The organism is Pseudomonas sp. Soil_N_39, from assembly GCF_057655955.1.
In genome coordinates this window covers 57,672-107,827 of sequence record NZ_JBDGLI010000024.1, presented here as the reverse complement: position 1 = coordinate 107,827, position 50,156 = coordinate 57,672, and the positions used below count along the sequence as shown (strand labels likewise).

Annotated in this window: 41 protein-coding genes, 2 tRNA genes and 1 pseudogene (1 of these 44 only partly in view); 11 read left to right on the top strand and 33 right to left on the bottom strand. The window is 62.2% G+C overall.

The window, feature by feature from the left end; translation table 11 throughout:
- Positions 1 to 166: 166 nt before the first annotated feature.
- A complete protein-coding gene (azu, locus tag AC3A5O_RS26220; protein WP_122567291.1) occupies positions 167 to 613 on the bottom strand; it encodes an azurin in 447 nt (148 codons plus the stop codon).
- 341 nt (positions 614 to 954) lie between these two features.
- Between azu and AC3A5O_RS26215 the strand changes: the two genes are divergently transcribed.
- A complete protein-coding gene (locus AC3A5O_RS26215) occupies positions 955 to 1,542 on the top strand; it encodes a cytokinin riboside 5'-monophosphate phosphoribohydrolase (protein WP_122567292.1) in 588 nt (195 codons plus the stop codon).
- 68 nt (positions 1,543 to 1,610) lie between these two features.
- Positions 1,611 to 1,799: a hypothetical protein gene (locus AC3A5O_RS26210; protein WP_057448273.1), complete on the top strand. Its 189-nt coding sequence runs from the start codon at positions 1,611 to 1,613 to the stop codon at positions 1,797 to 1,799.
- Positions 1,800 to 1,872: 73 nt separating this feature from the next.
- On the opposite strand, the gene AC3A5O_RS26205 is transcribed toward AC3A5O_RS26210, so the two are convergent.
- The 14 genes from AC3A5O_RS26205 to rnr form a co-directional block, all read right to left on the bottom strand.
- On the bottom strand, positions 1,873 to 2,250 hold the full coding sequence (locus tag AC3A5O_RS26205) for an NUDIX hydrolase (protein ID WP_305469476.1): 378 nt from the start codon (positions 2,248 to 2,250) through the stop codon (positions 1,873 to 1,875).
- A gap of 168 nt (positions 2,251 to 2,418) precedes the next feature.
- On the bottom strand, positions 2,419 to 3,312 hold the full coding sequence (locus AC3A5O_RS26200; RefSeq protein ID WP_305491613.1) for a transglutaminase family protein: 894 nt from the start codon (positions 3,310 to 3,312) through the stop codon (positions 2,419 to 2,421).
- A complete protein-coding gene (locus tag AC3A5O_RS26195; RefSeq protein ID WP_122567296.1) occupies positions 3,312 to 5,798 on the bottom strand; it encodes a circularly permuted type 2 ATP-grasp protein in 2,487 nt (828 codons plus the stop codon). Before AC3A5O_RS26195 ends, AC3A5O_RS26200 begins: the two co-directional genes overlap by 1 nt.
- A 207-nt stretch (positions 5,799 to 6,005) precedes the next feature.
- Entirely contained in the window at positions 6,006 to 9,299 is a 3,294-nt protein-coding gene (locus AC3A5O_RS26190; RefSeq protein ID WP_487753920.1) for a transglutaminase family protein, read from the bottom strand.
- A gap of 165 nt (positions 9,300 to 9,464) precedes the next feature.
- Positions 9,465 to 9,926, bottom strand: a complete 462-nt coding sequence (locus tag AC3A5O_RS26185) for a hypothetical protein (protein WP_487753919.1) — start codon at positions 9,924 to 9,926, stop codon at positions 9,465 to 9,467.
- Positions 9,923 to 10,849 (bottom strand): Ssp4 family T6SS effector, encoded by a 927-nt coding sequence (ssp4, locus tag AC3A5O_RS26180; protein ID WP_487753918.1) that lies wholly within the window; start codon positions 10,847 to 10,849, stop codon positions 9,923 to 9,925. Before ssp4 ends, AC3A5O_RS26185 begins: the two co-directional genes overlap by 4 nt.
- 315 nt (positions 10,850 to 11,164) lie before the next feature.
- A complete protein-coding gene (locus tag AC3A5O_RS26175; protein WP_058546535.1) occupies positions 11,165 to 13,465 on the bottom strand; it encodes a YgiQ family radical SAM protein in 2,301 nt (766 codons plus the stop codon).
- A gap of 250 nt (positions 13,466 to 13,715) precedes the next feature.
- Positions 13,716 to 15,113 (bottom strand): replicative DNA helicase, encoded by a 1,398-nt coding sequence (gene dnaB, locus AC3A5O_RS26170; protein WP_027911801.1) that lies wholly within the window; start codon positions 15,111 to 15,113, stop codon positions 13,716 to 13,718.
- 117 nt (positions 15,114 to 15,230) lie between these two features.
- On the bottom strand, positions 15,231 to 15,677 hold the full coding sequence (rplI, locus tag AC3A5O_RS26165; RefSeq protein ID WP_003186385.1) for a 50S ribosomal protein L9: 447 nt from the start codon (positions 15,675 to 15,677) through the stop codon (positions 15,231 to 15,233).
- An 18-nt stretch (positions 15,678 to 15,695) separates the two neighbouring features.
- Complete coding sequence (locus tag AC3A5O_RS26160) at positions 15,696 to 16,586, bottom strand: YybS family protein (protein ID WP_122567300.1); 891 nt, start codon at positions 16,584 to 16,586, stop codon at positions 15,696 to 15,698.
- 36 nt (positions 16,587 to 16,622) lie between these two features.
- On the bottom strand, positions 16,623 to 16,853 hold the full coding sequence (rpsR, locus tag AC3A5O_RS26155; RefSeq protein ID WP_002551829.1) for a 30S ribosomal protein S18: 231 nt from the start codon (positions 16,851 to 16,853) through the stop codon (positions 16,623 to 16,625).
- A gap of 28 nt (positions 16,854 to 16,881) precedes the next feature.
- Positions 16,882 to 17,310 (bottom strand): 30S ribosomal protein S6, encoded by a 429-nt coding sequence (rpsF, locus tag AC3A5O_RS26150; RefSeq protein ID WP_003186395.1) that lies wholly within the window; start codon positions 17,308 to 17,310, stop codon positions 16,882 to 16,884.
- 308 nt (positions 17,311 to 17,618) lie between these two features.
- Entirely contained in the window at positions 17,619 to 18,377 is a 759-nt protein-coding gene (gene rlmB / locus AC3A5O_RS26145; protein WP_122567301.1) for a 23S rRNA (guanosine(2251)-2'-O)-methyltransferase RlmB, read from the bottom strand.
- The gene (gene rnr, locus AC3A5O_RS26140; RefSeq protein WP_487753917.1) at positions 18,374 to 21,010 is read right to left on the bottom strand and encodes a ribonuclease R; all 2,637 of its coding nucleotides are present in this window, start codon (positions 21,008 to 21,010) and stop codon (positions 18,374 to 18,376) included. The genes rlmB and rnr overlap by 4 nt, the downstream gene beginning before the upstream one ends.
- A gap of 227 nt (positions 21,011 to 21,237) precedes the next feature.
- Between rnr and AC3A5O_RS26135 the strand changes: the two genes are divergently transcribed.
- Positions 21,238 to 21,324: transfer RNA gene (locus AC3A5O_RS26135), tRNA-Leu, on the top strand.
- Positions 21,325 to 21,500: 176 nt separating this feature from the next.
- A tRNA-Leu gene (locus AC3A5O_RS26130) sits at positions 21,501 to 21,587 on the top strand.
- Between the two features lie 327 nt (positions 21,588 to 21,914).
- Here the strand turns inward: AC3A5O_RS26130 and AC3A5O_RS26125 are convergent.
- The 13 genes and pseudogenes from AC3A5O_RS26125 to AC3A5O_RS26065 form a co-directional block, all read right to left on the bottom strand.
- Entirely contained in the window at positions 21,915 to 22,619 is a 705-nt protein-coding gene (locus AC3A5O_RS26125) for a methyl-accepting chemotaxis protein (RefSeq protein ID WP_406550201.1), read from the bottom strand.
- A gap of 201 nt (positions 22,620 to 22,820) precedes the next feature.
- Positions 22,821 to 22,874 (bottom strand): annotated as a pseudogene (locus AC3A5O_RS26120) (hypothetical protein); the annotation flags it as partial.
- 1,125 nt (positions 22,875 to 23,999) lie between these two features.
- A complete protein-coding gene (locus tag AC3A5O_RS26115; protein ID WP_003186407.1) occupies positions 24,000 to 25,292 on the bottom strand; it encodes an adenylosuccinate synthase in 1,293 nt (430 codons plus the stop codon).
- 54 nt (positions 25,293 to 25,346) lie between these two features.
- Positions 25,347 to 26,534 (bottom strand): ATP phosphoribosyltransferase regulatory subunit, encoded by a 1,188-nt coding sequence (locus tag AC3A5O_RS26110; protein ID WP_046065549.1) that lies wholly within the window; start codon positions 26,532 to 26,534, stop codon positions 25,347 to 25,349.
- Between the two features lie 314 nt (positions 26,535 to 26,848).
- Entirely contained in the window at positions 26,849 to 27,718 is an 870-nt protein-coding gene (hflC, locus tag AC3A5O_RS26105) for a protease modulator HflC (protein WP_053117908.1), read from the bottom strand.
- Positions 27,718 to 28,890, bottom strand: coding sequence for an FtsH protease activity modulator HflK (gene hflK, locus AC3A5O_RS26100; RefSeq protein WP_487753916.1), 1,173 nt, complete (start codon positions 28,888 to 28,890; stop codon positions 27,718 to 27,720). Before hflK ends, hflC begins: the two co-directional genes overlap by 1 nt.
- Before the next feature lie 85 nt (positions 28,891 to 28,975).
- The gene (gene hflX / locus AC3A5O_RS26095) at positions 28,976 to 30,277 is read right to left on the bottom strand and encodes a ribosome rescue GTPase HflX (protein WP_487753915.1); all 1,302 of its coding nucleotides are present in this window, start codon (positions 30,275 to 30,277) and stop codon (positions 28,976 to 28,978) included.
- A 12-nt stretch (positions 30,278 to 30,289) separates the two neighbouring features.
- Positions 30,290 to 30,550 carry an RNA chaperone Hfq gene (gene hfq / locus AC3A5O_RS26090; protein WP_003186419.1) on the bottom strand — a complete coding sequence of 87 codons (261 nt, stop codon included), beginning with the start codon at positions 30,548 to 30,550 and terminating at the stop codon, positions 30,290 to 30,292.
- Between the two features lie 91 nt (positions 30,551 to 30,641).
- The gene (gene miaA / locus AC3A5O_RS26085; RefSeq protein ID WP_305469464.1) at positions 30,642 to 31,613 is read right to left on the bottom strand and encodes a tRNA (adenosine(37)-N6)-dimethylallyltransferase MiaA; all 972 of its coding nucleotides are present in this window, start codon (positions 31,611 to 31,613) and stop codon (positions 30,642 to 30,644) included.
- Positions 31,613 to 33,526 carry a DNA mismatch repair endonuclease MutL gene (gene mutL / locus AC3A5O_RS26080; RefSeq protein WP_122567308.1) on the bottom strand — a complete coding sequence of 638 codons (1,914 nt, stop codon included), beginning with the start codon at positions 33,524 to 33,526 and terminating at the stop codon, positions 31,613 to 31,615. Before mutL ends, miaA begins: the two co-directional genes overlap by 1 nt.
- The gene (locus tag AC3A5O_RS26075) at positions 33,523 to 34,947 is read right to left on the bottom strand and encodes an N-acetylmuramoyl-L-alanine amidase (protein ID WP_305491609.1); all 1,425 of its coding nucleotides are present in this window, start codon (positions 34,945 to 34,947) and stop codon (positions 33,523 to 33,525) included. Before AC3A5O_RS26075 ends, mutL begins: the two co-directional genes overlap by 4 nt.
- Entirely contained in the window at positions 34,947 to 35,417 is a 471-nt protein-coding gene (gene tsaE, locus AC3A5O_RS26070) for a tRNA (adenosine(37)-N6)-threonylcarbamoyltransferase complex ATPase subunit type 1 TsaE (protein WP_305482479.1), read from the bottom strand. Before tsaE ends, AC3A5O_RS26075 begins: the two co-directional genes overlap by 1 nt.
- Positions 35,405 to 36,904, bottom strand: a complete 1,500-nt coding sequence (locus AC3A5O_RS26065; RefSeq protein ID WP_122567311.1) for an NAD(P)H-hydrate dehydratase — start codon at positions 36,902 to 36,904, stop codon at positions 35,405 to 35,407. The genes tsaE and AC3A5O_RS26065 overlap by 13 nt, the downstream gene beginning before the upstream one ends.
- Before the next feature lie 63 nt (positions 36,905 to 36,967).
- Here AC3A5O_RS26065 and queG point away from each other — a divergent pair, with 63 nt between their 5' ends.
- A complete protein-coding gene (gene queG / locus AC3A5O_RS26060) occupies positions 36,968 to 38,047 on the top strand; it encodes a tRNA epoxyqueuosine(34) reductase QueG (RefSeq protein ID WP_122567312.1) in 1,080 nt (359 codons plus the stop codon).
- On the opposite strand, the gene AC3A5O_RS26055 is transcribed toward queG, so the two are convergent.
- Together AC3A5O_RS26055 and orn are read right to left on the bottom strand one after the other, a co-directional pair.
- The gene (locus AC3A5O_RS26055; protein WP_204126993.1) at positions 38,029 to 38,643 is read right to left on the bottom strand and encodes a trimeric intracellular cation channel family protein; all 615 of its coding nucleotides are present in this window, start codon (positions 38,641 to 38,643) and stop codon (positions 38,029 to 38,031) included. The genes queG and AC3A5O_RS26055 overlap by 19 nt on opposite strands.
- A gap of 221 nt (positions 38,644 to 38,864) precedes the next feature.
- Positions 38,865 to 39,407, bottom strand: a complete 543-nt coding sequence (gene orn, locus AC3A5O_RS26050; protein WP_122567314.1) for an oligoribonuclease — start codon at positions 39,405 to 39,407, stop codon at positions 38,865 to 38,867.
- Positions 39,408 to 39,516: 109 nt separating this feature from the next.
- Here orn and rsgA point away from each other — a divergent pair, with 109 nt between their 5' ends.
- On the top strand, positions 39,517 to 40,548 hold the full coding sequence (gene rsgA / locus AC3A5O_RS26045; protein WP_122567315.1) for a small ribosomal subunit biogenesis GTPase RsgA: 1,032 nt from the start codon (positions 39,517 to 39,519) through the stop codon (positions 40,546 to 40,548).
- Between the two features lie 138 nt (positions 40,549 to 40,686).
- Here rsgA and motB read toward each other — a convergent pair whose 3' ends face one another.
- Positions 40,687 to 41,733: a flagellar motor protein MotB gene (gene motB / locus AC3A5O_RS26040; protein ID WP_122567316.1), complete on the bottom strand. Its 1,047-nt coding sequence runs from the start codon at positions 41,731 to 41,733 to the stop codon at positions 40,687 to 40,689.
- 3 nt (positions 41,734 to 41,736) lie between these two features.
- Positions 41,737 to 42,588, bottom strand: a complete 852-nt coding sequence (gene motA / locus AC3A5O_RS26035; RefSeq protein WP_122567317.1) for a flagellar motor stator protein MotA — start codon at positions 42,586 to 42,588, stop codon at positions 41,737 to 41,739.
- Positions 42,589 to 42,754: 166 nt separating this feature from the next.
- Between motA and AC3A5O_RS26030 the strand changes: the two genes are divergently transcribed.
- The 4 genes from AC3A5O_RS26030 to AC3A5O_RS26015 all read left to right on the top strand — a co-directional run bounded on the left by AC3A5O_RS26030 (position 42,755) and on the right by AC3A5O_RS26015 (position 48,013).
- Positions 42,755 to 44,293, top strand: a complete 1,539-nt coding sequence (locus AC3A5O_RS26030) for an HDOD domain-containing protein (protein ID WP_487753914.1) — start codon at positions 42,755 to 42,757, stop codon at positions 44,291 to 44,293.
- Between the two features lie 42 nt (positions 44,294 to 44,335).
- Positions 44,336 to 45,151, top strand: coding sequence for a rhodanese-like domain-containing protein (locus AC3A5O_RS26025; RefSeq protein ID WP_305482473.1), 816 nt, complete (start codon positions 44,336 to 44,338; stop codon positions 45,149 to 45,151).
- A gap of 19 nt (positions 45,152 to 45,170) precedes the next feature.
- Complete coding sequence (gene asd / locus AC3A5O_RS26020) at positions 45,171 to 46,031, top strand: archaetidylserine decarboxylase (RefSeq protein WP_122567320.1); 861 nt, start codon at positions 45,171 to 45,173, stop codon at positions 46,029 to 46,031.
- Between the two features lie 221 nt (positions 46,032 to 46,252).
- Positions 46,253 to 48,013 (top strand): molecular chaperone, encoded by a 1,761-nt coding sequence (locus AC3A5O_RS26015; RefSeq protein WP_487753913.1) that lies wholly within the window; start codon positions 46,253 to 46,255, stop codon positions 48,011 to 48,013.
- A 188-nt stretch (positions 48,014 to 48,201) separates the two neighbouring features.
- On the opposite strand, the gene serB is transcribed toward AC3A5O_RS26015, so the two are convergent.
- Positions 48,202 to 49,416 carry a phosphoserine phosphatase SerB gene (gene serB / locus AC3A5O_RS26010; protein WP_122567322.1) on the bottom strand — a complete coding sequence of 405 codons (1,215 nt, stop codon included), beginning with the start codon at positions 49,414 to 49,416 and terminating at the stop codon, positions 48,202 to 48,204.
- A 133-nt stretch (positions 49,417 to 49,549) separates the two neighbouring features.
- Between serB and AC3A5O_RS26005 the strand changes: the two genes are divergently transcribed.
- Positions 49,550 to 50,156: the 5' end (the start) of an AhpA/YtjB family protein gene (locus AC3A5O_RS26005; protein ID WP_305469454.1), read on the top strand. 908 nt of this gene lie beyond the right edge of the window; the window shows 607 of its 1,515 coding nt (coding positions 1-607); it begins with the start codon at positions 49,550 to 49,552; its stop codon lies off the right edge, out of view.

Here is a 50,156-nt window from a genome sequence, read left to right as displayed (position 1 = left end):
AGCGTTTTGGTTACTTTTGCGCTCTTCAAAAGTGACCCGCTGTAAGAGCGGAACCCTAAGCCGCCGTTACGCAAAAACGGATATACACACCAAAGCCGAGCTTTCTAAAAAAAACGGCGCTTCCCATTTCTGAAAGAAGCGCCGCTTTTTTTGTGCCTGAAACGGATCACTTCAGGGTAACAGTGCCTTTCATCATCGAGATATGGCCCGGGAACGAGCAGAAGAAGCCGTACTTCTCGGAAGCACTGAGTTTCGACACATCGAAGGTCACCGAGTCGGTTTCCTTGGCACCAATGAGTTTGGTATGGGCGATGATGCGAGCATCACCTTCTTTCAAGTAGTTCTTGTCGATACCAGCGGCCAGGCCATCGGTGGCGATCGGCTGCATGTCAGCCTCTTTGCTCAGCACCCAGTTATGGCCCATGACGTTTTTCGGCAGGCTGCCCGAGTGCGTCAGCTCAACGGTGAACGTCTTGCAACTCTTGTCGATCTCGATGGCCTTGGTATTGAAGGACATCTGGTCAGTCGAGTCGATGGTGGTCTTGCACTCCGCTGCCATCAGTTGGCTGCTGGCCAGCGTCAACAGGGATACTGCAACAAGTTTGGCAAACATCGTGAATCTCCAAGGCATGGTTAACAAAAATCCGTCAAAGGGGAAGACTGCCTGAATTTGAGACAAGTTCCTATGACCTGAGTCAAAGATTGTATACAACTTAAGGCTATCAGCCTGATGGACATAATCAACCAGCCATAAGTATGACGCGCCCCTATGATCAGCCCCATCACCTCCTGGAGCGATCGTCATGAACCTCAATAGCCTGTTGTGCAGTTTGCTCGCCGCCTACGCCTGTGGCGCCAGTGGCACCTATGAAAAACCCCAGCGCGAGGTTTAAGTCCTTTGCGCAGCCTAGGCCAGGCTTTACTCTGGTGCGGTGACTGACCACGGAGTAAAGCATGTCCATCGCGTCTGTTTGTGTATTTTGCGGCGCCAGCACTGGCACCGACCCAGCGTATCGTGAAGCGGCGCAGGCCCTCGGGCAGGCGTTGGCTGAACGAAAATTGACCCTGGTCTACGGCGGCGGCGCCGTCGGCCTGATGGGTGTCGTCGCCGACGCGGCCCTGGCGGCTGGCGGCGAAGTCATCGGCATCATCCCGCAAAGCCTGAAGGATAAGGAAATCGGCCACAGCGGTCTGACCCGTCTGGAAGTGGTGGACGGCATGCACGCCCGCAAGGCGCGCATGGCTGAACTCAGCGACGCCTTCATCGCCCTGCCCGGCGGTCTCGGCACGCTGGAGGAGTTGTTCGAAGTCTGGACCTGGGGCCAGCTCGGCTACCACGGCAAACCGCTGGGGCTGCTGGAAGTAAACGGTTTCTACAGCAAGCTCACCGCTTTTCTCGATCATATCGTCGGCGAAGGCTTCGTCCGCGCGCCCCATCGTGACATGCTGCAAGTGAGCGAATCCGCGCAGAACCTGCTCGATGCCCTGAACGAATGGCAACCGTCCGTGCAACCAAAATGGGCCGAACAAAAACCCAGCTAACGGCTCGGCCCCGATACAGGGCAGAATATGCGCCGCTCAACCTCACCTTCGACCCCAGAGGATCGCCCATGGCCAAACCCAATTATTCCTTCGCCAAACGTCAGAGAGACTTGGCCAAGGAGCAGAAGAAAGAGGAAAAGCTGCAGCGCAAGAAAGCCACAGCTGAAGAAGAAGCCGCACTGACCCCGGATACCGAAGGCGAAGTAGCAGCAGAAGATGATGTTGATGCACCGAAAGATCAGGCTCCCGACGCCTGATACCCCCAGGGCCCGATGATCCGATCCGGCCCCCCGGTTCTGTGACCAGGGCCGGCAGCCCCGCTGCCGACCCTTACAATCCCAGCGCCTTGATAATCGACTGGCGATAACCCGCAGGCAGGTTCACCGGCAATTGGTCCGGCGCGAACAGGCCGATCTCCTTGTGCTCATGACTGATGGTCGGCACGAAACCGCCCAGCAACTGGCAGCGGTACGTGGAGATGAAGACGTGCTTGCCGGGAATGACTTCGAACAAGTACGAATCCAGCGGCGCCCCCACGCTCACCTCAACCGCCAGCTCCTCGGCAATTTCCCGCGCCAGGCATTGCGGCGCCGTTTCGCCCAGCTCGATTCGTCCGCCGGGCAATTCCCATTCATCGCGCTCGTTGAGCATCAGCACGATCAGGCCTTCGGGGGATTGCAGTACACCTTTGATGGATACCGGGAACATGGGGAAACCTCCTCATCCATAAGACACACAACCTGTGGGAGCCTAACCCTGTGGGAGCCGAGCTTGCTCGCGATGAGGGCGACACGGTTCAACTGCAAAACCGCGTCATCGTTCATCGCGAGCAAGCTCGGCTCCCACAGGCTCGCTTCCACATTTTTCACACAGCGTTCATGATTCCAACGGCATCACCGTCACCCGCACTTCAGGATCATGGGCACCGCCGCCCAGGATCACCCCGCGCAACGGTGACACATCGGAAAAATCCCGGCCCCAGGCCAGGGTGATGTGTTCCAGGGCCGGCTGGACATTGTTGGTCGGGTCGAAGTCCACCCATCCCAACACCGGGCAATACACCGAGACCCAGGCGTGGGACGCATCGGCGCCAATCAGCCGTGGTTGGCCGGGCGGCGGCTGGGTCAGCAGGTAGCCGCTGACGTAACGCGCCGCCAGGCCGCGAGAGCGCACGCAAGCCAGCATCAGGTGGGCAAAGTCCTGGCACACGCCCCGTCGCCGCTCCAGCACCTCTACCAGCGGCGTCGCCACCTGGGTCGCCTCGGCATCGAAGGTGAATTCCTCGAAGATCTTCTCCATCAGCGCTCGGACACCGACCATCAACGGTCGCCCCGGCGGGAAGCAGCTTTCGGAAAACTCGACGAAGCTGCGCTTGAGGTGCACATACGGTGACTCGAAACGGTAGCGGCACGCCTCCAGCAATGGCGCCGCCAGTGGCCGGCCACTGTAGGTCAGCGCGTTGCAGGTCGTCTCCCAGGCCGGGGACAGGCTGAAATCCAGCTCGGGGCGGGCCAGCACCTCGACGCTCAGGCGGGCATTGACCAGCAACTCGTCATGGGGCCGCTCAAAGGCCAGGCGGGTCAGTGGGTTGCCGAACACATCCTGTTCATCGCGGCGGGTCGTCGGTTCCGGGCTGATCAACAGTTGCTGTTCGGTGCAACGCTGCCAGTCACAGGCCCGTGGCCACAGATGAGCGAGCTGCTGGGCCAGGGACACCGGGCTGTCGTAGTGGTAATGGGTGTCGTGGAGGATCTGGTAACGAGCGTTCATCAGACGGACACCGTGCGTTGGCTGACGTCATCGACGTGGGCGAAATGACGCAAGGCCAGGCGATCGGACACCTGGCCGCTGGCGTCAGCCACTTCCTGCAACAGGTCGGCCAGCCCATCGAGTGCCGCGCGCAGGCTGGCCTCACCGAACAAGGGGTTTTCCAGGCAACGCAGGTCAAAGCGTGACAGGCGCACGACCAGCTCCGGCAAGGCGGTTTCCTTGGGCGCGGCAAAATCATCGTTCAAGCGCTTGAGGGTGCGGGCCACCAGCTTCAATTGGAAGAGCACCGCGTGGGGGTTCTGTTCATCCAGCAGCAGCAAGTCCAGCACCGGGATCAACTGGGCCACCGCCAAATAGCGCGAGCGGTAGGTGATGCTGCTATTGCCCAGTTCAAGCAACCACTCCAGCCCGGCCTGATCGAACACCGCGTCGCTGCGCAGGAACGCCGCCAGGCTGCTGCTGAGAAATTGCAGGCGCTCCAGGCGCCGACCGATCATCAAAAAGCGCCAGCCTTCATCGCGGGTCATGTCGTCCAAGGCGAATCCGGACAACGCCGCCAGGGACATCACCAGCCGATTGAGGAAATCCAACAACTCGCCGAAATCCGCTTCCTCGGTTTCCAGCTCCATGGCTTCGCGCTGCAATTCCACCAGCGCCTGCCAGTTCTCCCGGGACAGCTTGCCGCGCACCTGCGAGGCGGCCCATTGCAAGCGCTGCAGGTTGGAACGCAGGCTGAACGACCAGTCGTCCCCCAGCAGTGCCGCCAGCAAACGCTCGGGCAACTCGCCCTCTTCGGGCAGCAGCATCAGGCTTTCGCCCAAGGCCACCGCCGACTGCAAGGCCAGTGGATCATCGCCATCGACATAACGCGCCAGCATGATCCGCAGCAACCGCGCGCTGCCATCGCAACGCTCGCAGTAGCGGCCGAACCAGAACAGGTTTTCCACCACCCGCGACGGCAGGTATGGATCACGTCGAACCAGATCATGGACCCCCACGGTTCGCTGGGCCTTCCATTGTTCACTGCCGGGCGCCTGCTCCCCCAGCACCCAGGTGTCCTTGCTGGCGCCACCGCGCTGCATCGACACCACTTCGGCGTCGGCCTCGGCGGCCACGCGGGTCAGGCCACCCGGCAACACCCGATAATCATCCTTGCCGGACACGGCATACATGCGCATACCGATTGCCCGCGGCTGGATTTGCCCATCCTCGGCCTGCCAGACCGGTGCCTGGGACAGTTGCGCCAGTTCCTGGGCGACATAGGCATAGGGCCGTGCCTGCATGCGCGCCGCCAGTTGCCCGCGCTGCGCCTCGCTCAGGTCGCGACCGAACACCGGGCTGAAACTCTGGGACGGAAACGCCGGCTTGATCAACAACTGCGGCAGTTTTTCCAGGGCCTGGGCCAGCACTGGCGGCTCACCGCACCACCAGGTGGCGATGGACGGCAGCAGCAGTTCTTCGCCGAACAGGTACTGGTTGATCTTCGGCAGGAACCCCAGCAGGCCCGGCGACTCCAGCACGCCACTGCCCAAGGCATTGGCCACCAGCACCCGGCCCTGGCGCACCGCTTCGAGCAACCCCGGCACGCCGAGGGCCGAATCGGTGCGCAACTCCAGAGGATCGCAGAAATCGTCGTCGAGCCGGCGCATGATGGCGTGGACCCGGCGCAGGCCGCTGAGGGTCTTGAGGTAGACCGTGGCATCGCGAACGGTCAGGTCGCCGCCTTCCACCAGCGGATAGCCCAACTGGCGCGCCAGGTAAAGGTGTTCGAAATAGCTTTCGTTGAACCGCCCCGGCGTCAACAGCACCACCAGCGGCGACTCACCGTCGCTGGGAGCCTGTCGCGCCAGGGTTTCCTGCAAGGTGCGGAAAAATCCGGACAGGTGCCGAACCTTGAGGTCGCGATACAAATCGGGAAAGGCGCGGGAAACGATCATGCGATTTTCCAGCGCGTACCCGGCCCCCGAAGGCGCCTGGGTCCGGTCCGCCGTGACCCACCAGCGGCCATCGGGCGTACGCGCCAGATCCACCGCATACAAGTGCAGGAAACTGCCGTCCGGCGGCGCGATGCCCTGGCAGGGCCAGAGGAAATTGTTGTGCCCGAACACCAGCTCCGCCGGCAACAGCCCTTCGCTGACCAGTCGCTGCGGCCCGTACAGGTCGGCCAGCACCGCATTGAGCAGCCGCGCACGCTGGGCGATCCCGGCTGACAGATGCTTCCATTCCTGCGGGTCGATCACATGGGGCAGCAGGTCCAGTTCCCACGGCCGGTCGGCGCCTTTCGGATCGGCGTAGACGTTGTAGGTCACGCCGTTTTCCTGGATCTGCCGGGCCAGCAGGGCCTGGCGCTGGAGCAATTGGGCCGGCGTGCTGCGCTGCAACTGGTCGAACAGCCGCCGCCAGTGCGTACGTACCGCACCGCTGTCGTCCAGCAATTCGTGATAGGTGCCCGTCGTCAGCGGGTAACGGTCAAGCAGGTCAGGCATGGAAAGCTCGGCAGACAGCAATGAAAGGTGAGACTAGCGCAAGCGCATGACGCCCGGATAGGTGTGTTTGTGTTGGATCCGGCCTGGGTTTTCAGACTGCAATCATCGTGGCGAGGGAGCTTGCTCCCGCTCGGTTGCGCAGCGACCGCGAAATCTTGGGGCCGCTGCGCAGCCCAGCGGGAGCAAGCTCCCTCGCCACGGGGTTATTTATTCTTTTGAGGCACCCTGAAAACGTCGCAGATCCAGCGTGAGGGGAAACTCGTCATCCACTGCCAGGCTGGGTATCGGCAGTTTCCCCGGCGTGTGCCCGAGGCGGAAGAAGCGCGCCATGCGCCGGCTCTCGGCCTCGTTGGCATTCACCGGCAGGCTGTCATAGTTGCGCCCGCCCGGATGGGCCACGTGATACTGGCAACCGCCCACGGAACGTTGCATCCAGGTGTCGAGCAAGTCGAAGACCAGCGGCGCATGCACCGGGATGGTCGGTTGCAGGCAGTTGGCCGGTTGCCAGGCGCGGAAACGCACGCCGGCAACGAATTCGCCGACCCGCCCCGTCGGTTGCAACGGCACCGGCACGCCATTGCAGGTCAGCAGGTAGCGTTGCGGCGCCAGGCCGCTGAGCTTGACCTGCAAGCGCTCCAGGGAGGAATCCACATAACGCACCGTGCCGCCCACCGCGCCCTCCTCCCCCAGCACATGCCAAGGCTCGAGGGCTTGGCGCAATTGCAGCTCGATACCACTGACCGCGTAGTCACCCACCTTGGGAAAACGAAACTCCAGGTGCGCGGCGAACCACTCGGCCCGCAGAGGATAGCCGGCGGCGTTCAGCTCATGGATGACGTCAGCAAAATCCTGCTCGATAAAGTGCGGCAACAGGAAACGGTCATGCAATTCAGTACCCCAGCGCGCCAATTTCGCCGGCGCATAGGCCTCACGCCAGAACCGCGCCACCAGCGCCCGCAGCAGTAATTGCTGGGCCAGGCTCATGCGGGCGTGGGGCGGCATCTCGAAGGCACGCAACTCCAACAGGCCGAGACGCCCGGTGGCACCGTCCGGCGAATAGAGCTTGTCGATGCAGAATTCGGCGCGGTGCGTATTGCCGGTCACGTCGATCAGCAGGTTGCGCAGCAAGCGGTCGACCAACCACGGCGGACATTCCTCGCCCGGCTGCGGCATTTGCGCGAATGCGATTTCCAGCTCGTACAACGCGTCGTTGCGCGCCTCGTCCACGCGGGGCGCCTGGGAGGTCGGGCCGATGAACAACCCGGAAAACAGGTAGGACAACGACGGGTGGTTATGCCAGTAACTGATCAGGCTGCGCAGCAGGTCGGGACGTCGCAGGAACGGCGAGTCGGCCGGCGTCGCGCCACCCAGGACGAAATGGTTGCCGCCGCCCGTGCCGGTGTGGCGGCCATCGATCATGAATTTCTCGGTGGTCAGTCGGGTCTGGCGCGCTTCCTCGTATAAAAATTCAGTGCGCTCGACCAATTCATCCCAGGTCGCCGAGGGTTGTACATTGACCTCGATCACACCGGGGTCGGGGGTGATGCGGAAATTGCTCAGGCGCGGGTCGCTCGGCGGCTCGTAGCCTTCCAACAGCACCGGACAGTGCAGTTCCTCAGCGGTGGCCTCAATGGCGCTGACCAGCTCCAGATAATCCTCGACCCGCTCCAACGGCGGCATGAACAGATAGAGCCGGCCTTCGCGGGCCTCGGCACAAAAGGCGGTGCGGGTCAGCCAGTCGGCGGATTTGTCGATCTCCGGGACACGCTCCGGCTCGGCGGCCGGCTCGCCGTGACGCGCCAGTTGCTCGGTGCCGGGCAGCTCGGGCAAGTCCTGGTTCGGGTCGGTGGGGTGGATGAACGGGTACTCGGCCGCCGTCACCCAAGGCTGGGACGCCAGCGGCAAGCGATAACCCAGGGGCGAATCCCCCGGCACCAGGCGGCAGTGACTGTCGCGCAGGTACCAGCGACCGCTTTGCCATTGATCGCCCTTGGCGGTGCGAGCCAATGGCAGGACCTGGCCGATGACCTTGTCCAGGCCCTGGCTGAAGACCTTGCGCAACCGCGCACGCTCCAAGGCGTCCTCCAGGCGTGGGTCCTCGGCCGTGACGTTGGAAGGCAATGCTCCTTCGCGCCAGAGGTAATAGAAGTTGTCTTCGTAGGCCGGAAACACGAACCGCGTAGGAATCTTCAAACGCTCGGCGACACTCGCCAGGAAGCGTCCGGCCAGTTCGCCATCAGCGCCGTAATCGTCCTGCTCGTCAGCGATCAACGCACTGTTGTGCCAGATCGGCACTCCGTCGCGCCGCCAATAGCAGTTGAGCGACCAGCGCGGCAGTTGCTCGCCGGGGTACCACTTGCCCTGGCCGAAATGCACCAGCCCATTGGGCGCATAGTGATTGCGCATGCGCTGGAACAGCTCGGCGGAGAGTCGGCGCTTGTCCGGCCCCAGTGCCGCGGTGTTCCACTCGGCGCCGTCCGGGTCATCGATGGAGACAAAGGTTGGTTCGCCGCCCATGGTCAGGCGCACATCGCCCTCCAGCAGGTCGGCATCGATCTGCCGTCCCAGGGCCTGGATCGCCAGCCATTGCGCGTCGGTGTAAGGCTTGGTCACCCGCGGCGCTTCCCAGACCCGCTCCACGGACATTTCGTGGCTGAACTCACACTCGCAAGGCTCCACCAAGCCACTGATCGGTGCCGCCGAGGATGGATCGGGACTACAGGCCAATGGGATGTGGCCTTCACCGGCGAACAACCCGGAGGTCGCATCCAGGCCGATCCAGCCGGCACCGGGCAGGTAGACCTCGCACCAGGCATGCAAGTCAGTGAAATCGACGTCGGTGCCGGACGGGCCATCGAGGCTCTTCACGTCGGCGGTCAGTTGGATCAGGTAACCGGAGACAAACCGCGCGGCCAGACCAAGGTTGCGCAACAACTGCACCAACAACCAGGCTGAGTCGCGGCACGAGCCGGACGCGTGCTCAAGGGTATGCTCCGGGGTCTGCACGCCGGGTTCCATGCGAATCAGGTAGTTGATGTCTTCGCTCAGACGCTGGTTGAGCGCCACCAGGAAATCCACCGCTGGCAACGGCGTGCGGTCGATGCCGTCCAGATAGGCCTGGAACCTCGGCGTCAGTGGCAGGGTTTCCAGGTAAGGCGCCAGTTCCTTGCGTTCGTCAGTCGCGTAGGCGAAGGGAATCTTCTCGGCGTAGGGCTCGAGAAAGAAGTCGAACGGATTGAACACCGCCATTTCCGCCAGCAGATCGACTTCGATCCGCAGCTCCCGGGTTTTCTCGGGAAACACCAACCGCGCCAGGTAATTGCCCTGGGGATCCTGCTGCCAGTTGATGAAATGCTGCTCCGGCGAAACCTTCAGCGCATAGGAAAGAATCCGCGTGCGGCTGTGGGCCGCCGGGCGCAGGCGAACGATCTGCGGTCCGAGTTCGACGGCGCGGTCGTAGCGGTAATGCGTGACGTGATGCAATGCGACATGGATCGACACGACGTGCCTCCTGCGAGCCTGGGCGGTATCGAAAGCGGCGCAAGACTTATGCCATGCAGGCAGGCCGGACACTTTCTTTGTCTACTCAAGCCAGTAGAGCACTAAAAACGCGCGATGCCCGTATTCATCTGTAAAGGAATGCACATAAATGCGGCGCGAATCGACTCAGCGACGGGGGCGCGAGGCCTTGGCGGCCTGGATGATCAGCGCGCGTTGGCGGCGGATGTCGACGAGTTTGCTGCGCATTTCCCGGTGGCGCTTGCTGTTGAGCAGTAACAGCCCCAGCAGCGGCAACAGCACCGCGAAGAGATACACGCCCTGATGCGGTCGATACGCGAACGTCGGCAGCACCGTCGCCAGACAGGCCAGGAAATACCCCGCCACCCACCAGACCGCCCAGGCGCGCCCGCGAGCGATCAAGAGGTTGCCCAGGACCAGGACGAGCACCAAGGCCAAGGTGCCGAGCCCGACATAGTCGGTCCTGGCTGACGGCTCCAGGGCACGCCAATACGTGGCCCCGGCCAACACAAGCAGCGTGGACCCGGAAAAGCAGCCCAGCAGGATCGTCCCCATGAACACCGGGAAATAGCGGGCGAGAAAGGCCTTCAGCGATCCGCCACCGATCATTCCGTGAACTCCTCATACAGGCCGACGGCAACGGTCTTCACGGCGCCCTCGCCGGTATAACTGCCAATGATCCCCAGCGCGCCCCCAAGGGAGTCCTTTATTTGCGTCAGCGTCGCGTGCCTGATTTCAGCTGAAGAGTAACGTTTGGGCAGGGCCCCCGCGCGTTGCTGCAGCTTGAATAACTTGGCGGTCAGGCTCGGGTCCTTCAGCGTCAACAGCTCCTTGGTCAGTTTGCTGCGCTCTTGCCGATTCAGGCCCTTGAGCAACTGATACCAACTCTTTCCCGTGCCGGCCGCTTTGTTGGCCTTGAGCAGCCGGACAGTCGTCAGGGCCGAGCCACCGACCCCCACCAGGGAAACCCCGTCAAGGATCGGCGACACAATGTTGTACCAGTCGGCGTCGTTCATCTCATCGTTGCCGGTCGGATTGGTCAGCTCATTGGCCACCCGCATCCCGCCAATGACGCATTGCGCGGTGCTGGCCGTCGCGGCAGCGGCGCCCAGGGCAACGACAAAGGCACTTGCCCCTGCCGTAAAGGGCACCGCGACGCTGCCGCTGAACACCACCACCCAACCAATCACCGCGGCGACACAGGACAAGCCGGCGTTGGTTGCTTCAAGCCCGAGCTTGGACTCGCGGGGGCTGCTTTTGACCTGATCGATGAACTGCTGCGGCGCGATGTATTTTTTCGCCTCGCGCAGAATGATGCGCTTGGGCGCGATGCTGCAAATCGGCTTGAACTCGCGCAGGGTCACGACGTTGTATTCGGAATCGACATACACCACACCCGCCCCGGCGATGCCAGGATCGGCGTCAATAGCAGCAAACAGGCGCGGCAGGTTGATCTGGCTTTCGATGCGTTTGCGGGCCATGAACTGGGAGAAGCTCAGGTCCATGCCGATGCCCGTTGTAGCGCTGCTCATATGAATCGTCCTTGAGAATCGGAAAGTGAGACTTTTATCTACACTGAACCCTGTGGCGAGGGGATTTATCCCCGCTGGGTTGCGAAGCAGCCCTAAAAAGCTGCCACCTCGGTGGTTCAGGCTAATTGTGGCGAGCCTTTTTTGGGGCTGCTGCGCAGCCCAGCGGGGATAAATCCCCTCGCCACAATGGGGCGGCCGACCTGACAGATACAGAAGCTGAATATGGCGGTCGCCACGATAACAAACGGCCAGCACCGTCGCTAGAAAGCAAAACGCCAGCACTTAAGGCTGGCGTTTTACGTTGTCGCTCAAGGATCAGCGTGGCACGACAGGCTTGCGCGCCGGTTTCGGTCCCTTGCCCTTGGCGGCGTCCTTGCGTTCCTTGGCGGCCTGCTGGTTGCGGGCGAATGCCGCGGCCTTGGCCTGCTCGCGCTTGTCCCACGGATTGCCGCCGTCGCTGGCCCGCGGTGGCAGGCCGGTGTGCTGGGTCAGAATCTTGGTGGTTTCCTTGCCCACTTTATGGCTGCCGGCTGGCGTCGAGTTCTTGCGTCGGGCGCTCTGGTAGCTGTCGGTGGCCGGCTGGTGCAACGGAATCAACTGGTTCTTGCCCGGCCCGATCAGGTCGGCGCGGCCCATGCGAGTCAACGCTTCGCGCAGCATCGGCCAGCCCTTGGGGTCGTGATACCGCAGGAAGGCCTTGTGCAGGCGGCGTTGCTCCTCGCTCTTGACGATGGTCACCGCATCGCTCTTGTAGGTGACCTTGCGCAGCGGGTTCTTGCCCGAGTGGTACATGGCCGTGGCGGTGGCCATCGGCGACGGATAGAACGCCTGCACCTGGTCGGCCCGAAAACCGTTGCCCTTGAGCCACAGTGCCAGGTTCATCATATCTTCGTCGGTGGTGCCCGGGTGGGCCGCGATGAAGTACGGAATCAGGTACTGCTCTTTCCCGGCTTCCTTGGTGTACTTCTCGAACATCCGCTTGAATTTGTCATAGCTGCCGATGCCCGGCTTCATCATCTGGTTGAGCGGGCCTTCCTCGGTGTGCTCCGGAGCGATCTTCAGGTAACCGCCCACGTGGTGGGTCACCAGCTCCTTGACGTATTCCGGTGACTCGACCGCCAGGTCGTAACGCAGACCAGAGGCAATCAGGATCTTTTTCACCCCAGGCAAGGCCCGGGCGCTGCGGTACAGCTGGATCAGCGAAGAATGGTCGGTGTTCAGGTTCGGGCAGATGCCGGGGAACACGCAGGACGGCTTGCGGCACGCGGATTCGATTTCCGGGCTCTTGCAGGCAATGCGATACATGTTCGCGGTCGGGCCGCCGAGGTCGGAAATGACCCCGGTGAAGCCCGGGACCTTGTCGCGGATCTCTTCGATCTCGCGGATGATCGACTCTTCGGAACGGTTCTGGATGATCCGGCCTTCGTGCTCGGTGATCGAGCAGAAGGTGCAGCCACCAAAGCAGCCGCGCATGATGTTCACCGAGAAACGGATCATCTCGTAGGCTGGAATTTTCTCCTTGCCGTACGCCGGATGGGGAACACGTGCGTAAGGCATGCCGAACACGTAGTCCATTTCCTCGGTGGTCATCGGAATGGGCGGCGGGTTGAACCAGACGTCGACTTCGCCGTGCTTCTGAACCAGGGCGCGGGCGTTGCCCGGGTTGGTTTCCAAGTGCAACACGCGGTTGGCGTGGGCGTAGAGCACCGCATCGCCACGGACCTTTTCCACCGAGGGCAGGCGAATCACGGTCTTGTCGCGGGTCATTTTCGGGCTCGCCAGGATCTGCACGACCTTGGCTTCGCTCGGATCCTCAACCGGACCTTTTTCCTGCTCGATGGCACAAGCAGCGGTGTCCTGGGTATTCACGTACGGGTTGATGATCTTGTCGATCTTGCCCGGACGGTCGATACGCGTGGAGTCGACTTCGTACCAGCCCTGCGGTGTGTCACGACGGATAAACGCGGTGCCGCGTACGTCGGTGATGTCTTCGATCTTGTGGCCGTAGGACAGGCGCTGGGCGACTTCGACAATCGCCCGCTCGGCGTTGCCGTAGAGCAGGATGTCGGCGCAGGCGTCGATCAGGATCGAGTTGCGCACCCGGTCCTGCCAGTAATCGTAATGGGCGATGCGGCGCAGGGAGGCTTCGATGCCGCCGAGCACGATCGGTACGTGCTTGTAGGCTTCCTTGCAGCGCTGGCTGTAGACCAGGCTCGCACGGTCCGGCCGCTTGCCGGCCATGCCGCCCGGGGTGTAGGCGTCATCGGAGCGAATTTTCTTGTCAGCGGTGTAGCGGTTGATCATCGAGTCCATGTTGCCGGCCGCGACGCCGAAAAACAGGTTGGGCTCGCCGAGCTTCATGAAGTCGTCTTTGGACTGCCAGTTCGGCTGGGCAATGATCCCGACACGAAAGCCCTGGGCTTCCAGCAAACGGCCGATGATCGCCATGCCGAACGACGGGTGATCGACGTAGGCATCACCGGTCACGATGATGATGTCGCATGAATCCCAGCCAAGCTGATCCATCTCCTCCCTGCTCATGGGCAGGAATGGCGCTGGGCCGAAACATTCGGCCCAGTACTTGGGATAGTCAAATAACGGCTTGGCTGCTTGCATGTCGATGACCGGTATAAAAGATGAAAAATCGCGGGCGCGGAATATAGCACAAATTTTGACCAATTCCGACGGCTATGGTCGGAAATCGGCGGCGCACCGCATATCAAATGTGGGAGCGAGCTTGCTCGCGAAGGGGCCAGCCCATTCAATGCATGTGCTGACAGTTGCACCGCTATCGCGAGCAAGCTCGCTCCCACAGGAGAAGTGCAATCTTCTGGAAAAGGGCCCGCCTCAATAGATGCCGAACAGGTTACTCGTCATCATCAAAATTGTAGCTACCCGGCGCCAGGTTCTCGAATCGGGTGTATTTACCGATGAACGCCAGGCGAATGAAACCGATCGGGCCGTTCCGCTGCTTGCCGATGATGATTTCGGCGATGCCCTTGTGTTCCGTCTCGGGGTGGTACACCTCGTCACGGTACACGAACATGATGACGTCGGCGTCCTGCTCGATCGCTCCGGATTCCCGCAAGTCGGAGTTCACCGGACGCTTGTTGGGGCGCTGCTCCAGGGAACGGTTCAACTGGGAAAGCGCCACCACCGGGCAGTTGAATTCCTTGGCCAGGGCCTTGAGGGAACGGGAGATTTCGGAAATCTCGTTGGTCCGGTTGTCGCCGCTGGAACCGGGAATCTGCATCAACTGCAGGTAGTCGATCATGATCAGCGCGATATCGCCGTGCTCACGCACCAGGCGACGGGTTCGGGCGCGCATTTCCGACGGACTGATACCCGCCGTGTCATCGATGAACAGCTTGCGGTCGTTGAGCAGGTTGACCGCCGAGGTGAGGCGCGGCCAGTCGTCGTCTTCCAGCTGGCCGGAACGGACCTTGGTCTGGTCGATACGCCCCAGGGACGAGAGCATACGCATGATCAGCGATTCGCCTGGCATCTCGAGGGAGTACACCAGCACGGCCTTGTCGCTGCGCAGCACGGCGTTTTCCACCAGGTTCATCGCAAAGGTGGTCTTACCCATGGACGGACGGCCGGCGACGATGATCAGGTCGGACGGCTGCAGGCCGCTGGTCTTCTCGTCGAGGTCGGTGTAGCCGGTGGACAGGCCGGTGATGGCGTTGTCGGTGTTGAACAAGGTGTCGATGCGGTCGATGGCCTTGGTCAACAGGTCGTTGACGCTCACCGGGCCGCCGGTTTTCGGCCGGGCCTCGGCGATCTGGAAGATCTGCCGTTCGGCTTCGTCAAGGATCTCGGCGGCGGTGCGGCCTTCCGGGTTGAAGGCGCTGTCGGCGATCTCGGTGCTGATGCCAATCAACTGGCGCAAGGTTGCCCGCTCGCGGACGATCTGGGCATAGGCCTTGATGTTGGCGACCGACGGCGTGTTTTTCGCCAGCTCGCCCAGGTAACCGAGGCCGCCGACCTGGGACGTCTGCCCTTCCTTGTCCAATTGCTCGGCCAGGGTGACGACGTCGATCGGCATGTTCTGATCGGCCAGACGGGCGATCGCACGGAAAATCAGGCGGTGGTCATGCCGGTAGAAATCGCCGTCGGAGACTTGATCGAGCACGCGTTCCCAGGCGTTGTTGTCCAGCATCAGGCCACCGAGCACGGCCTGTTCGGCCTCGATGGAATGCGGAGGCACCTTCAGGGCAGCGGTTTGCAGATCATATTGCTCGGGAGCGGTGATTTCGTTCATGGCCACGTCTGGTTATGAAATTCAGCAATTGCAGAAAGACAAAGGGCACGACCTGTAAACAGGATCGTGCCCGATGTTACCGGCAAGCACCCGAGGGTGCCAGCCGACAGGTGTTGCTTAGGCTGCTACCACGACAACGCGTACGGTGGCTTCAACTTCGGCGTGCAGGTGCACGGCTACGTCGAATTCGCCTACGTTGCGGATGGTGCCGTTCGGCAGACGAACTTCGCTTTTCGCCACTTCAACGCCGGAGGCGGTCAGTGCGTCAGCGATGTCGTGAGTACCGATCGAACCGAACAGCTTGCCTTCGTCGCCAGCGGTGGCAGTGATGGTCACTTCCAGCTCGGCCAGTTGGGCAGCACGGCTTTCAGCCGATGCCTTACGGTCTGCGGCGGCTTTTTCCAGCTCAGCGCGACGCTCTTCGAACGCAGCCAGGTTGGCAGCGGTCGCAGCGGTGGCTTTGCCGAAAGGCAGCAGGTAGTTACGACCGTAGCCGGCCTTAACGTTTACTTTGTCGCCCAGGTTGCCCAGGTTGGCGATTTTTTCCAGAAGGATCAGTTGCATGTGAAAATCCTCTAACTTTTAACCTTCACCGTTCGCGTTGTCGGCGTCTTTCGGCGCCATACGACCGCGAAAATCAATCAGGCTGTCGACGATGGCCAAGACCACGAGCAACGGACCGAGCAAGTGCATGAAAGGCAACAACGTCACGTATATCCCCACCAGCCAGAACGTGGCCAGTCGCTTCTGCGCCACCAGCCCATGAATCAGGGCCAAGCCGGCGAAGACCAGCGGTACACTGCACAGCGGCAACAGGATCAGTGCATGCAGCCCGAAAAACGGAGCCACACACATGACGGCCAGCAGTGACAGCGCCACGCTCTTGGGGAATCGGATGGCGCGAAACTCGCGACCGAAACCACCGGGGTTATACAACGACGCCTGCCAATAGCGCCCAAGAATCAGGCACAGCACGCTAAAGATCTGCAGCGAAGACGCTATCGAAATGATCATCAGCGGAGCGCTCAGGGCGGTGAGAAACGCCTTCTGGTCTGCCGAGAATGTCTCGTAGACCTCACCCATCGCCAGCGGCAGGACGTGTTCGAACGTCTGCGCCAGTGACTCGATGAAGGAACTGAAGACAGTTCCCAGGCTCACCGCACACAACAACCCCACGGCCACGCTGCACAGCAGCACGCGGTTCCAGGTATGACCGGCGCGCAAAACCAACGCCAGGCCACCAGCCCCGAGCAACACCAGGAGTGTTGTCGGGTCCTTCAGGAAGTACCAGCTCACCAACGCTGATAGCAACCCGATACCCAGGACGCTCAAGGCGTCCGAACCGCGCCGCAGGAGCACAAGGCACCCAGCGGCGGCACTCAACCAGAACAACAGCGGCAATGCCGCGGATCCGGCCACAACCAGCGTGGCCTGCACACGTCCCCGCATGATGAAGTCAGCTAAGGCGCGCATGCATTCAATCCCTTACTACTCGTCGACTGCCCGGTCTCAGCGGCCGTGGCTGTCGGTGTAGGCCAGCAGGGCCAGGAAGCGGGCGCGCTTGATAGCGGTGGCCAGCTGACGCTGATAACGAGCTTTGGTACCGGTGATACGGCTTGGAACGATTTTGCCGGTCTCGGATACGTAGGCTTTCAGAGTGTTGAGATCTTTGTAATCGATCTCTTTCACGTCTTCAGCGGTGAAGCGGCAGAATTTACGACGACGGAAGAAACGTGCCATGTGATTGGCTCCTTAAAAGGTCCGTGGATTACTCGTCAGCGTTATCGCTGTTGTCGCTGTCGCTATCGCTGTCATCGCCATCGGCGCTGTCAGAGTGCTCAGGACGGTCGCGACGCTCACGGCGCTCACTGCGGTTTTCTTCAGCCTTGAGCATCTCGGATTGGCCGGTGACGGCTTCTTCGCGACGGATGACCAGGTTACGGATCACTGCATCGTTGTAGCGGAAGTTGTCTTCCAGCTCGGCCAGGGCCTTGCCAGTGCACTCAACGTTCAGCATCACGTAGTGAGCCTTGTGAACATTGTTGATTGCGTAGGCCAGTTGACGACGGCCCCAATCTTCCAGACGGTGGATTTTGCCGCCGTCTTCTTCGATCAGCTTGGTGTAACGCTCAACCATGCCGCCGACTTGCTCGCTTTGATCCGGGTGGACCAAAAAGATGATTTCGTAATGACGCATGAATGCTCCTTACGGGTTGTAGCCTGCCGCTCAAAAACGGTCAGACAAGGAGTGAATGACACTTATGGACTTGTGGACGCTAGACACATAAGTGCCTGCCATCACAGCAAGGGGCGCAATTGTAGAGAAGGGCCGAGGGCGGCGCAAGGCAATTGGCGATTATTTGAACAACCGCCAATCCCTGCTCCTCACACAAAACCAATGTGGGAGCGAGCTTGCTCGCGATAGCGGCATGCCAGTCGACATTGCTGTCACTGATACACCGTCATCGCGAGCAAGCCCGCTCCCACAATGGATTTGCGTCTGGATCAGGGCTTTTTGGCGACAGCCTTGACGCTGCGCTGGCGCAGCGCTTCGAACAGGCACACACCGGTGGCCACCGAGACGTTGAGGCTGCTGACGCTGCCAGCCATCGGCAGCTTGACCAGATAGTCGCAATGCTCGCGGGTCAGGCGGCGCATGCCCTTGCCTTCGGCGCCCATGATCAGGATCGTCGGGCCCGTCAGGTCCTGGTCATAGATGCTGACCTCGGCCTCGCCCGCCGTGCCGACCACCCACAGGCCACGCTGCTGGAGTTTTTCCAGGGTGCGCGCCAGGTTGGTCACCGCCACCAACGGGATCACTTCAGCCGCGCCGCAAGCGACTTTACGCACCACCGGCGTCAACGTCGCCGACTTGTCTTTAGGCACGATGACCGCCAACGCACCGGCGGCGTCCGCCGAACGCAGACAGGCGCCCAGGTTATGCGGGTCGGTGACGCCGTCCAGCACCAACAACAGGGGGGCGCCTTCGGTACGATCGAGCAGTTCGTCGAGCATCGCCTCGCCCCAGACCTGGCTCGGGCTGACTTCGGCCACGACGCCCTGGTGAACGCCTTCGACCCACACATCCATTTCACGACGCTCGGCCTGGCCGATGGCAACCTTGTTTTGGGTGGCCAGCTCGACCAGCGCTTGCACACGCGGCTCGCTGCGACCTTCCGCCAACCACACTTGCTTGACACGCTTGGGGTGGTGACGCAGCAGTGCTTCTACGGCGTGCACGCCGTAGATTTTTTCCAGACTCATGACTTGGCCTTAGGTTTGCGCGACCCGCCGCTTTTCGCGGGGGCCGAACCCGCTTTTGGCGGGCCTTTACGGTGTTTGCTTGGCTTGCTCGACGGCTTTTCCGCCCCGTGGGACTTTCCCCCAGACGCCGCTTTACCACCGCTTTTGGCTTCGTTGAGCAACTGCTGCTTCAACTCGCGGCTCTTGCGCAGTTCGGCGTTCTTCGCCGCTGCGTCGCTGGGGCGGTAGGCCTCGGGCGCCTTGTCCTTGACAGACGAACGGCGACCGGCCTTGGCTGGCTCAGGCTCTGCGGCTTTGGCAGGAGCACCTTTACCTCTACCTTTGGTCGCAGGCGCTGCGGTCTCGCTGCCACGCTTTTTACGGCCAGTCGGTGCCTCAGCGGGCTTGTCGGACATGCCGAAGTCGATCTTGCGCTCATCGAGGTCGACGCGCATGACCTGCACTTCCACGGTGTCGCCCAGACGGAAGCTGCGACCGGTGCGCTCTCCCGCCAGGCGGTGATGCACAGGATCAAAGTGGTAGTAATCACCCGGCAAGGCGGTGACGTGCACCAAGCCCTCGACGTAGATGTCGGTCAGTTCGACAAACAAACCAAAGCCGGTCACCGCCGTGATCACGCCTGGGAACGACTCGCCCACGCGGTCTTTCATGAACTCGCACTTGAGCCAATTCACCACGTCGCGGGTGGCTTCGTCGGCGCGGCGTTCGCTCATGGAGCACTGTTCGCCCAACTGTTCCAGGGCCGCTTCGTCGTACGGATAGATCCGTGCCTTCGGAATGGTCATGGCACCGGCGCGCTTGACGTGCGGGGTGTTCTGCTTGGAATGGATCACGCTGCGGATCGCGCGGTGCGTGAGCAAGTCCGGGTAACGGCGGATCGGCGAGGTAAAGTGGGTGTACGCCTCGTAATTCAGGCCGAAGTGGCCCTGGTTGTCAGCGCTGTACACCGCCTGGCTCAGGGAGCGCAACATCACCGTCTGGATCACATGGTAATCCGGGCGGTCCTTGATGCTGGCCAGCAGTGCCTGGTAGTCCTTCGGCGTCGGGCCGTCCTTGCCTTTGTGCAGGGACAGGCCGAGCTCGCCGAGGAAGGCGCGCAGTTTTTCCAGACGCTCCGGCGGCGGGCCGTCGTGCACGCGGTACAACGCAGGAATCTCGTGCTTCTTGAGGAATTCCGCAGTGGCCACGTTGGCCGCCAGCATGCACTCCTCGATCAGCTTGTGCGCATCGTTACGGGTCGTCGGGGTGATTGCGGCGATCTTGCGCTCGGAACCGAAGACAATCCGGGTTTCCTGGGTCTCAAAATCGATCGCGCCACGCACGTGACGGGCCCCCAGCAACACCTTGTACAGCGCGTACAGCTGCTTGAGATGCGGTACCACGCCACCGTATTCGGTACGCAGCGCCTTGGCTTCACTGGTCTTCGGCGTTTCCAGGATGGTGCTGACCTTGTTGTAGGTCAGGCGCGCCTGGGAGTGGATCACCGCTTCGTAGAACTGGTAGTCGGTCATTTCGCCGGTTTTGGAGATGGTCATCTCGCACACCATGGCCAAACGGTCGACTTTCGGGTTCAGCGAGCACAGGCCGTTGGACAGCTGCTCAGGCAGCATCGGGATCACGCGCTCAGGGAAATACACGGAGTTGCCGCGCACCTGGGCTTCGTTATCCAGGGCCGAACCGATCTTCACGTAGCTGGACACGTCGGCAATCGCGACGAACAACTTCCAACCGCCGGAGAACAGGCGCAGCTTGCCGGGCTTGGCTTCGCAGTAGACCGCATCGTCGAAGTCGCGGGCATCTTCGCCGTCGATGGTGACGAACGGCAGATGGCGCAGGTCGATGCGTTTTTCTTTATCTTTCTCTTCGACTTCCGGCTTGAGCTTGGCGGCTTCCTTGAGCACAGCCTCGGGCCAGACGTGAGGAATGTCGTAGGTGCGCAGCGCAACGTCGATTTCCATGCCCGGCGCCATGTAGTTGCCGACCACTTCAACGATATCGCCCTGTGGCTGGAAGCGCGCTGTAGGCCAGTGGGTGATTTTCACCTCGACGAACTGACCCACCTTGGCGGCGCCATTACGGCCCGGGGTAATCAGCACTTCCTGCTGAACCTTCGGGTTATCCGGCACAACAAAACCGATACCGCCTTCTTCGAAGTAACGGCCGACGATGCTTTCATGGGCACGGGACACCACTTCGACGATCACGCCTTCGCGACGACCACGACGGTCCAGGCCGGACACACGGGCCAGGGCCCGGTCGCCGTCGAACACCAGGCGCATTTGCGCCGGGCTCATGAACAGGTCGTCGCTGCCGTCGTCCGGGATCAGGAAGCCGAAGCCATCACGGTGACCGGCGATGCGGCCCAGGATCAGGTCGAGCTTGTCCACTGGCGCATAGGTGCCGCGTCGGGTGTAGATCAGTTGAGCGTCGCGCTCCATGGCGCGCAGACGGCGGCGCAGGGCTTCGAGTTGGTCCTCGGTGGTCAGACCGAACTCTTCGACCAACTGCTCGCGGCTAGCAGGCGAACCCCGATCGGCGAGATGCGCCAGGATCAGTTCACGGCTAGGAATAGGGTTTTCATATTTTTCCGCTTCACGAGCGGCCTCGGGATCGAGGGACTGCCAATCGGCCATTAGAGAGTTTTCACCTTGTCTATATGCGGGTTAGTTTGGCATAGGCTTAATGAAACGGGAAATTTCAAGCATCCGATAGCGTTTTCAGGGTCATTTGACCTGCCTTCGAAGCACTCGGAAAGCACCGCTCGTGAAATTTAGCGGTTTTTTTCTCCGGAGGGGTTTACAGTTAAAAACACGCTCCGTATAGTGCGCGCCATCGACGACGTACACACGTTGCCGATACTGCCCAGATGGTGAAATTGGTAGACACGCCAGCTTCAGGTGCTGGTGACCGCAAGGTCGTGGAAGTTCGAGTCTTCTTCTGGGCACCAATTTCGAGCAACAGGTCAAGGGCCTGGCAGCTCAACAAAAACCCGCGAAAGCGGGTTTTTGCATTTCTGCCCCCTGCAATTGCGTTTGGCAATTACTAAAACAAAAACAGGGGTTTACAGATCAAAACGCGCTCCGTATAGTGCGCCACATCAACAGCGGCAACGCTGAAGATGCTGCCCAGATGGTGAAATTGGTAGACACGCCAGCTTCAGGTGCTGGTGACCGCAAGGTCGTGGAAGTTCGAGTCTTCTTCTGGGCACCAATTCAAGCTTCAAGGTCACGGCCTTGAACCTCACAGAAACCCGCGAAAGCGGGTTTTTGCGTTTCTGCTATCTGAAAATTGCGAACAATTGGATCGGAGTACGACCGGGAGAACCCGGTCGACTGTCAGGCCGCCATCGCGAGCAAGCTCGCTCCCACACTGGGGCGGTGACGATCTACAGATTGCGGCCACTGCAATCCCTGCGGGAGCGAGCTTGCTCGCGATGGCGGTAGGTCTGCTTGCATCAATGCTGAATGTGCCACCGTCTTCGCGAGCAAGCCCGCTCCCACACAGGCTTTGGTCGCGTACAAGCCTGTGGAAACCCGATCAAGCCCTGAACTGCCCCAAACTCGCCTTCAACTGCGCCGCCAAACTATCCAGCACCTTGCCACTGGCCGTGGTCTCAACCACAGCCTGGGCCGCTTTCTCAGCCTGGGCATGAATGGTCTCCACCCGCCCACGCACCGCTTGCGCGCCCTGGGCCTGATGAGCCGCCGCCTGAGTCGCCAGGCCAATGGCCGCATGCACCTGCTCTACAGAGGCCTGCACCGACTGCTGCAAGCGCGCACTGTCACGCAGCACCAACAGACCCTCATTGGCCTGGCGCCCGGCCTGGCCAATCGCAGCCACCGCCTCGCGAGCGCCCTGCTGCAGGGCCACGATATGCGCCTGGATGTCCCCCGTAGAGCTCTGGGTCTTGCTCGCCAACGCCCGCACCTCATCCGCCACCACCGCAAAACCGCGCCCGGTTTCCCCGGCCCGCGCCGCCTCGATGGCCGCGTTCAAGGCCAGCAAGTTGGTCTGCTCGGCGATGCCGTGAATCACGGTCAGCACCACTTCAATCTGTTCGCTCTGCTGCGCCAGCCGCTCGATCACTTTCGCCCCGGTATCGACCTGTCCGGCCAAAGCCTCGATCAAGCCGCTGACCTTGGTCGAAGTGCGCGTGTTTTCATCGGTGGCCTGGCGGATCTCCACCACTTGCTGCAGGGCCGCCTGCATCGCCTGGCTTTCCGATTGAGCCTCGTCAGCCATTTGCGACAGCGCACGCAGGCTCTCGGCCACTTCATCACGCTGCATCCCGGCCGCCGCATCGGCACCGGAGTTGCGCAAGGTCATCGCACCGATTTCCACACCGGTACGCTGGGCCACATCACCCGCCTCACGCACAATGGGCTGCAACTTATCCACAAAGCGATTGACCGCCGAGGCCATGTCACCGATTTCGTCCTTGCTGTTGATTTGCACACGCTTGGTCAGGTCACCCTCGCCCGCCGCCAGGTCATTCATGGCCGCGATCAGCAGCTTCAAGCGATTGACCACCCGACGCCCCAGCACCACGGCCAGCAACACCAGCACGCCGAAGCCCACCAGCGCCAGACCCAAGCCGATGCGCCAGCGCAGGGTGCCCGCCGCGTCCTGCACGGTGCTGGCGGTGTTGGTCTGCATTTGCGTGGCCGTGGCCTGGGCCGACGCCAGGCGACCGCGCATGGCGGTGGCGCTGTCGGCCGCCGCCCCTTTGAGGCTGTCACCGACCAATTGGTCGCTGCTGGCGATCAAGGCCGAGAAGCGCTGGTCCAGCGCCTTCAGGTCGGCTTCAACGGACGCCGTGGAAACCCCCATCAAGACTTTGCCGATTTCCACCCCATTGGGGTTGATCGAGGCTTCAAGGTAATACACCGACGGATCGTTCTTTGCCGCGTCCAGCACCTTATCCAGCGCCCGCTCGCCTTTACCCTTCTCCAACAACGCCTTGTTGATCGGGTTTTCCCGGTTCAGATATCGAGTCAAGTGCTCACCGGCAGCATCGTCATAGATGACGAACAGCACGTTGGGATTGCGCTGGGCCCGACGGGCGAATTCAGAGAGGGTGGGCACGTCGTTGTCCCACATGGCGCGCGGCGCAACGGAAGCCAGGAGTTGCGCCATATCATTGGCGGAATCCCTCAAGTCCTTCTCCAAGGTCCCACGCAACTGCGCCTGCTCGTCCTTCAGGCGAGCGGAAAGCCCGACATTGAGCCGCTGGCGGGTATTGGCGGACAGGCTGTCCAGGCTCGAGGTGACCTCGCGCCCGGCCTGCTCCAGTTCGGCGGAGAGCTTCTGGCTGTCCGCTCCCAACCGCGCGCCCAGGTCGGCTTCCAGCGCCGTGACGGTGCTTCGGGTCAGCGCAACGGCCACCAGCACCTGCACCAAAAGGGCGATACCCAGGGTAACGAACACAGGCCGCAGTAAACGGCTTTGTAACAGTGAGAGAACGGCCGACACGTGAAATCCCTCTACCAAACGCCATTAATTTGATGGCACTCGGGAAAGCGGTGCCTTAATGGAGTTGCATAGCAAGTGTCGTGCCGCCCGACAGGCAGAAACGACAAAGGGCCCCGACGAGGGCCCTTTGTGTTTCACATCAACGACTTATCAGGCAAACGGATGACGCAGAACGATGGTTTCGTTGCGGTCCGGCCCCGTCGAAATAATGTCGATCGGCGCTCCGACCAACTCTTCGACGCGTTTGATGTAGTTGCGCGCAGCCACCGGCAGCTCTTCCAGGGTCTTGGCACCCACGGTCGATTCAGTCCAGCCTGGCATCTGCTCGTACACCGGCTCCAGGCCGATGTAGCTGTCGGCGTCGGTCGGTGCGTCGATGACGGCGCCGTCCTGGTTCTTGTAGCCCACGCAGATGTTGATGGTTTCCAGGCCGTCCAGTACGTCCAGCTTGGTCAGGCACAGGCCCGAGATGCTGTTGACGTCGATGGCGCGACGCAGGATGACGGCATCGAACCAGCCGCAACGACGGGCACGACCGGTGGTGGCACCGAATTCGTGGCCGCGCTTGGCCAGGAAGGCACCGACGTCGTCGAACAGCTCAGTCGGGAATGGACCCGAACCGACGCGAGTGGTGTAGGCCTTGGTGATACCCAGGATGTAGTCCAGGTACATCGGACCGAAACCCGAACCGGTGGCGATGCCGCCAGCGGTGGTGTTGGAACTGGTGACGTACGGGTAGGTACCGTGGTCGATGTCCAGCAGCGAACCCTGGGCACCTTCGAACATGATGTCCTTGCCGGCGCGACGCAGCTCGTGCAGCTCGGCAGTGACGTCGAGCATCATCGGCTTGAGCAGCTCGGCGTATTCCATGCACTCGTCCAGGGTCTTCTGGAAGTCGATGGCCGGTTCTTTGTAGTAATTGACCAGGACGAAGTTGTGGTAGTCCAGCAGCTCGCCCAGCTTGGCGGCGAAACGCTCACGGTGGAACAGGTCACCGATGCGCAGGCCACGACGGGCCACCTTGTCTTCGTAGGCCGGGCCGATGCCACGACCGGTGGTGCCGATCTTCAGCTCGCCACGGGCCTTTTCACGGGCCTGGTCCAGCGCCACGTGATAGGACAGGATCAGCGGGCAGGACGGACTGATACGCAGGCGCTCGCGCACCGGTACGCCTTTTTCTTCCAGCTTGATGATTTCCCGCAGCAAGGCATCGGGCGCAACCACCACACCGTTGCCGATCAGGCACTGGACGCCTTCGCGCAGCACGCCCGACGGAATCAGGTGCAGGACGGTTTTTTCACCGTCGATCACCAAAGTGTGGCCTGCGTTGTGGCCACCCTGGTAGCGCACTACGGCGGCAGCATGTTCGGTCAGCAGATCAACGATCTTGCCTTTGCCCTCATCACCCCACTGGGTGCCCAGGACTACGACATTCTTACCCATAACACTTGTCCTCATTCGCGCAAACTTGGTGCCGGCCGCGGCCGGCGGGAAAACTCAAGAAGCCAGCGGCAATACTTGCCAAAGCCCGTTCTGCTGAATCAATTGCCGGTCGCAGTCCGCTTCACGGGCGGCGGCCAAAGGCTGCCCAGGCAAGGCCTGGACGACACGCTGACCCTCACTGCGCAACTGGCAGACCGCCTGCCAGAGTGCCGCATCCGTACTGTCAGGCATCCAGATACCGCCAGACGGTAGCTCGACTTCAGCACGCCCCAGGGTCACCAGGGTTTTCAAATCGGTAGAGAAACCGGTCGCCGGACGGGCGCGACCGAAGTCGGCGCCGATGTCGTCATAACGGCCGCCCTGGGCGATGGACTGGCCCACGCCCGGCACGAACACGGCGAACACGACACCGGTGTGATAGTGATAGCCGCGCAACTCACCCAGGTCGAAATACAGCGGCAACTCGGGGAAACGCACCGACAGACGCTCGGCAATCGCCAGCAAGTCATCCAGCGCGGCCAACACCGGCGCCGGCGCATGAGCCAGGCGTTCACGGGCAGCGGCCAATACTTCACGCCCGCCGCACAGGTCCACCAGCGCCCGCAGCATGCCCGACAGATCGGCCGGCAGGCCCTCGGTCAGGCTGATGACTTCGTCGATGGCCTTGCGTTGCAGGGCATCGAACAGTTGTTGCTCCACTTCACCGGACAAACCGGCCGCACGGGCCAGGCCGCGGTAAATGCCGACATGCCCCAGGTCCATGTGGACATCCGGCACGTCAGCCAGTTGCAGCATGGCCAACATCAGGCTGATGACTTCCACGTCGCTGCTCGGGCTGGCATCGCCATACAACTCGGCGCCCAGCTGGATCGGGCTGCGCGAAGACGACAAGGCACGCGGCTGGGCATGCAGAACGCTGCCGGCGTAGCACAGGCGGCTCGGACCTTCACGGCGCAGGGTGTGGGCGTCGATGCGCGCCACTTGCGGCGTGATGTCGGCACGAAAGCCCATCTGCCGGCCCGACTGCGGGTCGATTACCTTGAAGGTGCGCAGATCCAGGTCCTGGCCCGCGCCGGTGAGCAGGGATTCCAGGTACTCGATATGCGGGGTGACGACGAATTCGTAACCCCAACTCTGGAACAGATCCAACACCTGCCGACGCGCTACTTCGATACGCGCAGCTTCCGGTGGCAGTACTTCTTCGATGCCATCAGGCAGCAGCCAGCGGTCTACCGTTGCCATTACGCCATTCCCCTATGGTCCGGGCGGCCAGCCCTCGGGCAAGCCTTGAGTGAAGCAGAAAACACTGGGCCCATACGCAAAACACGCGCATGAGCGACGTGACGAATGGCCCGCAATCGGCCTCGCCCAGCGCTTTCCTCGAAAAACCTGTCGAGTCGTTCAACCCGACGCCTGCACCTATGAACCGCAATCGAACGTGCAGACGCAAAAAAGCCGGGAATTTCCCGGCTGCCGCATCATACACACGTTTTCCCAAAGGATCACCCCGCCCGACGCTTTAGCCGCCGGGCGGAGTGTTTCAGGTCAACGTCGCATCAAGGCTTGGACTTTTCCAGGTAATGGAAGAAGTCGCTGCTTGGGTCCAGGACCAGGACGTCGGACTTGTTCGCGAAGCTTTCACGGTAGGCACGCAGGCTACGGTAGAACGCGTAGAACTCCTGATCCTGACCGTAGGCCTTGGCGTAGATCGAAGCAGCCTGGGCATCACCATCACCCCGGACCTCCTCCGATTCACGATAGGCTTCGGCCAGCAGCACACGGCGTTGGCGATCGGCGTCGGCACGGATGCCTTCGGCCAGCTCGTTACCCTTGGCGCGGTGCTCGCGGGCTTCACGCTCACGCTCGGTGCTCATCCGCTCGAACACGCTGCGGTTCACTTCCTTCGGCAGGTCGATGGCCTTGACCCGGACATCGACCACTTCGATACCCAGCTCTTTTTCCGCCATCGCATTCAGCGAACGGGTGATGTCGGCCATGAGCGCATCGCGCTCACCGGACACCACTTCATGCAACGTGCGCTTACCGAACTGGTCACGCAGGCCCGATTCCAGACGACGGGACAGACGCTCGTCGGCGATCTGCTTCAGGCCAGAGGTCGCGGTGTAGAAGCGCTCGGCATCCTTCACGCGCCACTTGGCGTAGGCGTCCACCATCACGGCTTTCTTTTCCAGCGTCAGGAAGCGTTGCGTCGGCGCATCCAGCGTCATCAGGCGAGCATCGAACTTGCGCACCTTGTTGACGTACGGCACCTTCACATGCAGCCCTGGCTGGACATCAGCCTGGACCACGCGACCGAATTGCAGCAACACCGCGCGCTCGGTCTGAGCCACGATGTAGAAGCAGTTCCAGGCAGCGATCGCCACGACGACACCGACAATAAGGGCGATCAGCGATTTATTGCTCATCAGCGACTCTCCCTGGTACGTGCTTGCTGTTGTTGCAGGTCCGCCGCCGCACGGGCGCCGGCCTCATTGCTGGCCGCCGCCGAACTGGTCGGTGGCGTGCTGGTGTTGCGACCGCTCTCGACCATCTTGTCCAGCGGCAGGTACAGCAGATTGCTCTGGCCGTTCTTGTTGCCGGTCACGAGGACCTTGCTGGTGTTGCTGAAGACTTCCTGCATGGTGTCCAGGTACAGACGCTGGCGGGTCACTTCAGGGGCCTTGCGATACTCGGCCACCAGCTTGGTGAAGCGATCGGCCTCACCCTTGGCACGGGAGACCACTTCGTCACGATAACCGTTGGCGTCCTCGATGATGCGCTGGGCCTGACCACGGGCTTCCGGCACCACGCCGTTGGCATAGGTTTCGGCTTGGTTGCGCGAACGCTGTTCGTCTTCACGGGCCCGGATCACGTCGTCGAAGGCTTCCTGGACCTCACGCGGTGCCGCTGCGCTCTGGACGTTGACCTGGGTAACGGTGATACCGGTGCGATAGGTATCGAGGAACCGTTGCAGGCGCTCCTTGATTTCGCTGGCCATCAGTTCACGACCTTCGGTCAGCACCTGGTCCATGGCGGTGGAACCCACCACATGGCGCAAGGCGCTTTCGGTCGCGTGCTGCAGGCTGATTTCCGGCTGGTCGACGTTCAGCACGAAGTCCTGCAGGTTGGTGATCTTGTATTGCACGGTCAGCGGCACTTCGACGATGTTCTCGTCTTCGGTCAGCATCTGGCCCTGCTTGGTGTACGCCCGCTCACGCGTGACGTTCTCCATGTACTTCTGGTCGATCGGCGGGAAATAGATGTTCAGGCCCGGGCCAACCGTCTCGTAGTACTTGCCGAAGCGCAGCACCACGGCCTGCTCCTGCTCGTCCACGACATAGACCGCGCTGTACAGCCAGACAGCCGCCAGCACGACGAGACCGATGCCGAGCAGGCCGAAACCACCGCCCTTGCCCGAACGACCGCCGCCCTCGTCACCGCGTTTTTTACCACCACCGAACAAACCGTTCAGGCTTTCCTGCAGCTTTCGGAAGGCCTCGTCGAGATCTGGCGGCCCCTTGCGGTCGCCGTTGTTACGACGTTTGCCACCCCAAGGATCCTGATTATTCGAGTTGCCACCCGGCTCATTCCAAGCCATAGCGCTCTCCATCTGATAAAGCAAAGACGCACCCACGGCGCGCCGACCAATGCTACAGAATGCCTGACACCGCTTTCTCAGGCTTTTATTGCAAAGTGTGTTGCTCGATGAATTCCATCGGTTGCAGCCCTTCGCGACTGACCAGTCGGTTGAGCTCCGTCCGAGGCAGGCGAACAGCCAGCAGGCAGACACCTTCTTCGTCGTGCTCTTCTTTTTGCACCGCCCCCAGCTCGAAAAACTGCGCACGCAGCCGGGCGAAACGTTGCGGCAACTTCAGGGTGCCGACAAACAGATCGTTGCCCAACAGCTCGGCCACGGCCTGCTTGAGCAGGTCCAGGCCGCTGCCATCGCGGGCCGACAGCCAGACCCGTTGCGGCTTGCCGTCGGCATCGCGCTGGATCTGCGGCTCCACGCCTTCGAGCAAATCGAGTTTGTTGTATACCTCGAGGATCGGCAAGTCCTGGGCTCCGATCTCACCCAGCACCACCATCACCTGCTCGATCTGCAGCATCCGGTCCGGCTCGGCGGCATCGATCACGTGCAGCAGCAGGTCGGAGTTGCTCGACTCTTCGAGCGTAGCCCGGAAAGCCTCGACCAGTTTATGCGGCAAGTGACGGATGAAGCCCACGGTGTCGGCCAGCACGATCGGCCCAAGGTCGTCCAGGTCGAGCCGGCGCAGGGTCGGGTCGAGCGTGGCGAACAACTGGTCGGCGGCATACACGTCGGATTGGGTAACGTTATTGAACAGGGTCGATTTGCCGGCGTTGGTATAGCCCACCAGTGAAACCGTCGGGATATCCGCACGCTTGCGGCCACGTCGCGACTGCTCGCGCTGGCTGCGGACCTTTTCCAGCCGCCCCTTGATCTGGCGCAGGCGAACCCGCAACAGGCGTCGGTCGGTTTCCAGCTGGGTTTCACCCGGGCCGCGCAGGCCGATACCGCCCTTTTGCCGCTCAAGGTGAGTCCAGCCGCGAACCAGCCGCGTACTCATGTGCTCAAGCTGGGCCAGTTCGACCTGGAGCTTGCCTTCATGGGTGCGGGCGCGCTGGGCGAAGATATCGAGGATCAGCCCCGTGCGGTCGATCACGCGGCACTCGAAGACTCGTTCGAGGTTACGCTCCTGACTGGGCGTGAGGATGTGATTGAAAATCACCAGATCGACCTGTTCGGCCTTGACCAGGTCGCGCAACTCCTCGACCTTGCCACTGCCGATCAGAAACTTGGCGGTTGGCCGATGACGCGGCACGTTGAAAAACGCGACGGTCTCGGCGCCGGCCGAAAGAGCCAATTCCTGAAACTCCTGCGGATCTTCGCGCGCCTCAGGGTCCTGTCCATCCAAGTGAACGAGAATGGCTCGCTCACCACCACCGTGGCGCTCAAAGAACAAAGGAGGCTCCTATCAAGCGTTACCCGGTTCAGCGTCACCGCCTTCGGATTCGGTTGCGCTAGGCAGACGAATTGGGCGAACGGGCACCACTGTCGAGATCGCGTGCTTATAGACCATCTGGCTGACGGTGTTTTTCAGAAGGATAACGAACTGGTCGAAAGACTCGATCGTGCCTTGCAGTTTGATCCCGTTGACCAGATAGATGGACACCCCAACTTTCTCTTTACGTAAAGTGTTCAAGTAAGGGTCTTGTAGCGAATGCCCTTTTGACATGTGCCGCACTCCTTTAAGGATCAATAATAAAAATCGGAATCAGATGGCTTGGGCCGTCACACCCCCAAGGATAGACGGCAATTGCAAGGACTCAGCTCAATATGGAGATGGTCCTGAGGTATTTCAAGGCGCGTGGCAGATTGTCGCAATCGAGACTGTCGAGCCAATGCAAGTCAGTCCAGCTGCGCAGCCAGGTGAACTGGCGTTTCGCCAATTGGCGCGTGGCTATAATCCCACGCTCCTGCATCTCGGCTGACGTCAGCTTGCCGTCCAGGTAATCCCAGACTTGTCGATAACCTACCGCACGTATAGACGGCAACCCGGCATGCAGGTCACTTCGCTCACGCAGGGCTACGACCTCGTCTATGAACCCCTGTTCCAACATTAATGTGAATCTTTGTTCAATTCGCCGATGCAGCACTTGCCGGTTCGCCGGAGCGATGGCCAGATTCGCGACAGTATAGGGCAATTGTTGCAGTCCCGAAGCGGCTGCTTCAGTACTTTGCGCAGATTGTCGCTGGCGCAGGGCGGTCATGCTCTGGCCGCTGACCCGATAAACCTCCAGGGCCCGACTGAGCCGCTGCGGGTCATTGGGGTGAATACGCGCCGCCGATTCCGGGTCGATGACCGCCAGTTGCTCGTGCAAGGCTTGCCAGCCCAGGCGCGCGGCCTCTTCTTCGATCTGCGCGCGCACCTCGGGATCGGCCGCCGGCATGTCCGCCAGCCCATCGACCAAGGCCTTGTAGTACAGCATCGTGCCGCCCACCAGCAGCGGAATCTTGCCCCGCGCGGTGATCTCGGCCATGGCCTGGAGCGCGTCACGGCGGAAATCGGCTGCCGAGTAGGCTTCGGCCGGGTCGAGGATATCGATCAGCCGGTGCGGATATTCGGCCAGCAGTTCTTTCGACGGCTTGGCAGTGCCGATGTCCATGCCCCGGTAGACCAGGGCCGAATCGACGCTGATCAACTCGCAGGGCAGGACCTTGGTCAATTCGATGGCCAGGTCGGTCTTGCCGGCGGCGGTTGGCCCCATCAGGAAAATCGCGGGTGGCAACGGGCTCATCAACGACCGCGCAGGAACAGTTTGTCCAAGTCGTCCAGGCCCAATTGGGTCCAGGTCGGCCGGCCATGGTTGCATTGACCGCTGCGTTCGGTGTTTTCCATGTCCCGCAGCAGACCGTTCATTTCCGGCAGGGCCAGGCGCCGGTTGGCGCGGATCGCGCCGTGGCAGGCCATGGTGCCGAGCAATTCGTTCAGGTGCGCCTGGATCCGGTCGCTGGTGCCGTACTCCATCAAGTCCGCCAGCACGTCGCTGACCAGGCGATTGGCCTCGGCCTGCTTCAACAAGGCCGGGATCTGGCGGATCGCCAGGGTTTCCGGGCCCAGGCGCTGCAACTCAAAGCCAAGGCGCTGGAACCAGGCCACATGTTCTTCGGCGCAATCGGCTTCGCGCTGGCTGACGGCCAGGGATTCGGGCACCAACAGCGGCTGGCCGCTCAAGCCTTCGCTGGCCATGGCGATTTTCAGGCGCTCGTACATGATCCGCTCATGGGCTGCGTGCATGTCCACCAGGACCAGGCCCTGGGCATTTTCCGAGAGGATATAGATGCCTTTGAGTTGCGCCAGGGCATAGCCCAGTGGCGGGATATCGCCCTGGCCGTCGGGCATCGCCGCCGCGCCGGCTTCCGGCAAGGGCTTGAAGAACTCGCGATAGGCCGCCTGAGCCTCGGCTGCCGGCACGTTGGATTGTGGGCGCGGGGTGTATTGATACTGATAGCCACTGCCAGCACCGCTGCCGGCGGTGTTGTAGCTCGGCTGAGGCTGGGGTTGCTCCAGCAGGGCATTGGCCGCCAGGCGCATTTCGCCCTGGGGCCCGAACTCGCCCGCGTCCAACCCCGTTGGCCGGACCATGCCGGCCACTGCCGCCGGAGCCGCCAGCTGATCTTCCGGACGCACATCGCCCAAGGCGCGGTGCAAAGTGCCGTAGAGGAAATCGTGGACCATGCGCCCGTCACGGAAACGCACCTCGTGCTTGGTCGGGTGCACGTTGACGTCCACCACCGCCGGATCGACTTCGAAAAACAGCACGAAGGTCGGATGCCGACCATTGAACAGCACATCGCGATACGCCTGGCGCACCGCGTGGGCCACCAGTTTGTCGCGCACCGCCCGACCGTTCACGTAGAAATACTGCAAGTCCGCCTGGCTGCGGGAAAAAGTCGGCAACCCGACCCAACCCCACAGGTGCAGGCCATTGCGCTCCACCTCGATGGGCAAGGCCTGTTCCAGGAAGCCTGCGCCGCACACCGCACCGACACGACGGGCGCGGGCCGCATCATCGTGGGCCTCGTGCAGGCTGAGGATGGTCTTGCCGTTGTGGCGCAAATGGAACGCCACGTCAAAACGTGCCAGGGCCAGGCGCTTGATGACTTCTTGCAGATGATCGAATTCAGTCTTCTCGGCCTTGAGGAACTTGCGCCGAGCCGGGGTGTTGAAGAACAGGTCGCGCACTTCCACCGAGGTGCCCACCGGATGGGCCGCAGGCTGGACGCGAGAGGCCATGTCGCGGCCTTCGGTCTCGACCTGCCAGGCCTGCTCGGCATCGCGGGTGCGGGAAGTGAGGGTCAGGCGCGACACCGAACTGATGGACGCCAGTGCCTCACCCCGAAACCCCAGGCTCATGACCCGCTCGAGGTCTTCCAGGTCGCGGATCTTGCTGGTGGCGTGGCGCGCCAGGGCCAGCGGCAGGTCGTCGGAGGAAATACCGCCACCGTCATCGCGTACCCGAAGCAGCTTGACGCCGCCCTGCTCGACATCCACATCGATGCGCCGGGCCCCGGAATCGAGGCTGTTTTCCAACAGTTCCTTGATGACCGACGCCGGACGCTCGACCACTTCACCGGCGGCGATCTGGTTCGCCAGCCGAGGGCTGAGCAGTTCGATGCGGGCGGTGCTGCCGATCACTTCGTCACTCATTGCTTGGCCGCCACTTCATTGCCCGGAATGGTCAAGGTCTGGCCAATCTTGAGCTCATCGCTCTTGAGATTGTTGGCACTGCGCAAGGTGGCGGGCGACACCTGGTAGCGCACGGCAATCATCGCCAGGGTTTCGCCAGGGTTGACCCGGTGATCCCGTGGTCCCTGGGCGATCTTGCCGGAGTCGCGCAGCCAGGCGATGTAGGTGCCTGGCGGTGGGTTCTGCTGGAAGAACTGGCGCACACCGCTGCTGATGGATCGGGCCAGGGCCTGCTGATGGCTGGAGGACGACAGTTTGGACGCCTCGTTGGAGTTGGAGATAAAGCCGGTCTCCACCAGGATCGACGGGATGTCCGGCGACTTGAGCACCATGAACCCGGCCTGCTCGACGCGTTGCTTGTGCAGCGGCGTGACCCGACCGATGTTGCTCAGGACTTTCTGGCCGACGTTCAGGCTGGAGGTCAACGAGGCAGTCATCGACAAATCGAGCAAGACACCGGCGAGCATCCGGTCCTTGTCGTCGAGGCTGACGTTGCCGGCACCGCCGATCAGGTCGGAACGGTTTTCGCTGTCAGCCAACCAACGGGCGGTTTCAGACGTGGCGCCGCGATCGGACAGGGCAAACACCGAGGCCCCGAACGCCGCCTTCGAAGGCGCGGCGTCGGCGTGGATGGAGACGAACAGGTCAGCACCTTTCTTGCGGGCGATTTCGGTACGCCCACGCAGGGGAATGAAATAGTCGCCGGTGCGGGTCAGTTCGGCGCGGAAGCCTTTCATGCCGTTGACCTGGCGCTGCAATTCACGGGCGATGGACAGCACCACGTCTTTTTCACGTTGCCCACGCGAGCCCGAGGCCCCGGGGTCTTCGCCACCGTGACCGGCGTCGATCACCACGATGATGTCGCGCTTGCCGGCCGGGGCCGGTGGCAGTTTGAGCGCAGGTTCGGTCGGGGTCACCGGCACCGCGGGCACCGTGGCAACCTTGGTCGGCGGCGGTGGGTCGGCATCGGCCGGGTTGTCGAACAGGTCCACCACCAGCCGGTTGCCGTACTGGGCGTTGGGGGCCAGAGTGAAGCTTTTCGGGGTCACGGCTTTTTTCAGGTCAATGACCACCCGCAGGTCGGTCGGCGTACGCTGGGCCGAGCGCATCGCGGTAATCGGCGTGTTGGCGGTGGCGACGTTCAGCGGCGCGCCCAAGGAGGCACCGTTGATGTCGATCACCAGGCGATCCGGGGCGGTCAGGGTGAATACGCTGTGCTGCACCGGCCCCGTCAGGTCGAACACCAGCCGTGTGTTGTCCGGCGCCCGCCAGAGACGAACGCTGTTGACCTTTGTCTCGGCCACAGCATCGACGGCCAGTGCCGTAAGCAACAGTCCTACGACAGCAACCACCGCGCGAAAGCGCATACCAAACCCCATCATCAATTAGTTTCCAATGCCAAAGCGGCACACCACGACTCACCACGGGAGCCTTGCGGCGTCAGTTTCAGCGAACGCCCGCCGTTCTGCGCGCCAATGGTAATGGTCAGGTCGGGCTTTGGCAAAAAGCCTGCACCCTTCTGGGGCCATTCGATCAGGCACAAGGCGTCATCTTCGAAATAATCGCGGATGCCGAGGAATTCCAGCTCCTCAGGATCCACCAGTCGATACAGGTCGAAATGGAAGGCGCGAATGTCGCCGATCTCATAGGGCTCGACCAGGGTGAACGTCGGGCTCTTGACTGAACCGACGTGCCCGAGGCCGCGAATGATGCCACGGGACAAGGTGGTTTTCCCCGCGCCGAGGTCGCCTTCGAGAAAAATCAGGCCGTGGCCGGCGGTGATCTGCGCGATGCGGGCGCCAAATTGTGTCATGGCTTGTTCGTCCGCCACGTACAGGGTTACTTCAGACACGGTGAATGCTCCTCCAACAACTGACGAATGGCCGGGATCAGATCGGTCGCCGCCAATCCCCGGCCCGAGCGACCAGCCTGGGCACCGGCATTGGCATGCAGCCAAACCGCCAGGCACGCGGCCTCGAAGCCTTCCATGCCCTGGGCCAGCAAGGCCCCGACCACGCCGGCCAGTACATCCCCCAGGCCCGCCGTGGCCATGGCTGGATGGCCCTGGCTGCAAACCGCCAGGCGCCCGTCCGGGCTGGCAATCAGGCTGCCGGCACCCTTGAGGATCACCGTGGCGGTGTATTTCTGGCTCAAGGCATGGGCCGCGGCCGGGCGATCGCCTTGCACCTGGGCGGTGGACATCTCCAACAGGCGCGCCGCCTCGCCCGGGTGCGGGGTGATGACACACTGCTCAGGCAAACGGACATCGCCGCTGCTCAGCAGGTTCAGCGCATCGGCGTCCCACACTTGTGGCAGCGACGCGTTGGACGCCGCCGACAACAGGCTACGCCCCCAAGCGGCCTGGCCCAGGCCCGGCCCGACCACCAGCACGCTGGCCTGTTGGAGCAAGCCCATCAATTGGTTCGCCGAATGGGTGCCCTGCACCATCACTTCCGGCAAACGCGTCAGTGCGGCGGACACATGCTCGCTGCGGGTCGCCATCGAAATCATGCCCGCGCCGCAGCGCAGAGCGCTTTCGGCGCTCATCTGGATGGCGCCGCCGAAGCCCCGGTCGCCACCGATCAGCAGCACATGACCGAACTTGCCTTTGTGGGAAGTGGCAGCGCGAGGCGTCAGACGTGGCAGATTATTGGGTAGGAGCAGCCGGGCACTGACCGGTGCCGCTTCAACAATATCCGGATCGGCATGCAGATCATTGAATACCAGCTCACCGACCCGGTCCGCCGCTTCGCCAGTGAACAGCCCCAGTTTCAAGCCAATGAAGGTCACGGTCAGGTCGGCCGCCACCGCTGTACCCAGCACCCGCCCGGTGTCGGCGCACAACCCCGAGGGGATATCCACCGCCGCGACTGGCAGGCCGCTGACGTTGATCGTATCGATGGCCTGCACATACGGCTCACGCACATCGCCACTCAGGCCCGTGCCAAGCAACGCGTCCAGCAGCACGCCACGCAACTCGGCCTCATCCGACCACGGCTCCATCGGCACGCCCACCGCCACGGCCTCGGCATGGGCATTGGCGGCGTCGCCCTGCAATCGCCGAGGCTCGCCCACCGTCAGCACCCGCACCGGCCAACCGGCGCGCCGGGCCAGGGTCGCGACCAGATAGCCATCACCGGCATTATTGCCATGGCCGGCCAGCACAGTCAGCTCACGGGCGTCAGGCCAGCGTCGAACGATCGCTCGCCAGGTGGCGCGGGCAGCGCGCTGCATCAATTCGAAACCGGCGGTGCCTGCCGCGATCAGTTGCGCGTCGAGGGCCCGGACCTGCGCGGCGCTGTACAGCGCGTCGGGAAAATCATCTTTAGTGTGCGGCATGCGTCTTCGGGCTCCGATGTCTGGCAGAATTATACGCATCTCAGCTCTGGTTTCTCTCGCCTCATGCCTGCCATTCCCACAGACCTCCCCGCCCTCGCCCAATCCATCAAGGAATGGGGCCGCGAGCTGGGTTTCCAGCAGGTCGGCATCAGCGGCCTGGACCTGGCCGAGCATGAACAACACCTGCAACGCTGGCTCGACGCCGGCTACCACGGCGAAATGGACTACATGGGCGCCCACGGCAGCAAACGCTCGCACCCCGAGGAACTGGTGCCGGGCACGCTGCGGGTGGTGTCCCTGCGCATGGACTACCTGCCGGGCGACACGCAAATGGCGCAATTGCTCGGCCAACCGGAAAAAGCCTACGTCTCACGTTATGCGTTGGGCCGCGATTACCACAAATTGATCCGTAAACGCGTGCAGCAACTGGCAGAAAAAATTCAGGCGGCCATCGGCCCCTTTGGCTACCGCGCCTTCGTCGACAGCGCACCGGTGCTGGAAAAAGCCATCGCCGAACAGGCCGGCCTGGGCTGGATCGGTAAAAACACCCTGGTACTCAACCGCAAGGCCGGCAGCTATTTCTTCCTGAGCGAGCTGTTTGTCGACCTGCCGCTGCCCATCGACCCGCCCCACGGCACCGAGCATTGTGGAAAATGCACCGCGTGCTTGGACATCTGTCCGACGAATGCCTTCGTCGGGCCCTACGTGCTCGATGCTCGTCGCTGCATTTCCTACCTGACCATCGAGCTGAAAAGCGCGATTCCTGAAGAGCTGCGGCCACTGATCGGCAACCGGGTGTTCGGCTGTGACGATTGCCAGATCGTCTGCCCGTGGAACCGCTTCGCCCGACCGTCCGGGGAAAGCGACTTCAAGCCGCGGCACAACCTGGACAATGCCGGACTGGCCGAGCTGTTCATGTGGGACGAGGCGACGTTCCTGAGCAGTACCGAAGGCTCACCGCTGCGCCGTGCCGGTTACGAGCGCTGGCTGCGCAATCTGGCGGTGGGCCTGGGGAATGCGCCGTCAACGATTCCGGTGCTGCAAGCCCTGGAGGCGCGGCGCGACTATCCGTCGGAACTGGTGCGCGAGCACGTGGCGTGGGCGCTACGCCAACATGCCGAGCGTCAGACCTCGTCGTTGTAGACGAACTTCGGCATTTCCCAGTGAAAGCGGATCGCCAGGAGCCGCAGCAGGAAACCGCCGAACAAGGTGATGAGGATCGCCTGTTCGCTCGGCAGTTGCAGGAAGACACACAGCAGATAACACCACGCCGCGGCAAACGAGACGCTGGCGTAGAGTTCGCGACGGAAGATCAACGGAATATCGTTGCAGAAGATGTCCCGGAGGATGCCGCCAAATACCCCGGTGATCACCCCACTGACCGACGCCACCAGCATGCCATGGCCCATTTCCAGGGCCGTCATGCAGCCGATCAGGGTGAACGCCACCAGGCCCACGGCATCGAGCACCAGGAACAGCGAGCGCAAATGACGCATCCAGCGCGCCAGGAACACCGTCAGCATCGCCGCCGCGGTGGTCAGTACCAGGTATTCCGGATGCTTGACCCAAGTGAGCGGGTAATGACCGAGCAGCACGTCGCGCACCGAGCCGCCACCCAATGCCGTGACACAGGCGATCAGCACCACGCCGAACCAGTCCATGCCCCGCCGCCCGGCAGACAAGGCGCCGGTCATGGCTTCGGCGGTGATGGCGATCAGATAAAGCATCAGCAACATGATGGCGGTCCATACGGGAAGGCGCGCAGTCTAGCCAGTTTGGGCAGGCACCAAAAGAGGGCAGCTCCGCCCTGCCCGACACAGAACCTGTGGCGAGAAGGTTTGTGGGAGCAAGGCTTGCCCGCGATGATGGCGGTGCGGTCATTCAGAAACCGAGTCGCCTGTTTCGCGAGCAAGCTTTGCTCCCACAAAACCACAAGCTACAAGAACGCCGTGCGCTGGAATCAGAACTTGATGAAGTGCTTACGGTAGTGCTGCAACTCGGCAATGGACTCGCGGATGTCGTCCAGGGCCAGGTGGGTGCTGCCCTTCTGGAAACTGTCGCGCACTTCTGGCGCCCAGCGGGCGGCCAGTTCCTTGAGGGTGGAGACGTCCAGGTTGCGGTAGTGGAAGTAGCTTTCCAGGGATTTCATGTGGGTATAAAGGAAGCGCCGATCCTGGCAGATACTGTTGCCACAGATCGGCGACTTGCCCTTGGGCACCCACTGTTCCAGGAAAGCGAGGGTCTGGGCTTCGGCCTCGGCCATGCTGATCTTGCTCTCACGCACCCGCTGGGTCAGGCCCGAGCCGCCGTGCTGGCGCGTGTTCCACTCGTCCATGCCGGCGAGGATCTCGTCGCTGTGATGAATCGCGATCACCGGGCCTTCGGCCAGGGTATTGAGGTCGCTGTCGGTGACGATGGTGGCCATTTCGATGATGACGTCGGTGTCTGGGTTCAGACCGGTCATTTCCAGGTCGATCCAGATCAGGTTCTGCGGGTTTTGCATAGGGAAGCTCCTCGGCGTAGCCACGCAGTTTAGCTTAGGCAGGCCCTTGGGCGTGCTAAACTCGCCGCCGTTTTACCCTATTCGCTGCATTTCTTCATACGGAACACCCATGGCCAAACGCCAACTCAATCGTCGTCAGAACTGGCGCATCGAAAAGATCCAGGGCGAGCGCGCCGCCCGCGCCGCCAAACGCGAATCCAGTGCTGTCGAAGCCCTGGAGGGCGGCGACCTGGGCCCTGAACAGACCGGACTGGTGATCGCCCACTTCGGTGTGCAGGTCGAGGTCGAGGCCCGGGAAGGCGAACTGGCCGGCCAGGTGTTCCGCTGCCACTTGCGCGCCAACCTGCCGGCGCTGGTGACGGGCGACCAGGTGGTCTGGCGTGCTGGCAACCAGGGCATCGGCGTGATCGTCGCGCAGTTGCCGCGCCACACCGAGCTTTGCCGTCCGGACAGCCGGGGCCAGCTCAAGCCCGTGGCCGCCAACGTCGACATGATCGTCATCGTGTTCGCGCCGTTGCCCGAGCCCCACGCCAACCTGATCGACCGTTACCTGGTGGCGGCCGAACACGCCGGCATTCGCCCATTGTTGCTGCTCAACAAGTTCGACCTGATCGACGAGCACAACGCCCCGGCACTGAATGCCTTGCTGTCGGTCTATCGGGATTTGGGTTACCCGGTGCTGGAAGTCTCGGCCCATCACGGCAACGGCATGGAACAATTGCAACGGCAGCTGGACGGGCGCATTAGCGTGTTCGTCGGCCAGTCCGGTGTCGGCAAGTCCTCGCTGGTCAACAGCCTGCTGCCGGAAGTCGAGACCCGCGTCGGACCGTTGTCCGAGCTGTCCGGCCAGGGCACCCACACCACCACCACCGCACGACTGTTCCACTTCCCGGGCGGCGGTGAATTGATCGACTCGCCAGGTATCCGCGAATTCGGCCTGGGCCACGTCAGCCGGGCCGATGTCGAGGCTGGGTTCATCGAGTTCAACGAGCTGATCGGCACCTGCCGCTTCCGCGACTGCAAGCACGACCGCGAACCCGGTTGCGCCCTGCTCAAGGCCCTGGAAGAAGGTCGCGTGCATCAACAACGGATGAACAGCTACCGCTCGATCATCGCCAGTTTGCCGGAAAGCAGTTACTGACCCGGCAGGACACCTTTGTGGCGAGGGGATCCGTGGGAGCAAAGCTTGCTCGCGAAACAGGCACCTCGGTCTCCGAAAGACCGCATCGCCTTCATCGCGGGCAAGCCTTGCTCCCACAGGTCTGTATCGGCTCTCAGGTCACTGCGCCGGCGGCTCAGCCGGCTTCGGCGCGGCGTCGTCGAACAGGTTCAGCCGCTCGCGCAGTTCATGGGCCGGCACGGGTTGCTGGTCCGCCGGCAACGCGTTCGGATCGACCGCCGCGCCAGGTGTGGCGGGCGAAGCAGGCACTTCACCCGGCGCGCCCTCGCCCGGGGCAGGATCGGGCGCCGGATCGTCGGTTTGTGAGCCCTCGATCGCTTTCTGCGCCTTCTTGGTCAACACCACGATATCGATACGCCGATTGACCGGGTTGAGCGGATCCTTGCGGTCGAACAGCGCCGAAGACGCATAGCCGACCACCCGTGCCACCTGCTCGTCCGGATAACTACCGGCCACCAGGGCGCGACGGGCCGCGTTGGCGCGGTTGGCCGACAATTCCCAGTTACCGAAATCGCCTTTGCCAACGTAAGGCTTGGCATCGGTGTGACCGCTGATACTGATCTTGTTCGGCACCGCCTTGATGGTGTCGGCCATGGCCAGCAGGATGTCTTCGAAATACGGTTTCAGGCGCGCGCTGCCAGAGTCGAACATCGGCCGGTTATCAGCGTCCATGATCTGGATGCGCAGGCCATTCGGCGTGATCTCGAACAGGATCTGGTCCTTGAATTTCTGCAGTTGCGGATTTTCTTCAACTTTGTTCTGCAATTCCTGCAACAGCAACTCCAGGCGCTCGCGCTCGACCTGTTCGGCCATGCCTTCGACCTGCTCGGAATCCACCGTCACCTTGTCGGGCTGGGGCTGGGACTTGACCTCGGGGTTGAGGGTGTTTTCCGGCGCCAGGGTCGGCGAGCCGCCCAGGTCAATGATGTAGGGTGTGCCGCTTTCGGAAAAGCCGACCGGGTCCTTGAAGTAACCGGCGATGGCGATCTTCTGTTCCGGGGTTGCCGTGGACAGCAGCCACAGCACCAAGAAGAACGCCATCATCGCCGTCGCGAAGTCGGCGAAGGCAATTTTCCAAGCACCGCCATGGTGCCCGCCGGCTATGCGCTTGACGCGCTTGACGATGATCGGTTGATTATTTTCCATAACTTAACGACCGCGAACCGCTTGTTCCAACTCGGCGAAGCTTGGACGGTGCGCCGGGTACAGGACCTTGCGACCGAACTCCACCGCCAGCGATGGCGGCATGCCCGACGCCGAAGCCACCAGGGACGCCTTGATGGCTTCGTAGACGTTGAGTTCTTCCTTGGCATCATGGGCCAGGGAATGGGCCAGCGGACCGAAGAAACCGTACGCGGCCAAAATACCGAAGAAGGTACCCACCAGTGCCGCACCGACGTGCAGGCCGATGGATTTCTGGTCGCCATCGCCCAGGGAGGCCATGGTCACCACGATCCCCAATACTGCCGCGACGATACCGAAGCCAGGCATGCCGTCGGCGATGCCGTTGACCGCGTGGGACGGGTGCTCCAGGTCTTCCTTGAGGCTGTACAGCTCCATGTCGAACAGGCCTTCGAGCTCATGGGGCGCCATGTTGCCGGACGACATGATGCGCAGGTAATCACAGATGAACGCCGTCATGCGTTCATCCTTCAGCACCGAGGGATACTTGGCGAAAATCGGGCTGGCGGCGGCGTCTTCGATATCGCCCTCGATCGCCATCATGCCTTCGCGGCGACTCTTGTTGAGGATCTCGTAGATCAGCCCCAGCACCTCGAGGTAGAAGGTGTGGCTGAAGCGCGAACTGAACATGCTCAGGGATTTCTTGAGCACGTGCATCGTCATATAGCCAGGGTTGGCCTGCAAAAATGCACCGAGGGCCGCGCCACCGATGATCAGTACCTCGAAGGGCTGGATCAGGGCGGCAATCTTGCCATGGGAGAGCACGTATCCGCCGAGTACGCTCGCGAACACGACAATGATGCCGATAATTTTAGCCATAGATAGAAAGTACTTATTTAAGTCGGGTTCAAGGTCATATTCGGAAGCTGAAAAATCTCTTCTTCTACTTATCGGCAAAACTGCGCCAGACTATAGGCTGTTCTGGCGAAAAGCCAATTTGCCCCGTTCCGGGCGTAGAGAATTCATACGATGATCACGTCCAGCCATGACTAACGAAACCAAGGTTCCAACGCCCCGACCGACCACCCTCGACGGCTGGGTAAAACTGCTCAACGGCGTGCATCTGCCGGTACCCCAGGCCAGCCACGACTTGGTCTGCAAGGCCCTCGCCGACAGCCGCCGCTCGTTGCGCGACATCGCCGACCTGATGCAAGACAGTCCCGCCCTGGCCCTGAGCGTCATCCGCGAAGCCAACCATCACACCCATGGCAGCCTCGCTGAACCTGCGGAAAACCTCGAAGTGGCCATCAACCGCCTCGGCCTCAAGCGTACCGAGGAACTGCTCGCCCGCCTGCCGTCGTTGCCCGGGCCCGAAATCCCCCTCGCCTTGCGCCAACTGCAATTGATCAGCCAGCACGCCACGCAACAGGCCAATGGTTTTTTTGCCAGCCGCCTGGCACGGCTGTGGCAAGACATACACTGGGGCAGCCTGTTGTTCCTGTCGCCGCTCTGGCCCCTGGCCCTGACCCACCCGCGATTGCTTGGGGAATGGGAATTGCGGGTCGTCCATAAAGGCGAGCCCGCACACAAGGTAGAGCGCGAGCTGTTCGGCGTCAGCCTGATGGAAATCTGCCTGGCGCTGGTGGAGACCTGGCGCTTGCCCATCTGGGTGGCGCAAGGTTACCGCCTGCTGCTCAATGAACGCCGCGAGCTGGTGAAAGTCCTGCGCATCGCCCGGGACAGCGAACACCCGCTACGCCAGCAGAATCGCCTGGACGACGACCCGACCCTGCGCCGCTGGCTCAACCAGCCGGCCAACACCGTGTTGCTGGCCAACGGTCTGGCACTGGCCGCACAACAGGCCTGGGACAGCCCCGCTATCACCCGCTGGCAGTACCTCACCAGTTTGTATCTGCAGATGTCGATGGATGAGGTCCAGCAACAGCTGCACCAACAAGCGGTCAACAGTGCCCATCATCACGCCATGCCGGACCTCTGGCACCCGGCCGTAGCGCTGATCTGGCCTGCGGGCAGCCGCCGTATCCACCCCGGCTTGCTGCCCGCCGCTCCGCCCAGCGCCCAAGACCTGAGCCAGTGGCGCAAACAATGCTCCTCCATGCTGGTGGAGCCGAGCCCCTTCCGCAATGCCATGCACCTGACGACTTCGGCGCGGGACGTCCTGGTGGCCTGTGGCATGCGCCGGGTGATGATCCTGATGGCCGACCGCAGCCAGACCAGCGTACGCGTACACCAGACCGCCGGTTTGCCCAAGGAAGCCGCGGCCATGAGCTTTACCATCAGCCAGAGCAAAATACTGCAACGGTTGCTGGCCCAGCAGGCCCAGGTGCGCCTGAACCCGGACAACAACGCGCAGTTTTCGGCGCTGCTGCCGCCGGGCCTGCGCAGCCTGTTCCGCGGTGAACACCTGCTGTTGCGCTCACTGACCTGCAATGGCCGGGTGATCATGCTGGTGGCGGTGGACCAGGGCGGCGGGCCGTTCTCGGATATCACCGTGCAAGCCTTCGGCAAAACCGTGCAATGCATCGAAAGGGCCCTGCATACCTTTACCAACCGCGGCCGCTGAACTTGCTACAATCCTTTCCCTTTGCGCCCCTGGAGACCTCACATGCCTGACTTCTCTGGCTTGCCGCTGGTGATCGAACCGAGCGAACTGCTGCCGCGCCTCGACGCCCGCGAACTGATTCTGGTGGATCTGACCAGCGCCGCCCGCTACAGCACCGGGCATATCCCCGGCGCACGCTTCGTCGACCCCAAGCGCACCCAGCTCGGCCAGCCACCGGCGCCGGGCCTGCTGCCGGCCAAGGCCGACCTGGAAGCCCTGTTCGGCGAACTCGGGCACCACCCGGATGCGGTCTATGTGGTCTATGACGATGAAGGCGGCGGCTGGGCCGGGCGGTTTATCTGGCTGCTGGACGTGATCGGCCACTCGAACTACCACTACCTCGATGGTGGCTTGCTGTCGTGGCTGAACGAAGGCCTGCCGGTGTCCATCGACGTCCCTGCCCCCGTCGCCGACCCGGTCAGCCTGACGCTGCACGAAGCCCCCACCGCCACCCGCGAATACCTGCAAAGCCGTCTCGGTGCCGCCGACCTGGCCATCTGGGACGCTCGCGGCCCGCTGGAATACTCCGGCGAGAAAGTCGTCGCGGCCCGGGGCGGACACATTCCCGGCGCGGTCAATTTCGAATGGACGGCCGGCATGGACCCGGCGCGCAACCTGCGCATCCGTAAGGACATGGCGCAAATCCTTGAACAATTGGGCATCACGCCTGACAAAGAAATCATCACCCACTGCCAGACTCACCACCGCTCTGGCTTCACCTACCTGGTGGCCAAGGCGCTCGGTTATCCACGGGTCAAAGGCTATGCCGGTTCCTGGGGCGAATGGGGCAACCATCCCGACACGCCCATCGAGCTTTGAAGGTTCTTAAGGACAGTTAATGAAAAACCGTTTGTTCATCCTCACTCAATACCTGCTGCCCCACCACCTGTTGTCGCGGTTGGCCGGTTGCATTGCCGAATGCCGCGTGCGCTGGTTCAAGAACGCCTTCACCGCGTGGTTTGCCAAGCGCTACCAAGTGGACATGTCCCAGGCCTTGGTGGAAGACCTGACAGCGTATGAGCACTTCAACGCCTTCTTCACCCGCGCCCTGAAAGACGGCGCCCGCCCACTGGACGAGACCCCGGGCGCGATCCTCAGCCCCGCCGACGGTGCCGTCAGCCAGCTCGGCCCGATCGAGCACGGCCGGGTGTTCCAGGCCAAGGGCCACAGTTTCAGCGTGCTGGAGCTGCTGGGCGGTGACGCGGCCAACGCAGCGCCGTTCATGGGCGGCGATTTCGCCACCATCTACCTGTCCCCCAAGGACTACCACCGCGTGCACATGCCATTGGCCGGCACCCTGCGGGAGATGGTCTACATCCCCGGACGGATTTTCTCGGTCAACCAGACCACCGCTGAAAACGTTCCAGAACTGTTCGCCCGCAACGAGCGCGTGGCGTGCATTTTCGACACCGAGCGCGGGCCGATGGCCGTGGTGCTGGTGGGCGCGATGATCGTGGCCTCCATCGAAACCGTCTGGGCCGGGCTGGTGACGCCACCCAAGCGCGAGCTGAAAACCTTCCGTTACGACGAAGCCGCCCGTGCGCCGATCCACCTGGAAAAAGGCGCCGAACTGGGACGCTTCAAGCTGGGTTCGACCGCCGTCGTGCTGTTCGGGCCGGACCAGGTGAAATGGGCCGAAGGCCTGGTGGCCGGCTCGCCGGTGCAGATGGGCCAGGGCCTGGCATTGCCGAAAGCCTGAGCCTCACCAGCCCTTGAAGCAGGCCTGTAGAAGGCCTGAAGGCTGGAGCCTGTGGGAGCAAGGCTTGCCCGCGATGAACGATGAGGCGGTCTAAAAGAAACCGCTGCGCCTGTATCGCGAGCAAGCTTTGCTCCCACAGCACATTCAGGGCAACACGCCGGCCTGTCAGCTGCTAGAGTTGGAAACACCACGTTTATTTCCCGCCGGAGCCCGCACACGGCATGAATGAGACCAGCCCTCTCCAGCTACTGCGCGTCCTGACCCCGACACAATCACGCCTGTCGTTCTGCGAGGCTACGCCACGGGACCTCAAGCGCTGGATCGCCAACCTGCCCAAAGCCAACATCGGCGAAACGGCCCGCCTGTTGTACCAGGCCCTTGGCGAACTCAACCAACTGCTCACGCCCAGCGACAATCGCCTGCAACTGCTCGAACTGCTGCGGCCCGAGGTGTATTACGTTTGCAAACACCTGGAGCGGCACTTCCTGCAACAGGCCATCGTGCTGGATGATCGCTCGCGCAAGATCGTCAACCTGTGCCAGGCCCTGCAAACCCAACTGGCGATGGGCTACAAACAGATCGTGGCGCGTATCGCGTCGAAGTACACCAAGGACCGGGCCCGCCTGCTGAGCACTGCGCTGCAACGGGCGTTGCATGCCCTCAACGGCCCACTGCTGCGTGCCAGTCAACTGTACAGCCCAGTGCCCGAGGGGCTGTGGCTTGATTTGCATCAGTTGTACCGGATCGCCTGCCAGCACCGGCTGCAACACCTGAGCGTGAGTGACGAACTGGCCAGCCAGGTTCATCAATTGAACGCCGAGCAAACCTATGTCGTCGCCCTGCTGCTGGGCGCGTCACGCAGCAACCAGTTGCGCCAGAGCCAGATCGGACGGCTGACCGAAGTGCTCGAATCCTGGAGCCAGTGGGTCAAGCTGGACCCCGCCACCACCGCCACCAGCCTGTTCGCGGTTGCGCCGGAGCTGGATGTCGGGCCACGCTACCGCTCCAAGTTCCGCGCCGAACAGCAGCCTACCTTGCAGGGCTTTGACCCACAGCCACTGGTGCGTGCAATCGCCACTCACCTGGAACAACCTGCCGATAATACGTTGCCAGTCCCGGGGGGCATGAGCGCCGACACCTTGCATCACCTGCAAGCCGCCTGGGGCGAAGCGGCTGAACGCAGCTTCCAGCGCACCGAGGGCAACGGCACACTGACCCTGTGCGTGGGCATGAGTGCGCTGCACTACTACCTTGGCGGCGAGCGCTCGTTCAACGAGATCTTGAAAAGCCCCACCACCCGCAAAGCCCGCTTCGAAGCCTCGCCGAGCAAGACAAACGGCACCTGGAAGCAAGCGTTCGATGCAGCCCCCGCCGGCGACAGCGACCTGTTGCCCTATGAAGAAATCGAGTACCCGGTCAACCCGGCCGATGACGATGGCACCAGCTCCGACAACCAGCATCACTTCCCCACCTACGACCTGCCGATCATCAACCACAGCCCAGGCGGCTATTGCCTCGGCTGGCCCAAGGAAGTACCGGAACAGTTGCAAGCCGGGGAAATGATCGGCATCCGCGACGCCAGCGATCAAGCCTGGAGCGTCGCCGTGGTGCGCTGGATCCGCCAAGTGCGCAACGGGGCCATGCAAATGGGCATCGAACTGGTCGCCCCCCATGCCCAGCCTTGCGGGCTGCAGTTGGTCCGGGATGAAAATGAACACGGTCACTATCTGCGCGGGCTGTTGCTTCCCGAGATCAGTGCCATTGACCTGCCCCCGACCATGATCGCCCCCCGCCTGCCCTTCCAGGAAGGCCAGCGGGTGTTGATCAATACCAACGGCCAGGAACGCCGCGCCGGCCTGGACCGTCGGGTGACCAGCACCCACAGTTTCAACCAGTTTTCCTATCACCCGGAAGAGTCAGCCGAGACTGGGGATGGCGGCGACCAAGAGGGGAATTTTGATTCGTTGTGGAAATCGCTTTAAGCAGCGCTATAGCCCCCCTGTGGCGAGGGGATTTATCCCCGCTGGGCTGCGCAGCAGCCCCAGAACCTGACGACTCGCTATGTCAGGCTGAGTGGGGGTGCATTGGGGGGCTGCTGCGCAGCCCAACGGGGATAAATCCCCTCGCCACGGATAAGTCCCTGGCCACAGGAAATGTCGCAAGCTCAGAGTTAGAGCTGCCCGTCACGATCCCTGAAGCCCAGCAAATACAACACCCCATCCAGCCCCAGGGTGGAAATCGCTTGCCGGGCCGACTGCTTGACCAGCGGTTTGGCGCGGAACGCCACGCCCAGGCCCGCGATCGCCAGCATCGGCAAATCGTTGGCGCCGTCGCCCACGGCGATGGTCTGTTCCAGGCGCAGGCCTTCTTTTTCAGCCAGTTCACGCAGCAGGTCCGCCTTGCGCTGGGCATCGACGATCGGTTCGACGGCCACGCCGGTCACCTTGCCATCCACCACTTCCAATTCGTTGGCGAATACGTAGTCGATACCGAGTTTGGCCTGCAATTGCTTGGCGAAGTAGGTGAAGCCGCCGGACAGGATGGCGGTCTTGTAGCCCAGGCGCTTGAGCTCGGCGAACAGGGTCTCGGCGCCTTCGGTCAGGCGCAGGGAAGCGCCAATGGAATCCAGCACGCTGACGTCCAGCCCCTTGAGCAGCGCCAGGCGCTCCTTGAAGCTGGCACGGAAATCCAGCTCGCCGGCCATGGCGCGCTCGGTAATGGCCGAGACCTTGTCGCCCACGCCGGCCGCCTTGGCCAGTTCGTCGATGACTTCGGCTTCGATCAGCGTCGAGTCCATGTCGAACACCGCCAGACGGCGGTTGCGGCGGAACAGCGAATCTTCCTGGAAGGCGATGTCGACATTCAGTTCCTGGGCCACGCTGAGGAACTCGGCACGCAACGCCTGGGGATCGGCCGGTTCGCCGCGCACCGAAAATTCGATGCAACCCTTGCCCTTGTCGGCCGGGGTGTCCAGCGGCATACGCCCGGACAGGCGGTCGATGTGGTCGATGTTCAAGCCATATTGGGCGGTGATCGAGCTGACGCGCTGCAACTGCTCGGCGGTCACCTTGCGGGTCAGCAGGGTCACGATGTGGCGCTTCTTGCCCTGACCAGCCACCCAATGCCGGTAGTCGTCCTCGGACACCGGGGTGAAGCGCACCTGCTGGTCGAGCTTGTAGGCGGTAAACAGGATGTCCTTGAGCACGGATTTGCTTTGTTCGGCGTCCGGGATTTCAACCAGAATGCCGAACGACAGCGTGTCATGGATCACCGCCTGACCGATGTCGAGAATGTTCACACCACCCTGGGCCAGAACGCCGGTAATGGCCGCAGTCAGACCCGGACGGTCGCTGCCAGTGATGTTTATCAGGACGATTTCGCGCAAGGCGCACCCCCGCAGGTGGAAAAAAACCGCATTCTACCCACATTCAGTGACCATCGGGCACCGCCAGTGCTTTGCCGGTCATGGGGCTGTCGCTATACTGCGCGTCAATTTCACGGACAAAGAGCCGAGCTCAGTGAACCGGCCCACGCCAGTCAAAACCGACAACTTCTTCCTGCTGATCTTCCGTGCGCTGCGTCACCGTCGTGTGCCGATTGCATTGCGCATTGCCAGCCATAACGTAATCCTGGTCGCCCTGGCCTTGGTCATCTATGCCTGCGTGATGGGTTTGCAATTCAAGCAGGCCATGCACGAGCAGGCCGATGCCCTGGGTGAAAGCCTGACCACCCAGACCGCCACGTCCGCCACCGAGCTGCTGGTGTCCAACGACATCCTCAGCCTCAACGTGCTGCTCAACAACCTGACCAAGAACAAGCTGGTGGCCCACGCCGCCATCTACAGCGTGGACAACCGCATCCTCGCCGAGGCCGGGCAGCGTCCCAAGCCTGGCCTGCTGGGTGAGCCCGGCGGTATGTATCAGAGCAAGATCACCTTCCAGGATGTGACCGCCGGGCAACTGCGCATCAGCCTGGACATGGACCAGTTTCAGCAACCGATGACCATCAGCCTGCAAAGCATGGGCATCCTCAGCGCGATCCTGCTGGCGCTGGCACTGGCCTTGAGCCTGCGCCTGGGACGGCACATCTCCACCCCGCTGTTGCAACTGCGCGTCTGGCTGCGGG

Excerpts from the sequence above, each read along its gene's own strand:
- azu (WP_122567291.1), bottom strand. The coding sequence starts at position 613 with ATGTTTGCCAAACTTGTTGCAGTATCCCTGTTGACGCTGGCCAGCAGC.
- AC3A5O_RS26215 (WP_122567292.1), top strand. The coding sequence starts at position 955 with ATGTCCATCGCGTCTGTTTGTGTATTTTGCGGCGCCAGCACTGGCACC.
- AC3A5O_RS26210 (WP_057448273.1), top strand. The coding sequence starts at position 1,611 with ATGGCCAAACCCAATTATTCCTTCGCCAAACGTCAGAGAGACTTGGCC.
- AC3A5O_RS26205 (WP_305469476.1), bottom strand. The coding sequence starts at position 2,250 with ATGTTCCCGGTATCCATCAAAGGTGTACTGCAATCCCCCGAAGGCCTG.
- AC3A5O_RS26200 (WP_305491613.1), bottom strand. The coding sequence starts at position 3,312 with ATGAACGCTCGTTACCAGATCCTCCACGACACCCATTACCACTACGAC.
- AC3A5O_RS26195 (WP_122567296.1), bottom strand. The coding sequence starts at position 5,798 with ATGCCTGACCTGCTTGACCGTTACCCGCTGACGACGGGCACCTATCAC.
- AC3A5O_RS26185 (WP_487753919.1), bottom strand. The coding sequence starts at position 9,926 with ATGATCGGTGGCGGATCGCTGAAGGCCTTTCTCGCCCGCTATTTCCCG.
- ssp4 (WP_487753918.1), bottom strand. The coding sequence starts at position 10,849 with ATGAGCAGCGCTACAACGGGCATCGGCATGGACCTGAGCTTCTCCCAG.
- AC3A5O_RS26175 (WP_058546535.1), bottom strand. The coding sequence starts at position 13,465 with ATGCAAGCAGCCAAGCCGTTATTTGACTATCCCAAGTACTGGGCCGAA.
- dnaB (WP_027911801.1), bottom strand. The coding sequence starts at position 15,113 with ATGAACGAAATCACCGCTCCCGAGCAATATGATCTGCAAACCGCTGCC.
- rplI (WP_003186385.1), bottom strand. The coding sequence starts at position 15,677 with ATGCAACTGATCCTTCTGGAAAAAATCGCCAACCTGGGCAACCTGGGC.
- AC3A5O_RS26160 (WP_122567300.1), bottom strand. The coding sequence starts at position 16,586 with ATGCGCGCCTTAGCTGACTTCATCATGCGGGGACGTGTGCAGGCCACG.
- rpsR (WP_002551829.1), bottom strand. The coding sequence starts at position 16,853 with ATGGCACGTTTCTTCCGTCGTCGTAAATTCTGCCGCTTCACCGCTGAA.
- rpsF (WP_003186395.1), bottom strand. The coding sequence starts at position 17,310 with ATGCGTCATTACGAAATCATCTTTTTGGTCCACCCGGATCAAAGCGAG.
- rlmB (WP_122567301.1), bottom strand. The coding sequence starts at position 18,377 with ATGAGTCTGGAAAAAATCTACGGCGTGCACGCCGTAGAAGCACTGCTG.
- rnr (WP_487753917.1), bottom strand. The coding sequence starts at position 21,010 with ATGGCCGATTGGCAGTCCCTCGATCCCGAGGCCGCTCGTGAAGCGGAA.
- AC3A5O_RS26125 (WP_406550201.1), bottom strand. The coding sequence starts at position 22,619 with ATGGCTGACGAGGCTCAATCGGAAAGCCAGGCGATGCAGGCGGCCCTG.
- AC3A5O_RS26115 (WP_003186407.1), bottom strand. The coding sequence starts at position 25,292 with ATGGGTAAGAATGTCGTAGTCCTGGGCACCCAGTGGGGTGATGAGGGC.
- AC3A5O_RS26110 (WP_046065549.1), bottom strand. The coding sequence starts at position 26,534 with ATGGCAACGGTAGACCGCTGGCTGCTGCCTGATGGCATCGAAGAAGTA.
- hflC (WP_053117908.1), bottom strand. The coding sequence starts at position 27,718 with ATGAGCAATAAATCGCTGATCGCCCTTATTGTCGGTGTCGTCGTGGCG.
- hflK (WP_487753916.1), bottom strand. The coding sequence starts at position 28,890 with ATGGCTTGGAATGAGCCGGGTGGCAACTCGAATAATCAGGATCCTTGG.
- hfq (WP_003186419.1), bottom strand. The coding sequence starts at position 30,550 with ATGTCAAAAGGGCATTCGCTACAAGACCCTTACTTGAACACTTTACGT.
- miaA (WP_305469464.1), bottom strand. The coding sequence starts at position 31,613 with ATGAGCCCGTTGCCACCCGCGATTTTCCTGATGGGGCCAACCGCCGCC.
- mutL (WP_122567308.1), bottom strand. The coding sequence starts at position 33,526 with ATGAGTGACGAAGTGATCGGCAGCACCGCCCGCATCGAACTGCTCAGC.
- AC3A5O_RS26075 (WP_305491609.1), bottom strand. The coding sequence starts at position 34,947 with ATGATGGGGTTTGGTATGCGCTTTCGCGCGGTGGTTGCTGTCGTAGGA.
- AC3A5O_RS26065 (WP_122567311.1), bottom strand. The coding sequence starts at position 36,904 with ATGCCGCACACTAAAGATGATTTTCCCGACGCGCTGTACAGCGCCGCG.
- queG (WP_122567312.1), top strand. The coding sequence starts at position 36,968 with ATGCCTGCCATTCCCACAGACCTCCCCGCCCTCGCCCAATCCATCAAG.
- orn (WP_122567314.1), bottom strand. The coding sequence starts at position 39,407 with ATGCAAAACCCGCAGAACCTGATCTGGATCGACCTGGAAATGACCGGT.
- rsgA (WP_122567315.1), top strand. The coding sequence starts at position 39,517 with ATGGCCAAACGCCAACTCAATCGTCGTCAGAACTGGCGCATCGAAAAG.
- motB (WP_122567316.1), bottom strand. The coding sequence starts at position 41,733 with ATGGAAAATAATCAACCGATCATCGTCAAGCGCGTCAAGCGCATAGCC.
- motA (WP_122567317.1), bottom strand. The coding sequence starts at position 42,588 with ATGGCTAAAATTATCGGCATCATTGTCGTGTTCGCGAGCGTACTCGGC.
- AC3A5O_RS26030 (WP_487753914.1), top strand. The coding sequence starts at position 42,755 with ATGACTAACGAAACCAAGGTTCCAACGCCCCGACCGACCACCCTCGAC.
- AC3A5O_RS26025 (WP_305482473.1), top strand. The coding sequence starts at position 44,336 with ATGCCTGACTTCTCTGGCTTGCCGCTGGTGATCGAACCGAGCGAACTG.
- asd (WP_122567320.1), top strand. The coding sequence starts at position 45,171 with ATGAAAAACCGTTTGTTCATCCTCACTCAATACCTGCTGCCCCACCAC.
- AC3A5O_RS26015 (WP_487753913.1), top strand. The coding sequence starts at position 46,253 with ATGAATGAGACCAGCCCTCTCCAGCTACTGCGCGTCCTGACCCCGACA.